At 59.9% G+C, this 57,671-nt stretch carries 49 protein-coding genes (2 of these 49 only partly in view); 22 read left to right on the forward strand and 27 right to left on the reverse strand.

The window, feature by feature from the left end:
• The 4 genes from PAB09_RS08880 to mraZ all read right to left on the reverse strand — a co-directional run.
• Positions 1-1,132: the 5' portion of a peptidoglycan D,D-transpeptidase FtsI family protein gene (locus PAB09_RS08880; protein WP_271035352.1), read on the reverse strand. 716 nt of this gene lie to the left of the window's left edge; 1,132 of the gene's 1,848 nt are visible here — the first part of the coding sequence; its start codon is at positions 1,130-1,132; its stop codon lies off the left edge, out of view.
• Positions 1,133-1,371: 239 nt separating this feature from the next.
• On the reverse strand, positions 1,372-2,166 hold the full coding sequence (locus tag PAB09_RS08885) for a hypothetical protein (RefSeq protein WP_271033326.1): 795 nt from the start codon (positions 2,164-2,166) through the stop codon (positions 1,372-1,374).
• 72 nt (positions 2,167-2,238) lie between these two features.
• Positions 2,239-3,210: a 16S rRNA (cytosine(1402)-N(4))-methyltransferase RsmH gene (gene rsmH, locus PAB09_RS08890; RefSeq protein ID WP_271035353.1), complete on the reverse strand. Its 972-nt coding sequence runs from the start codon at positions 3,208-3,210 to the stop codon at positions 2,239-2,241.
• 291 nt (positions 3,211-3,501) lie between these two features.
• Positions 3,502-3,933 carry a division/cell wall cluster transcriptional repressor MraZ gene (gene mraZ / locus PAB09_RS08895; protein WP_271035354.1) on the reverse strand — a complete coding sequence of 144 codons (432 nt, stop codon included), beginning with the start codon at positions 3,931-3,933 and terminating at the stop codon, positions 3,502-3,504.
• Positions 3,934-4,474: 541 nt separating this feature from the next.
• Here mraZ and PAB09_RS08900 point away from each other — a divergent pair.
• Positions 4,475-5,512 (forward strand): CaiB/BaiF CoA transferase family protein, encoded by a 1,038-nt coding sequence (locus PAB09_RS08900; protein WP_271033327.1) that lies wholly within the window; start codon positions 4,475-4,477, stop codon positions 5,510-5,512.
• Between the two features lie 60 nt (positions 5,513-5,572).
• On the opposite strand, the gene PAB09_RS08905 is transcribed toward PAB09_RS08900, so the two are convergent.
• Both PAB09_RS08905 and PAB09_RS08910 read right to left on the reverse strand, forming a co-directional pair.
• Positions 5,573-5,950 carry a DUF3040 domain-containing protein gene (locus tag PAB09_RS08905; protein WP_271033328.1) on the reverse strand — a complete coding sequence of 126 codons (378 nt, stop codon included), beginning with the start codon at positions 5,948-5,950 and terminating at the stop codon, positions 5,573-5,575.
• A gap of 219 nt (positions 5,951-6,169) precedes the next feature.
• The gene (locus PAB09_RS08910) at positions 6,170-6,595 is read right to left on the reverse strand and encodes an SAV_6107 family HEPN domain-containing protein (protein WP_271033329.1); all 426 of its coding nucleotides are present in this window, start codon (positions 6,593-6,595) and stop codon (positions 6,170-6,172) included.
• 383 nt (positions 6,596-6,978) lie between these two features.
• Here PAB09_RS08910 and PAB09_RS08915 point away from each other — a divergent pair, with 383 nt between their 5' ends.
• On the forward strand, positions 6,979-7,533 hold the full coding sequence (locus PAB09_RS08915; protein ID WP_271033330.1) for a GNAT family N-acetyltransferase: 555 nt from the start codon (positions 6,979-6,981) through the stop codon (positions 7,531-7,533).
• Positions 7,534-7,573: 40 nt separating this feature from the next.
• Here the strand turns inward: PAB09_RS08915 and metF are convergent, their stop codons facing one another.
• Positions 7,574-8,557, reverse strand: a complete 984-nt coding sequence (metF, locus tag PAB09_RS08920) for a methylenetetrahydrofolate reductase [NAD(P)H] (protein ID WP_271033331.1) — start codon at positions 8,555-8,557, stop codon at positions 7,574-7,576.
• 141 nt (positions 8,558-8,698) lie between these two features.
• Here metF and PAB09_RS08925 point away from each other — a divergent pair, with 141 nt between their 5' ends.
• Both PAB09_RS08925 and PAB09_RS08930 read left to right on the forward strand, forming a co-directional pair.
• Positions 8,699-9,844: a polyprenyl synthetase family protein gene (locus tag PAB09_RS08925; protein ID WP_271033332.1), complete on the forward strand. Its 1,146-nt coding sequence runs from the start codon at positions 8,699-8,701 to the stop codon at positions 9,842-9,844.
• Positions 9,845-9,995: 151 nt separating this feature from the next.
• A complete protein-coding gene (locus tag PAB09_RS08930; protein ID WP_271035355.1) occupies positions 9,996-11,477 on the forward strand; it encodes an alpha-(1->6)-mannopyranosyltransferase A in 1,482 nt (493 codons plus the stop codon).
• 70 nt (positions 11,478-11,547) lie between these two features.
• On the opposite strand, the gene PAB09_RS08935 is transcribed toward PAB09_RS08930, so the two are convergent.
• Positions 11,548-11,919 (reverse strand): Rv2175c family DNA-binding protein, encoded by a 372-nt coding sequence (locus PAB09_RS08935; protein ID WP_271033333.1) that lies wholly within the window; start codon positions 11,917-11,919, stop codon positions 11,548-11,550.
• Between the two features lie 224 nt (positions 11,920-12,143).
• On the opposite strand from PAB09_RS08935, the gene pknB reads away from it, so the two are divergent.
• On the forward strand, positions 12,144-14,462 hold the full coding sequence (pknB, locus tag PAB09_RS08940; RefSeq protein ID WP_271033334.1) for a Stk1 family PASTA domain-containing Ser/Thr kinase: 2,319 nt from the start codon (positions 12,144-12,146) through the stop codon (positions 14,460-14,462).
• The gene (locus tag PAB09_RS08945) at positions 14,449-15,618 is read left to right on the forward strand and encodes a glycosyltransferase 87 family protein (protein WP_271033335.1); all 1,170 of its coding nucleotides are present in this window, start codon (positions 14,449-14,451) and stop codon (positions 15,616-15,618) included. The genes pknB and PAB09_RS08945 overlap by 14 nt, the downstream gene beginning before the upstream one ends.
• A 52-nt stretch (positions 15,619-15,670) precedes the next feature.
• On the opposite strand, the gene PAB09_RS08950 is transcribed toward PAB09_RS08945, so the two are convergent.
• The 13 genes from PAB09_RS08950 to ctaC form a co-directional block, all read right to left on the reverse strand.
• Entirely contained in the window at positions 15,671-17,059 is a 1,389-nt protein-coding gene (locus PAB09_RS08950; RefSeq protein ID WP_271033336.1) for a class II 3-deoxy-7-phosphoheptulonate synthase, read from the reverse strand.
• Positions 17,060-17,207: 148 nt separating this feature from the next.
• Positions 17,208-17,741, reverse strand: coding sequence for a polyadenylate-specific 3'-exoribonuclease AS (locus PAB09_RS08955; protein WP_271033337.1), 534 nt, complete (start codon positions 17,739-17,741; stop codon positions 17,208-17,210).
• Positions 17,742-17,897: 156 nt separating this feature from the next.
• Positions 17,898-19,061: an acyltransferase family protein gene (locus PAB09_RS08960; protein WP_271033338.1), complete on the reverse strand. Its 1,164-nt coding sequence runs from the start codon at positions 19,059-19,061 to the stop codon at positions 17,898-17,900.
• Positions 19,062-19,274: 213 nt separating this feature from the next.
• Entirely contained in the window at positions 19,275-20,015 is a 741-nt protein-coding gene (locus PAB09_RS08965) for a lysophospholipid acyltransferase family protein (protein ID WP_271033339.1), read from the reverse strand.
• An 87-nt stretch (positions 20,016-20,102) separates the two neighbouring features.
• The gene (locus PAB09_RS08970) at positions 20,103-21,053 is read right to left on the reverse strand and encodes an ROK family glucokinase (protein ID WP_271033340.1); all 951 of its coding nucleotides are present in this window, start codon (positions 21,051-21,053) and stop codon (positions 20,103-20,105) included.
• Between the two features lie 112 nt (positions 21,054-21,165).
• Positions 21,166-22,302 carry a glycosyltransferase family 4 protein gene (locus tag PAB09_RS08975; protein ID WP_271033341.1) on the reverse strand — a complete coding sequence of 379 codons (1,137 nt, stop codon included), beginning with the start codon at positions 22,300-22,302 and terminating at the stop codon, positions 21,166-21,168.
• 96 nt (positions 22,303-22,398) lie between these two features.
• Positions 22,399-23,013 (reverse strand): C40 family peptidase, encoded by a 615-nt coding sequence (locus PAB09_RS08980; RefSeq protein WP_271033342.1) that lies wholly within the window; start codon positions 23,011-23,013, stop codon positions 22,399-22,401.
• Positions 23,014-23,924: 911 nt separating this feature from the next.
• Entirely contained in the window at positions 23,925-25,550 is a 1,626-nt protein-coding gene (qcrB, locus tag PAB09_RS08985) for a cytochrome bc1 complex cytochrome b subunit (protein ID WP_271033343.1), read from the reverse strand.
• Positions 25,550-26,773 carry a cytochrome bc1 complex Rieske iron-sulfur subunit gene (gene qcrA, locus PAB09_RS08990; RefSeq protein ID WP_271033344.1) on the reverse strand — a complete coding sequence of 408 codons (1,224 nt, stop codon included), beginning with the start codon at positions 26,771-26,773 and terminating at the stop codon, positions 25,550-25,552. The genes qcrB and qcrA overlap by 1 nt, the downstream gene beginning before the upstream one ends.
• Positions 26,770-27,666 carry a cytochrome bc1 complex diheme cytochrome c subunit gene (gene qcrC / locus PAB09_RS08995; protein WP_271033345.1) on the reverse strand — a complete coding sequence of 299 codons (897 nt, stop codon included), beginning with the start codon at positions 27,664-27,666 and terminating at the stop codon, positions 26,770-26,772. The genes qcrA and qcrC overlap by 4 nt, the downstream gene beginning before the upstream one ends.
• A 68-nt stretch (positions 27,667-27,734) precedes the next feature.
• Entirely contained in the window at positions 27,735-28,352 is a 618-nt protein-coding gene (ctaE, locus tag PAB09_RS09000) for an aa3-type cytochrome oxidase subunit III (protein ID WP_271033346.1), read from the reverse strand.
• 621 nt (positions 28,353-28,973) lie between these two features.
• Positions 28,974-29,426, reverse strand: coding sequence for an aa3-type cytochrome oxidase subunit IV (gene ctaF, locus PAB09_RS09005; protein WP_271033347.1), 453 nt, complete (start codon positions 29,424-29,426; stop codon positions 28,974-28,976).
• Between the two features lie 23 nt (positions 29,427-29,449).
• Complete coding sequence (gene ctaC, locus PAB09_RS09010; RefSeq protein WP_271033348.1) at positions 29,450-30,541, reverse strand: aa3-type cytochrome oxidase subunit II; 1,092 nt, start codon at positions 30,539-30,541, stop codon at positions 29,450-29,452.
• Positions 30,542-31,183: 642 nt separating this feature from the next.
• On the opposite strand from ctaC, the gene asnB reads away from it, so the two are divergent.
• On the forward strand, positions 31,184-33,106 hold the full coding sequence (asnB, locus tag PAB09_RS09015) for an asparagine synthase (glutamine-hydrolyzing) (RefSeq protein WP_271033349.1): 1,923 nt from the start codon (positions 31,184-31,186) through the stop codon (positions 33,104-33,106).
• 54 nt (positions 33,107-33,160) lie between these two features.
• Here asnB and PAB09_RS09020 read toward each other — a convergent pair whose 3' ends face one another.
• Positions 33,161-33,505, reverse strand: a complete 345-nt coding sequence (locus PAB09_RS09020) for a HesB/IscA family protein (RefSeq protein WP_271033350.1) — start codon at positions 33,503-33,505, stop codon at positions 33,161-33,163.
• 186 nt (positions 33,506-33,691) lie between these two features.
• On the opposite strand from PAB09_RS09020, the gene PAB09_RS09025 reads away from it, so the two are divergent.
• The 4 genes from PAB09_RS09025 to PAB09_RS09040 all read left to right on the forward strand — a co-directional run bounded on the left by PAB09_RS09025 (position 33,692) and on the right by PAB09_RS09040 (position 36,879).
• A complete protein-coding gene (locus PAB09_RS09025; protein WP_271033351.1) occupies positions 33,692-34,351 on the forward strand; it encodes a DUF3043 domain-containing protein in 660 nt (219 codons plus the stop codon).
• Positions 34,352-34,894: a bifunctional adenosylcobinamide kinase/adenosylcobinamide-phosphate guanylyltransferase gene (locus PAB09_RS09030; protein ID WP_271033352.1), complete on the forward strand. Its 543-nt coding sequence runs from the start codon at positions 34,352-34,354 to the stop codon at positions 34,892-34,894.
• Between the two features lie 67 nt (positions 34,895-34,961).
• Positions 34,962-36,050: a nicotinate-nucleotide--dimethylbenzimidazole phosphoribosyltransferase gene (gene cobT / locus PAB09_RS09035; protein ID WP_271033353.1), complete on the forward strand. Its 1,089-nt coding sequence runs from the start codon at positions 34,962-34,964 to the stop codon at positions 36,048-36,050.
• A 1-nt stretch (position 36,051) separates the two neighbouring features.
• Entirely contained in the window at positions 36,052-36,879 is an 828-nt protein-coding gene (locus tag PAB09_RS09040) for an adenosylcobinamide-GDP ribazoletransferase (RefSeq protein ID WP_271033354.1), read from the forward strand.
• A gap of 44 nt (positions 36,880-36,923) precedes the next feature.
• Here the strand turns inward: PAB09_RS09040 and PAB09_RS09045 are convergent, their stop codons facing one another.
• Together PAB09_RS09045 and PAB09_RS09050 are read right to left on the reverse strand one after the other, a co-directional pair.
• The gene (locus PAB09_RS09045) at positions 36,924-37,928 is read right to left on the reverse strand and encodes an HNH endonuclease signature motif containing protein (protein ID WP_271033355.1); all 1,005 of its coding nucleotides are present in this window, start codon (positions 37,926-37,928) and stop codon (positions 36,924-36,926) included.
• Between the two features lie 331 nt (positions 37,929-38,259).
• On the reverse strand, positions 38,260-39,360 hold the full coding sequence (locus PAB09_RS09050; RefSeq protein ID WP_271033356.1) for a branched-chain amino acid aminotransferase: 1,101 nt from the start codon (positions 39,358-39,360) through the stop codon (positions 38,260-38,262).
• Between the two features lie 194 nt (positions 39,361-39,554).
• Here PAB09_RS09050 and PAB09_RS09055 point away from each other — a divergent pair, with 194 nt between their 5' ends.
• A complete protein-coding gene (locus PAB09_RS09055) occupies positions 39,555-41,096 on the forward strand; it encodes a leucyl aminopeptidase (RefSeq protein ID WP_271035356.1) in 1,542 nt (513 codons plus the stop codon).
• Between the two features lie 64 nt (positions 41,097-41,160).
• On the opposite strand, the gene PAB09_RS09060 is transcribed toward PAB09_RS09055, so the two are convergent.
• On the reverse strand, positions 41,161-41,559 hold the full coding sequence (locus tag PAB09_RS09060; protein WP_442873662.1) for an oxidoreductase: 399 nt from the start codon (positions 41,557-41,559) through the stop codon (positions 41,161-41,163).
• A gap of 125 nt (positions 41,560-41,684) precedes the next feature.
• Between PAB09_RS09060 and sucB the strand changes: the two genes are divergently transcribed.
• From sucB to PAB09_RS09095, 7 genes are all read left to right on the forward strand, one after another.
• Complete coding sequence (gene sucB, locus PAB09_RS09065) at positions 41,685-43,733, forward strand: 2-oxoglutarate dehydrogenase, E2 component, dihydrolipoamide succinyltransferase (RefSeq protein ID WP_271033358.1); 2,049 nt, start codon at positions 41,685-41,687, stop codon at positions 43,731-43,733.
• 489 nt (positions 43,734-44,222) lie between these two features.
• Positions 44,223-47,108, forward strand: a complete 2,886-nt coding sequence (gene gcvP / locus PAB09_RS09070; RefSeq protein ID WP_271033359.1) for an aminomethyl-transferring glycine dehydrogenase — start codon at positions 44,223-44,225, stop codon at positions 47,106-47,108.
• A gap of 16 nt (positions 47,109-47,124) precedes the next feature.
• Complete coding sequence (gene gcvT, locus PAB09_RS09075) at positions 47,125-48,231, forward strand: glycine cleavage system aminomethyltransferase GcvT (RefSeq protein ID WP_271033360.1); 1,107 nt, start codon at positions 47,125-47,127, stop codon at positions 48,229-48,231.
• A gap of 32 nt (positions 48,232-48,263) precedes the next feature.
• Positions 48,264-48,659 carry a glycine cleavage system protein GcvH gene (gene gcvH / locus PAB09_RS09080; RefSeq protein ID WP_271033361.1) on the forward strand — a complete coding sequence of 132 codons (396 nt, stop codon included), beginning with the start codon at positions 48,264-48,266 and terminating at the stop codon, positions 48,657-48,659.
• Positions 48,660-48,752: 93 nt separating this feature from the next.
• Positions 48,753-49,508: a lipoyl(octanoyl) transferase LipB gene (lipB, locus tag PAB09_RS09085; RefSeq protein WP_271033362.1), complete on the forward strand. Its 756-nt coding sequence runs from the start codon at positions 48,753-48,755 to the stop codon at positions 49,506-49,508.
• 53 nt (positions 49,509-49,561) lie between these two features.
• A complete protein-coding gene (lipA, locus tag PAB09_RS09090; protein ID WP_271035357.1) occupies positions 49,562-50,608 on the forward strand; it encodes a lipoyl synthase in 1,047 nt (348 codons plus the stop codon).
• A gap of 63 nt (positions 50,609-50,671) precedes the next feature.
• Complete coding sequence (locus PAB09_RS09095; RefSeq protein WP_271033363.1) at positions 50,672-51,442, forward strand: DUF4191 domain-containing protein; 771 nt, start codon at positions 50,672-50,674, stop codon at positions 51,440-51,442.
• 99 nt (positions 51,443-51,541) lie between these two features.
• Here the strand turns inward: PAB09_RS09095 and PAB09_RS09100 are convergent, their stop codons facing one another.
• Positions 51,542-52,015: an RDD family protein gene (locus PAB09_RS09100; protein WP_271033364.1), complete on the reverse strand. Its 474-nt coding sequence runs from the start codon at positions 52,013-52,015 to the stop codon at positions 51,542-51,544.
• A 270-nt stretch (positions 52,016-52,285) separates the two neighbouring features.
• Here PAB09_RS09100 and glnA point away from each other — a divergent pair, with 270 nt between their 5' ends.
• The 3 genes from glnA (at position 52,286) to PAB09_RS09115 (ending at position 56,617) form a co-directional block, all read left to right on the forward strand.
• The gene (gene glnA / locus PAB09_RS09105; RefSeq protein ID WP_271033365.1) at positions 52,286-53,719 is read left to right on the forward strand and encodes a type I glutamate--ammonia ligase; all 1,434 of its coding nucleotides are present in this window, start codon (positions 52,286-52,288) and stop codon (positions 53,717-53,719) included.
• 402 nt (positions 53,720-54,121) lie between these two features.
• Positions 54,122-55,339, forward strand: coding sequence for a hypothetical protein (locus PAB09_RS09110; protein WP_271033366.1), 1,218 nt, complete (start codon positions 54,122-54,124; stop codon positions 55,337-55,339).
• 54 nt (positions 55,340-55,393) lie between these two features.
• Positions 55,394-56,617, forward strand: a complete 1,224-nt coding sequence (locus tag PAB09_RS09115) for an HNH/ENDO VII family nuclease (RefSeq protein WP_271033367.1) — start codon at positions 55,394-55,396, stop codon at positions 56,615-56,617.
• 955 nt (positions 56,618-57,572) lie between these two features.
• Here PAB09_RS09115 and PAB09_RS09120 read toward each other — a convergent pair.
• A protein-coding gene (locus tag PAB09_RS09120) for a hypothetical protein (RefSeq protein WP_271033368.1) crosses the window boundary here: on the reverse strand, positions 57,573-57,671 show its 3' end. The gene runs 774 nt beyond the window's last position; 99 of the gene's 873 nt are visible here — the last part of the coding sequence; its start codon lies beyond the right edge, outside the window — the gene reads right to left on this strand; its stop codon occupies positions 57,573-57,575.

Raw genomic sequence — 57,671 nt, forward strand, 5'->3', positions numbered from 1 at the left:
AGGACTTACCAAAAACTCCCGTGGTGGTATAAGGAACGACACCGTGATCCCAGGCATCGCGCACCGTCACGCCAGCCATGTCGATGGAACCAGGAACCTGCAAAACCTCGTCCGGTGTGGAGAGCCCGTCCTCTATCACACCGGCGGCCGTGATGATCTTGGCCACCGAGCCGGGCTCGAACGGGGAGCTTACAGGATCGTTGGTGAAATCCTTGCCTTGGTCTAGCTGCGCCTGGATATCACCCATGGGATCGATGGTGTCCGAATTGGCCATCGCTAGGATTTGCCCAGTCTTCACATCGAGCACCACGGCCTCACCCGACTGGGCACCAGAGTTGGCCACTGCCTGCTCGATCTGCTGCTGAACGTAGGTCTGCAGGTCTAGATCGATGGTCAAGGTGGCAGTTGCTCCGTCTGTGGCCGGCACCTCATCGCGGGTGGAACCAGGAATCACCTCGCCCTTGGCGGAAACATCCATGGTAGCGCGCCCATCGATACCCGAAAGCAGGGAATCGCTATAGGCCTCGAAGCCAAACTGTCCCTGCCCATCCTGGGAGATCTTGCCGATGAAATTGCCCCCTACCGCCCCATTGGGGTACTGGCGGATGTTTTGCAGATCGGCTGCCACACCGTGAAAGTCCGCCGCGATTTGCTCGGCAACATCGGGATCGACGTTGCGCACCAGCACCTCATAGTGGCTATCGTTTTTCAGCTTGGTCAGCAGGTCTTCCTGTTTGATGTCGTCGGTGGAGGCGCCTGAGTCCTTGATCGCCTGCGGGATTTGTCGAGAATAACGCTCCAACTCTTCAGCGACCATGTCATCAAGCTTTTGTTCCCTGGCATCGCCGGAATAATTACCCGACTGTCCTTCGCTGATGAGCCGGTTTTCGGCTTGTTCACGCAATTCGCTGCGCAAGGTAATGGGCGAAACCGTTAGCGAACGCGCCTGCATGGTGTAGGCGAGCTGATTGCCATATCGGTCAAGGATTTCGCCGCGGCGTGCGGATTCAACGTAGACGCGGGTGCGCTGTTGTTCGGCGAGGCTGGACAGGTCCGGCCCCCACCACAGCTGCACGACCGCCAAACGCACCACAAGGACGACAGCTGTGAGGATGGCAATACGACTGATCAGACGGGTGCGGCGCTTGAATACGTCGGATTGTGAGCTTGCTGAGGAGGCCGAATTGACTCGTCTTTTGAGCCCTAGCTCCCGCTCCCGCTCGTATCTTCGGCTGGCATCGCGACCTGATTCCGAAGGCGTGCGGTAATCGCCTAAACGGCGCCCGCGTGGGGCACCGGTTGCGCCGTTGGAGTGGTCACGGGAAGGATATCCCTGAGACGGTTGTGAACCTGTCACTGATAGTGTCCGCCTTAACGCGCAGCATAGGGCGCAATCGTGGTACCTGAGTCGTTGGTAGCACCGGTGGTTCCGGCAACAGGCGCCGCGTTGGACGCCACGTCGCCGTTGCTAGAGGTGGTACCCGTGTTAGGTAGCGGATTGAGGTTCGAAGTGACCTCTTGGGTCTTGGCCGGATCCGAGGATACTGCCGAGGCCGTGATCTGCTGCCCGTTGACATCAACTATAGGGCGCGTGACATCACCCGCGGGGCGCTGCTCGCTTGTGTCTCCATTTTCTCCGACCTCCAGGATGCCGGGCTGGTCGGGTACAACCAAGCCCATCTCAGCCGCGCGTCTGGCAATCTCCGCGGAAGAGGAGGCGTTTTGCAGGTCGCGATTGAGAGTCTCGATCTGATTATCCAGGACCGACTCTTGATTATTGAGGTCTTTGATCGTAAAGGTCTGCGCTGTGGTCCAACCGGAGATCATCATTGCCATGAACACACCGAAAGAGATAAAGGCAAGCACTCCGATGAGCATGCGCACCCGATGCGGATCAACCGCCTTTTTCGCGTCGGCAACGCGCCGACCACGATTGGAAATCTGTTGTTGCGAGCCTGGCCGGTGCTGGAAGCGACGACGCCCCGGGGGCACCAGTGCGCGCTCGCCCTGTCGCTGGGGCGTCGTGGTGGAGGTAGCTCCGCGTGCATCGCTGCGAGGTGGCCTACGGGTTACGACCGTGGAAGCCTGCTGAGGATGACGCGAATAGTCCCTCGACACGTGCGAGCGACGCAGTGAATCGCGGTTTGATCCGTGCGTCATGGTCATGGTGTGCTCCAACTTCAAAGGTCGTGATGGGCTAAGGACGGTGTTGGGTTGTTCATGGTTGTTTGTTGGAAATTAGTTCTCGCTTTGATCCCCGATGGCCTCGATTGCACGTACCCGAACGGGGGCCGAGCGGGGATTTTCCGCGATTTCCGCCTCCGTGGCCTTTTCCGCGCCCCGGGTGATCAGCCTGAATTTCGCCGCATACTCCGGTAGATCCATCGGCAGACCCGGTGGCGTTTTCGACGTCGTAGCCTCGCGAAACTCACGCTTGACGATCTTGTCCTCCAAGGATTGATAAGACATAAAGACCGCACGCCCACCCGGCGCGAGGTGCTCGAGCACCTTCGGAATGACGTTCTCGATTGCTTCCAGCTCCCGGTTCACCTCAACCCGAAGCGCCTGGAATGTGCGCTTGGCCGGGTGCCCTCCGCTTCGCCTGCTGGCGGCCGGAATGGTGGCGTACAAAAGCTCCACCAACCGACCGGAGGTGCTAAACGGCTCTTTTTCTCGTTCACGCACGATTGCCGAGGCAATTTTCCCGGCGAAACGCTCGTCGCCGTAGTTTTTGAGGATCCGGGCGAGCTCGCCGTGGCTGTAGGTGTTGAGGATGTCGGCGGCGGTAATCCCTGAGCTGTCATCCATCCTCATATCCAACGGTGCATCGACACGGTAGGCGAAGCCACGCTCTACCTGGTCGAGCTGCATGCTGGACACGCCAAGGTCAAAAAGGGCGCCAGCGAAGCCATGCGCAACGGCGGCAGCAGCTGGTGCGACTTCGCGACTGGCGGCGTCGGCAAGCGGGCCTTCAAATTGGTCGAAGCGACAGTACAGGCCGAGGAACCGATCTCCGAAAGGGGCAAGTCGCTTGCGAGCTGCGGCAAGCGAGTGCTCATCGCGGTCAAGGCCGACGACCATTGCGTCGGGGAAGGTGGTGAGGAAATACTCGGTGTGGCCACCGGCGCCGAGCGTGCCGTCGAGGATGACGGCTCGCTTGCCGAAGGCTTCGACTGGGGGCTGGATCAGAGAGGCCATCCGCTCACGCATGACGGGCACATGTCCGTGGTTGGCTGCGATATCGTAGTTCACGGTGGCTTCACCAGCACGGCTGGTGCCTAAGTTGCTGGTGTTGTTTTCTGTTGCAGATGAGTCCGCCATGACCCCTCCCCTCATTACTCAATGCCGCCTCTCAACCTCGCCCCGCACTGCCTTAAAGGCGAAGCCCGCACCGACCCCCGGGCGCGATGTACACAGAGCCCCGTCCGGGGAAGACATCTGATATCGGGGAAGTACACCAGATCCCAACGCTCCGAACGGAGTTCCTACGCACACCTCGCCCTAGAGCAGGTCGCCCAGCACATCACCTTCGGCCGAAGAGAATGCGGCCTCAGTTTCTTGCTGGTATGCGTTCCAGGACTCAGCGTCCCAGATCTCGAGAAAATCGACCGAGCCGATAACCACGCATTCCTTCGTCAATCCCGCATAGGCGCGATGCGCCGCCGAAAGCGTGATGCGCCCCTGCCCATCAGGGCGTTGCTCATCCGCGCTCGCCGCGAGGTTACGAATAAATGCACGCGCCTCAGGATTGGTTCGGGACACGGACGCCGCTTTACGCGCTCTTGCCACAAACTCCTCCCGGGGATATACGGCGAGAGAATGGTCCTGCCCCTTCGTAACCATGAGGCCACCGGCTAGTTCATCGCGAAACTTCGCCGGAAGCGTGAGGCGACCCTTGTCATCCAACTTGGGGGTATAGGTACCGAGGAACATCTCAGGCCCAACCTCCAGCTGCACAACGAGTCAGATTTTCTCAGTTTTTAGCGATGCAAATTCGTGGCGCAGAACCTCACTCCGTTGCCCCACTTCTTCATCATCGTCCACCACCCTACCCCACTTTCCCCCACCTTAGGTAGCAAGGATGCAAAATTCGCGCGAATTTGCCCCTCAATACCCCCTACTGCCTGCATAAATAAAAAGTGGGGCGATTTTTCCCATCGCGGGTCGACCCCATTCCCCAGTAGCAACAAATCAGAACATTAGACACTGGCACTAACTACACATATCACTGACATACAAATATCCCGCAAGTCTCTAAAATAACGCCTTTATACCCATTTACCTTGGTTTTTGCTTAACGATTCGACCGAGCCCCCTTCAGAAACACGCATCCCCAACACCTTTCGCCGGACACCCCCTCTAACAACCGTGGGGGAAAGTGGGGAATATGAGGAGGGTGGCTGAATTGCCCGCCTCACACTAGCGTCATGTAGCAACCTCCATCACAGTTGTACTTCGTGTTCAAGGAGGCCCCGTGAAGACCTTTCCCACCACCAGCGCGTTACCCCTGTCCGGAATTAGGGTTTTATCCCTCGGAGGAATCGGACCGGTTCCGTTTGCCGGGATGGTGCTGGCCGACATGGGCGCGACAGTTACCCGCGTTGAACGTCCCGATGCCCGCACCGGCGACGGCACGGTGGCCCACGGAGTACTCTTTCGCGACCAGGGCGTATTCCTCGCAAACCTCAAGGAATCAGAAGATCGCGGACGACTACTGGACGAAATCGGCACCACCCACATCGTGCTGGAAGGGTTCCGCCCCGGCGTAGCCGAACGCCTGGGCCTAGGCCCCGAAGATCTGCAGGCGATCAACCCCCGCCTGGTCTACGGACGCATGACCGGCTGGGGCCGAGACGGCCCTCTCGCCCAACGCGCCGGACACGATATCAACTACGTGGCGCTTTCGGGCGCACTCGCCCCGATCGTGAGCAGCGATAAGACGCCGGTTCCCCCATTGAATCTTCTCGGCGACTTCGGAGGCGGCGCTATGTATTTAGTCGCCGGCGTGCTCTCGGGGCTGATCAAGGCCATGACAACCGGAACGGGGTGCACCGTCGATGCCGCCATCGTCGATGGGTGCGCGTCGATGACCGCAATGCTGCACTCGATGCGCGCGGCAGGACAGTGGGATGGCGGAGTAGGCGGCAACCTCCTCGACGGTGGGGCGCCTTTTTATCGTTGCTATCGGACCAGGGATGATCGTTTCATGGCCGTCGGCGCGATCGAGCCCGAGTTTTTCCAACAACTCTTGATCCGCTTGGAGCTCGATGACTTCGAGCCGCGCGAGCAATACAACCCGTCCCAGTGGCCGAGGCTTGAGCAGCGTTTGACGGACGTCTTCGCCACCCGCACGCAGGCGCAGTGGGTGACCGTCTTTGACGGGTCGGATGCCTGTGTCAGCGAAGTCGTCAGCCCAGACGAAGTCCTTGACCAGCCACACCTTGCCGCCCGAGGGACCTATGAGTTGCGCGACGGTGATATCCATCCGCGCCCAGCTCCACGATTTTATTAAAAACGCGGGCTGCCCATGAAAATCTCATGGTCAGCCCGCGTGGAAAACTAAACGGAAGGGCTAGTTCTCAAAGCGGCGGCGGAAGTTTTCCTCCATGCGGCCGCCGAGCCTATTGTCCGAGCCGCGCGAGGCCTTCTTGGGGCGCGCGGTATCCTTCAGCTTGGAACCCTTGCCCTTGAGCATGCTGATGCCACCGGCCAGCATCACAAGGAAGCCGACGATACTGATGCCAACAAACCACAAGGACATCTGACTCAAGGCCACTCCGCCGACGAGAAGGACGAGGCCAACAACAATGGTGGCAATGCCACGAAGGCTGAACGCGCCGGTTTGGTCCACCCCCACGTCGGCGACCGATGCGCCAAACGTTGGGTCATCAGCCAAGAGCGATCGCTCAATCTCACGCAACGCACGTTGCTCTTGTTCTGAGAGAGCCACCCTAACCTCCTTGGGGTAAAAGCTGGGGTTAACAGCGGGTTTTATTCGAGTTCACTTGTAACAACTACAAGGATAGTAATAAAGTTCCCCGCCCAGATAATTCATTCTCAACGAAACAAAATCCCTGCTCACCACTTTCGCACCACCACCCGGCAGCGCCCCCATTGGGGGCATGCCCACCACGGACACGTCAAGGAAATCCTAAGAAGTTTCGCCGGACTAGGCGGCAACGGACAAGAACTCCGCCCCGCCTTCCACCTCGTAGATAAACGCCTGGACCTCAACAATAAGGCGGCGGACCACGCCCTCATCAATCCCGAACTCTAAACCACTGGCAACGCGGGATCGGATGCGCGAGTAGGCAGAAAACTTCTCCGCCTGCGCCATCCCTTCCTCATCAACAAGGCGAAGCTGATCCCAAGCACTCTTGGGCTTGCGAGCCCGGCCTGCCACCTTAGAGGTGGCAATCCTCGCTCCGGCCGTGCGCAACGCTGCTTGGTATGCGTACTCCAAGGCCAGATCCGCTTGCCCCTTTGTTTGCGCCTTCTTAGCTTCCGCGAGCAGGATTCTGGCCTTGCCCAGAAATTCCTCCCGCTTTAATGCGGGGCGATTAAATTTTGCGGTGGCGGAAATTACCTGTGACATGATGACCAAGACTCCTTTCATTGTTCGCGTTTTCGACAACCGCCCCGTGTGGCGATTACCGAAATGTTGTTCACTTCCTGACCCATCACACCTGACCACAAGTGCCGTTTGTTGCTCATGCCCTGGTAACAAGCGCCAAGCTTTGGGCAACCATGCGATGTGCAAGCAGTAGGTACAAAGTAGCGGGCGTGTTCGACATAAACTTTCGAACACACCTTCATTTTAGAACATTTGTTTGAATTTGGATAGGGGTCAGGGGCTTTGCCTTAGTCTTACGGTCCAACCCGCGCCCAGACATGCGGGCACGAACCCCACACATTGGTCGATTTCGACGCGCACCGCATGCGGTCTGCCGTAGATTGGGATGGGTGACAGTTAGCTTCATGCCCATCAGCACGCTGGAGTTTTCGCACCTCGCACCGCAGTTGGTGGACATCTATATCGAGGCGATGGGTTATTCCCCCAGCATGCGGGCTCAACGGATCGATATTTGGCGCCACGACACCACCGAACCCGGCTGGCAGTGCGTCATCGCCCATGACGGTACGCATCTGCTGGGGGTTGCCTACGGCCATGATGGACGGGCGAATAGTTGGTGGACCCGCCAGATTTCCCGCGGACTTTTCGAACACGGCGGGCCAAGCCAGCACCAACGCGAGGTACTGGCGGACTTCTTCGAGCTCACCGAGATCCATGTAGCCCCGCGCTACCAACGTCAGGGCATTGGGATGGGGTTGTTGCAAGCCCTGCTGGCCCTTACCACCCGCCCCTACGTGTTGCTATCTACTCCGGAAGTCGACCTCGAGGCCAATAATGCCTTCGGATTGTATCGAGCCGTTGGGTTTAGCGATTTCATGAGAAGCTTCGTCTTCCGGGGCGATCCGCGCCCGTTTGCCATCCTGGAGGCAGCGCTTCCCCTCCAGGCCGGCCGCCACTGACCGGCCTAAGGCAGCGGAACTTTGGGCGTCGGCAAGCGTATTAGCGAACGGCGTCGTGTCCCAGCTCCGGGCCCCACGCCGGCGCCATGCCCAGATTGTGCAATACCTCTTGGGTGGCGCGGGCAAAGTTCATGGTCATGAAGTGCAGGTCGGGCACGCCCTCGGCGATGAGCCGCTCGGCCATGTGGGTGGAGACTTCGATGCCTACCTTGCGGATGTCGTCGCGGTGAGCTTGTTCATCGCCTGCGGCCGCGGCCACAAGGCGGTCTTCCAAGGCCGTGGGAAGATGCGCACCGGAAAGCTCGATTTGACGCCGCACGCTGCGCAGACTGGTGATCGGCATGATGCCGGGGATGATTGGCTTCGTGCCGTGTTCGGGATCTGCCTTCGCAAGCCGGTCGCGCAGACGCAGGTAGTACTCGACGTCGAAGAACATCTGCGTGATCGAAAACTCCGCGCCGGCACGCAGCTTCCGCAAGGTAAATTCCGTGTCCGCCTCGAGCGATGGCGCGCGGAAGTGCCCCTCGGGGAAAGTTGCAATACCCACCTGGAAGTGCTGGGTTTCGGGAAGGGACTTCGCAAGCTCAATGAGCTCGGAGGCGTAATGGTAGCCGCCAATGGTGGGGGTCCACTCCCCCAATGGGTCACCCCCCGGCGGGTCGCCGCGCAGGGCGAGCAGGTTGGACAGGCCCGCTGCGGCGTAGTCCTTGAGGATGGTTATGAGTTCTTCCTCCGTGTGGTTGACCAGCGTCAGGTGAACGAGCGTGGTCAAGGGGTGCCGGGCGAGCTTGCGAGCCACTCGGGTCGTGCGCTCGCGGGAGGAGCCACCCGCACCGTAGGTCACCGAAACGAAGCTGGCGCCTAAATCATGGAAGGTCTCTGCCGCCTTCCACAGCCGATCCTCCGCGGCATCATCGCGCGGGGGCATGAACTCAACGGAAAACGGGATGCGCCCGGGGCTGGGCATGCTGATGACATCCGTGATTGTTCGTTGGTATGAGGCGGGAATCGGTTGTACGGCCATGCCGGGTATCTTATTTAACAGAGAGCAGGAATGAAAAAGCATTCCCGCAGTTTTCCCACCCCTTCCGGTTTCTGGACACGGGCCTCGCCTCCTAAAAACCGGGCCGCACGTTTGAAGTAGAAAGCCGCACAGATCGCTATCATGAACGCCTCCCCCTCTTTTGCCAACCACCCTGAACCCGATGCCACGCACGCATCGCTTGAGCCGTGGTCGCTGAAGGAATTTCCGCACCACGTCGAGTCCTGCCTGCGGGATTACTTTGCCGCTCAGGAACACCTCATCGACCCGATCGGCTCCCCGGTCAACGAGTCTGTGTCGCTGTTGCGCGACTATGTCCTAGGCGGCGGCAAACGCATCCGCCCCACGTACGCTTGGGCGGGTTTTGGCGCGGTGGGCGGATGGAAGGACGATGAATATAATCCGGCGGCGGTTCTCAAGGCGGTATCCAGCCTCGAATTCATCCAGGCCTGCGCCTTGATCCACGACGACTATATCGATAGCTCGGATACCCGCCGCGGCAATCCCACGATTCACCGCAGCGTCGAGGCGAGCCATCGCAGCCGGGGCTGGCGGGGTTCTTCGGAGCATTTTGGCGCATCCTTGTCGATTCTGATCGGCGATCTTGCCATGGTGTGGGCCGATGACATGTTTCACTCCAGCGCGCTTCCGCCGCAGGCTTTGGCCCGGGCTTTCGAGCCGTGGCGGGGCATGCGCACGGAGGTGATCGGGGGTCAGATCCTCGACATTGTCAACGAGGCCTCCGGTTCCGAGTCGGTGGATCGCGCCCAGCGGGTCAATCGTTTCAAGACGGCTGCTTACACCATCGAGCGTCCTTTGCACATCGGCGCCACGCTTGCCGACGGCACACCGTCGCAGATTGCGGCGTTGCGCAAATACGGTCGCGACATCGGCATTGCGTTTCAGCTTCGCGACGACCTCCTCGGGGTTTTTGGCGATCCGGCTATCACCGGCAAGCCCGCCGGTGATGACCTTCGAGAGGGTAAGCGCACCGTGCTCATCGCCAAGGCTGTGCAGCGTGCCGATGCCCGCGGCGATAAGGAGGCTGCCCAGGCGATTCGCGAGGGAGTGGGCATGGTCGAATCCGCCGATGATATCGCCGCATTGGCCACGATTATCCGCGCCACCGGCGCCGAAGACGACGTGGAGGCTTTGATCAGCGAGCTCACCGCCCAGGGCTTGGCTCACCTTGCAGATGCCGAGTTCGAACCCGGCGCGGTCGAAGCCCTAGAGGCACTTGCCGACAAGGCCACCGCGCGCCGCTACTAAGCAGGCAAAGTCGAAAAACTTCCCCATCCCAAGGAGCATCTTTCCTATGACCACCCAGGCTCTTGACACCGACACCGCCACGTCCGCGCGGTTGCCGTGGATATTGAGGCTGGGGCGGTTTTTCACCCGGGTGCCTGTCGGCCCATTGGGCATGGCGGCCGGCATCGTCATCGCATTGGCCTCCTATGGAGGTGGGGCGACCCGCAGCCGCGGTGGGGTGTTGGAGGCAATCGGGCTTGAGTTTTTCCAATATGGGCACGGCGCCGCGATCTCCAATGTGACCTTGCTCGCGGGAACCATCCTGTTCGTCTTCGCGTGGGTGCGCCTTGGCCAGATCATTATTTCTGCCCAAGGCGCCTCCGAGGTTTCGCGCGGGTGGCTGGCCCGGGTGCTAGCCCAATGGTTGTGGCCGTGGATATTTGCCGCGCCGATCATGAGTCGGGATGTCTATTCCTATCTCATGCAGGGCGCGCTGCTGGCGAACGGGTTTGATCCGTATACACAGGGCGCTGCCTTCAACCCCGGCCCGTATCTGGTGGAGGTCTCACCCGACTGGCGCAACACCACCACACCTTATGGGCCGCTGCACCTGTGGATCGGCAAAGTAATCACCGAGATCGTCGGCGAGAACATCACCCTGGGGCTTTTCTTATACAAACTGGTCTCACTCGCGGGCTTTGTCGCAATTGGGTTTGCCGTCCCCCGCATCGCAGCACAGCTGGGCGCGAGTCCCTGTTTCGCCGTCTGGTTGGGGGTGGCCAATCCGGTGATGGTCTTCCACCTTGTCGGTGGCATGCACAATGAGTCGGTGATGGTGGGGCTGACCTGCCTGGGGATTCTCCTGGCGTTGACCGCCGCGAAGGATGCCTCCCAGTCCGAGCGTGGCTTCGCGGCCCGGCTGTTGGGTGGTGTGGCGATAATCGCGGTGGCGATGTCTTTGAAGGCAACCGCGGCCTTCGTCCTGCCCTTCGTTATTTGGTACGCGGTCGTCGATCGCACGACGCTCAAGACAAAGCTCGCCGCCTTTTGTGGTTATGGTTTCCTCGGTGCGTTGATCACCATCGGTATCTTGTGGCTGGTGACCTGGGCTTCGGGTTCCAATTTCGGGTGGATCGAGGCCCTGACCGGAAACACGAAGGTCATTAACCCGTTGGCCTTCCCCAGCTTTGTGACCAGCTCGATCGGTCTCATCGCCAGCGTGTGGACTGACGCGTTCCCCTATAACCAGCTTCTTTCGGTGGTGCGCCAGGTGTCGATGGTGATCATGGGGGTGGGAATGATCGGCTGCTGGTGGTATTTCCGTTCCTCACGCCTGCAGGCAACCCGCGGAATGATCGGCGCGTACCTCTTTGCCTTCGTGTTTAACTCGGTGACCTTGCCTTGGTATTACGCCTCCATCCTTTCGCTGGCTGGGGCCACACGGCTTGGTGCATGGGCCAATAAGCTCATCACCGCCATGTCGATCATCGTCGCGCTGGCGTTTACCGGTGGAGGAAATCACCAGCTGTACAACATCCCGTGGATGGTGGTGCTCATTGTGTGCGCGTGGTGGGCGGTGCAGGTAATCTTTCACGGCCACGCAGACGACGACGTGTCTGCCGCGCAGGCAGGCGTCGGCAAGCAAGAAGCATAAACGGCGCAGGGCATAAGACCGCCCCCGGGCTTTTCAGAAAAACAATCCCGGGGGCGGCGAGTAGGAGGCGCTAGAAGGCAGACGCCTGAGCGCGACGCATGACCTCTCGAGCGAGGTGGCCATGCAGGGCGTCGATGGGGCGGCCGGGCAGGCTGTCGTCCTCGGTAAACAGGTAGTGCAGGATCTCGGCGTCGCTGTAGCCGCCATCAGCAAGCAAGGCGATGACGCCGGGCACGAACTTGTTCGTGGTGTTTTTCGCGGAAAGGAACGCCTCGGGGATTTTCTTGACCCCATTGTCGACAACGGCGATGAGCTTGTGATCGCCGAGGGCGTCGAACACGCGGGTCACGGGCACGCCGAGGCGCTCGGCATACTCCGGAACGCTGAGCACGGGCTCGTCCGCGGGCAAAGCAGAAAGTGGAACGGGTTGATGATTACTCACAGTAGTAAATGTAGCCGTTTGCCCCCACCGCCGCCGATTGCACCCTTTATTATTGCTTTCCGACGCACACAGGCCATGGTAGAAATAGGCCAATCCGTGTGCGCCTGGCCTCTCAGTGCAATCGCGTTACTGCAGCGTGCGGGCCTGTTTGCTGGTGGCGAACATCGATAACGATTCGAACACGGGTTGGCAAAATGTCGCGCGAGTCGTCCATACTATATGCCATGACTATGTTGAAGGTCGGCGATGTATTAGAAGGACGCTACCGCATTGAGGCACCCATTGCCCGCGGCGGTATGTCCACCGTGTACCGCTGTGTCGATCTTCGCTTGGGTCGTAATGTGGCAGCCAAGGTGATGGATGACCGCTACGTGGGCGATCCCATCTTCAGGCAGCGTTTTCAGCGCGAAGCCCGCTCTATGGCGCAACTGTCACACCCACAGTTAGTTGGGGTCTACGATTTTTCTTCCGAAGGTGACTTCGTCTACCTCATCATGGAGCTGATTACCGGCGGCACCTTGCGCGAGCTGCTCGCCGAACGCGGCCCCATGCCACCCCACGCTGCGGCCGCCGTGCTCGTTGCCGTTCTCACCGGCCTCGATGTCGCCCACCGCGCCGGCATGGTTCACCGCGATATCAAGCCCGACAACATCCTTATCAATGGTGATCATCAGGTCAAGCTCGCCGACTTCGGACTCGTCCGGGCGGCCTCCGCCTCCCAGGCCACCAGCAATCAGATCGTGGGAACCGTATCCTACCTGTCACCCGAGCAGGTCTCCGGTGAGGACATCACCCCGGCCTCCGATGTGTATTCCGCGGGAATTGTGCTATTCGAGCTGTTGACCGGGGCCACACCTTTTAGCGGCGATACCCAACTCGCCCACGCCTACGCCCGGCTGGATAAGCCAGTGCCCGCGCCAAGCACCCGCATCGACGGCGTGCCTAAGCTTTTCGACGAGCTCGTCGCCTCGGCCACCGCGCGCGATCCCGACCAGCGTTTCGCCGACGCGGGCGAGTTCCTCTCCGCACTCCACGACGTTTCTCAGGAACTGAAATTACCAGCATTTGTGGTGCCGGTACCGCGCAATTCCGCAGCACACCGCGCCTCCGAAGGGCTTTCACCGGCCATCACGCCGACGGATCTGCTCACCGCCGACATCCCGCGCGACGAGCTCGATTCCGCAGCCGCCACCCGCATGTTGAGCGAGCAGGCCCCCAAGGCCCCACCGGTTTATGACCGGGGCCTGGAATCGCATCAGACCCGGCATCTCGATCCTTACGGCGCTAACAACCCACCTGCCCAGCCACCGGCGCCGGAACAAACCGCGCTGTTTCCAGCCAGCATGCCCGCAGCCCAGCCCCAGCGCCTCGAGCCGCACTATCTGCCAGTGCGGGAGGAAGACGCCACTTCACCCGCACCTGCCGGCATGGCGCCTTCGCCCAAGGCGAAGGTGAGCAACCGGGGTAAGGGGGGCTTCATCGTCTGGTTGACCACCGTCATCGCCTTTACCGTCGCGGTGGCACTTGGCGCCTGGTGGTTCGGCTCCGGCAGGTACGGCGAAATCCCACAGGTGTTGGGGATGGACCAGATCCAGGCGGTGGCCGCCGTCGAAGACGCTGGCTTTAGCACCACCACCTCCGAGGTCTACAGCGATGAGATAGCGGCCAAGCACACGGTGGGCACCCAGCCGGCCTACGGGGACCGCGCCGTCAAAGGCGATGAGATCACGGTGTTAGTGTCCTTGGGCAAACCCACTGTCCCCGAGTTGCCTGGCGACGGCCAGGTCGCTAGCTACGAGGCGGCCTTAAACGAGCGCACCTTATCACTAAAAACCGGCGACCAGGTCTTTTCCGAAGACGTACCTAGCGGAGCTATCGTGTCCACCGATCCTGCGGTGGGCACAGCCGTTTCTGTGGGCTCCACGGTCACCGTCCGCACCTCCAAGGGCCCCGCACCGGTCAATATCCCCGACGTGACTGGTCTCGCGCGCGACGATGCCGTCTCCAAGCTGGAAGGGCTCGGGTTGAAGGTCTCGGTTCGCGAGGAGTTCTCCCCCGACGAAGGCAAGGGCGACGCTTTTGCCACCGAACCAGAGGCCGGGACTACAGTTCCTAAGGGATCCGCCGTGACGGTGTCGGTTTCCACGGCCATCGAGGTTCCCGATGTGGCAGGAAAGACCCAAAAGGAGGCCACCTCCCTGCTAGCCGACGCAGGTCTCAAGGTCGGCGAGGTCACCCGCTCAACCTCCGCAGTCGGTAATTCTGCCACCCAGGTGTCTTCTACCTCGCCGAAGTCCGGCTCCTTGATTGACCCCGCCACCACCAGCGTCAACCTCGTCCTCGTGGGCAAGGTCAAGGTTCCTAACGTGGTTGGCAAGACCGTCAAGGAGGCCACGACCATCCTCGAGGATGCCGGCCTTGAAGTGAAGGTGAGCGGGTCATCGTCGAATAACGCAAAGGTATACTGGCAAAGCCCTTTGAGCATTGGCTCAGGATCACAGGTGGAAGAAGGAACTGAGGTTAGCATTCGTGCACGAAACTAGGACTCGCATCGCGAAACCAGGCGGATTGGGTGTCATCGCAGCCATCGTAGGCGCGGCGTTTTCCGTCGGCTACATTTACTGGCTGCTCCGCGGTGAGGGGCAGGTATTTCGCTACCTCCTCGATGTAGATGTCTACCGCCTCGGCGCCAAGGAATATCTCGGCAACGGCAACCTGTACGGCCAGCTATTCCACACCCGCCTCATCGACCTGCCGTTTACCTACCCGCCTTTTGGCGCCCTGTTCTTTAGCCCCCTGGCATTGTTCCCGCAAGAGGTAGTCCAGGCCATCATCATCACCCTGTCCGCTGTGTCCCTATGGGGTTCTGTGGCCGCCGTATTGGCCTACTTCCACAAACCTAATCCGTGGGTACAGGCGCTGTGGGTGGTTCCTTTCGCTTTGCTTGCGGAGCCGGTTCGTTCCACCTTCGAGTTCGGCCAAATCAACCTTGTTCTTATGGTGTTGGTGCTCGCCGACGTCACCGGAGTTTTCAAGAAACTTCCCCGAGGCATCCTTATCGGTGTTGCCGCCGCCATCAAACTCACCCCGGCCTACTATGGGCTGTACTATCTCGCGCGCCGCGATTGGAAGGGCGTCGCGGGAATGATCGGCGGGTTCCTCGGCGCGACCGCCCTGGCGGCCGTATTCCATCCCGCCACGACGGTCGCCTATTTCACCTCGGTTCTCTTCGACAACGGGCGCATCGGCAACCTCGAATACGCGATGAACGTCTCCCTGTCCGGCCTCAACGCCCGTATCGCCCCCGATACCCGCCTCATCTGGTTGGTGGGCACCGTGCTGATTACGATCCTGGCGTATGTTGCTGCCCGTCGCGCACACCTCGCTGGACTGGATTTCCTCGCCTTCATCGTGGTCGCCCTCGGCTGCTTGGTGGTGTCCCCGGTCTCTTGGTCCCACCACTGGGTCTGGTTGGTCCCGGCCACGATGGCCTTGTACTTCGCCCGTCATTATCTGCTCGCGGTGTGGGCGATCCTCATGGTGTATTTCTTCGACTTCCACACCATGCTGCCCAACGATCACCAGGTGGAGATGGCGTGGAGTGCGCTGCAACAGGTGATGGGCATGCACTATGTCATCTTCGCCCTCACGGTGATTATCGTGGTGGCGCTTCGCCCGCAGGTACGGAGAAACAAATAGCCATGCACGAAACCCCCGGTTCATGAACCGGGGGTTTTAGTCGTTTTTCTGCTTAGTTACGCAGCATCTCTGCGACGAGGAATGCCAGCTCCAGCGACTGCTGGGTGTTCAGGCGCGGGTCGCAGGCGGACTCGTAGCGGCCTGGCAGATCGACATCGGTGATGTCCTCGGCGCCGCCCAGGCATTCGGTAACATTCTCGCCGGTCAGCTCGATGTGGATACCACCCGGGTGCGTGCCGAGGGCGCGGTGAACCTCGAAGAAACCTTGGACTTCGTCGATGACCTTGTCGAAGTGGCGGGTCTTGTAACCGTTGGAGGCCGTGAAGGTATTGCCGTGCATGGGGTCGGACTGCCAGATGACCTTGTGTCCGGACTCCTCCACTGCCTGCACGATGCCCGGCAGCACGGAGCGGATTTTGTCGTGTCCCATGCGCGCGACGATGGTCAAACGGCCCGGCTCGAAATTGGGGTCCAGCTTGTTCGCGTAAGCCACGGCCTCCGACGGGGTGGTGGTCGGGCCGAGTTTGATGCCAATCGGGTTGGCGATCAGTGCTGCGAAGTTGACGTGGAAGTCTTCGATGCCACGGGTGCGCTCGCCGATCCACAGCTGGTGAGCCGAGAGGTCGTAGAGCTCAGTGTTGCCCTCTTCGTCCTTGGCTAGGCGTAGCATGGCGCGCTCGTAATCGACCAGCAGTGCCTCGTGCGAGGCGAAAATGTCCGCGGTGCGCAGGGTTTCATCGCTCACGCCGCAGGCGGTCATGAACTGCAGGCCACGCTCGATTTCCTTGGCCAGTGCCTCATAACGAGCACCCGCCGGCGAATTCGCAACGAACTCACGGTTCCACTCATTCAGGCGCGACAGGTCAGCGGTACCCGACTGGGTTAGAGCGCGGACCAAGTTCATGGCTGCCGAGGAGTTAGCGTAGGCGCGGATCATGCGGGCAGGATCGTGCTTACGAGCCTCCGGGGTGGCCTCGACGCCGTTGACGATGTCACCACGGTAGTTCGGCAGGCCATTGCCGTCGAGATCCGAGGAACGCGGCTTCGCGTACTGGCCTGCGATGCGCGCCATCTTCACAACGGGGGTGGAGGCGCCGTAGGTCAAAACAACTGCCATTTGCAGCAGGGTCTTGATGTTGGCGCGGATGTGCGGCTCGGTGTTGGACTCGAAGGTCTCAGCGCAGTCACCGCCCTGGAGTAGGAATGCCTTGCCGAGGGCAACGTCGGCGAGCTGCTTCTTAAGCTCGCGGATCTCGGGGGCTACGACGATCGGCGGCACCGACTCAAGGATCTTGCGGACGTTTTCCGCCGCTGCAGTATCCCAAGAAGGCTGCTGCTTTGCGTCACGAGAGATTACATCTTCAAACTGCTTTTGCAGCTCACCCGGCAATGGTGGAAGATCGGGAAGTGCTTCTTTAGGGATATCTACTGTCCAACTCACACACTCATGTTTAGCATATGGTTGGCAAAAGTTATATACCGGTGACCCATCTATAAGACCTACCAAAAGTACCCGGCTGACGCCACAAAAAAGTTTCTTTCATTCACGCACCTCAGGAGCTTTATCGCCCAAGGCGCCTACCGACGTGTTAGGCGTTCGCCCCCAGCACACCATCCACCCGAACCCGATCGCGCTTATCCAGGGGGAGGTGCCGCATGCACACCTTGAACTTTTCCACATTGTGGCGAGCATCGACGAGTGCATCGTGGTTGCCGTCGGGAAGCACGGGTAGCGCCGGGCGCCCGGCCATCTCCCAGTACTGCTTGAGCTCGCGGGTAAAGCGCGGCAGTTGCTTGGGCAATCCCGACATATCCCCCCACAGTTGCGCGAGCACCACGTGGTCGTAGGCGCCCACCCATGCCCATAGCTGTGGGCGGTTATCGACACTGGTCAGAAAGCTCAACACCTCGCGCCTGATGGTGTCCAGGGACTTCCATGCATGATGTGAGGGGTTGGGGAGCTTGCTGAGGACATTGTCGCGCACCCAGCGGCTGGCGCGGGAATGATCGGCATCAGTGGACACGGCGTAGTACTCGCGCCCATCTTCGGCCACGATGCCAATGGAAACGAGCTCGATGGTAGTGCCGTCTTCTATGAACTCGGTGTCATAGAAATATCGCATCTGTAATCGGCCTCGCCTTCTTCGAGCATTCCTTCTTGTGCTGCCTTGTGCTGCGGCGAAAGCCGCGCGCTTTATCTTAGCCAAGCACCCTCTACCCGCCTGTCATCAGGCCAGTTAGCAAGATTGCGCAGTGCCCACAAGGCCAGCCCTAGCCTTTTAGGTATCGCGCCGCGTGGATGGATCCCACGCAGGCGATGCCAGTGCGTCCTGGGCGGGCGCGAAAAGCAGTGTGCGCACACGCGTCTTGGCGGCGTCGGCAAGCGGGGCAATTGCAGGTGGCTTCACACTCCAGCCAATAACCGGGACCTTTTCTATGGCATAGATGACCAGCCCGCCAGCAAACGCGATGGGAATGCACACCATCACCCAAAACGCCGTGGTGTCCACGACGTTCTCAGCGACAAGGGAAATGCCCTCCTCCCGGTAGCGGAAGAAGAACCCAAACACGGCCGTCAACGCCAGCTGGTGCCCGATATAGACCTCAATGGTGTGGCGGCCGATAAACCGCACTCCGCGACCGATGACGGGGATATAGCCGATGAGAACCGCACACCATACCGCCGTAGGCAGAAAAAGCAGCGACGCCATGGTGTTGGTGGTGTCCTTCCACGGCCCTGGAGCTGCCGACAGGAGGGTATACCCCATCCAAAAAGTCACGGCCGCGAGAAACATGGCAAAAGGATGGAAGGCCTGCTCGGCAAAGGTGGCGATCGCCGGGCGCAGGTAGGCGCCGAGCAGAAACGGCGGCAGGTAGCACAAGTACTTCACGAGAAACGGCAAGTACGGGTGATACGGCAGCGCCGCTATGTCGGGGAAGTGGGTGACCATTAGACCCGACGCGAGGATCCCCGGGCCGACAACCGCAAGTCCGAGCAGGCTCCACCGCGCCCACCGGGTCAGGAATTTGCTGAGCCAAAGAATCAGCGTGAAGCCGATGAGGGCGTGCAGAAACCAGTACATTCCCTGGCCGGTGAGCACGGCCTGCACATATTCCTTGAACTCGGGGAATTCCTTGTCCAGCGCGTAGTTGAGTTCGGCGCGCTTGAGCCATGCTTCAATGGGCGAGAACACCACAAAAGGCACGAGGAGGAACCAGAGACGCTTGGTGAAAAGCTGCATGAGGGACATGTTTTTCACCTTCACCGCGAAAAACCCGGCCACGACGAAAAACAGGGGCATGCGCAGCGGCGCGAACATGCCGTTGATCCCGTATAGGACGGTCTTCGCGCCGTCGGGCACGGCCATGGTGACGTGGAGAAGGACAACGCCGATTATCGAGAGGCCGCGGGAGATATCCGGCCACGACAGTCTTTGTTGCATCCCATTTCCTTGCCCCGGTTTAGATTCCGTTTACCTAGTGCTTCCTGTGAGTTTCCTGTAAGCCTAACGTCAATCTAATAATGATGAAAGTAAGGCTTGCTTTATTCGTTGCCACAGGCAGGTGCTTGCCGACGTCGCCAGCATCGCCTTAACCAGCAAAAACGGGGCCCTTCCAGCTATTAGCCTTCCGAGCCCCTTCTTCTTCACAGGCGCCTACACGTGTGGCCGCCCCGTCGCTTGGGGCAACCCTTGACCCGCTTCAAGGGCCTTTTTCACGTCACTTGCATACATGTCCACATAGTCCTGACCAGTGAGATCCACCAGCTGCGCCATCACGTGATCCGTCAACACACGAGCGGCCTCCCGCTGCGTGGGCTCGAAACCCTTGGAACGCACAAACTCCACCGGATCGATCGGCTCACCCACCCGGATGCGCACCTTCGCCGGGCGAGGAACCACGGTCCCGATCGGGTTGGCGTTGCGGGCTCCAATCATCGCGATGGGAATGACCTTCTCCCCCGTCGCCAAGGCCAGGCGAGCCATGCCCGTGCGCCCTTTATAAATGCGTCCGTCCGGCGAACGCGTGCCCTCCGGATAGATGCCAAAGAGATCGCCCTTGCCCAAGACGCTCTTCCCTGCGGCAAGGAGGGCCTCGCCCGCGTCACCGCTGGAGCGATCAAGCGGGATCTGGCCGACAGAGGTAAAAAAGAACCGCTGAATCGCGCCGCTGATGCCGGTGCCGGTGAAATACTCCTGCTTCGCCGGGAAGGTCAGCTGGCGCGGGCACAGCAGTGGCAGGTAAAACGAGTCCATCACGGCCTGGTGGTTCGACGCCAAGATTGCCGGTCCGGTAGTGGGGATGTTCTCCAGCCCTTCAATCTCGGGACGGTTATACAGCCGCAGCCAGGGGCCAATGAGGATGGACTTGAAGAACTTGTACCACTTGTTATTCATCGCTTTGAAGGCACCACTTTCGGCAGATGGAATGCATGAACGAAGGGGGCGGAAAAGCATTTCCACACCCACGAACTGTAGCCCGACCTAGACGCGTTGGCGGGCCAAATCAGCAACGCCAATCATACCCGCATCGGCGCCTAGTTCGGCGCAGACTACGCGTGCCAGCGGGCGGTAGCCGGACCCGACAATGTTCTCGGCCATGTATTCTCGCGCGCGATCGAGGTACAGGTCCGCCGACTTGGAAACCCCGCCGCCGAGCAAGATAAGGCCTGGGTCCAGTACGTCGGCGACGATCGCCAATCCTCTGCCCAGCCATGCCGCGAAGTCGTCAACGACCCGCAGCGCGAGCTCATCGCCACCGCGGGCAGCCTCCATCACGTTCTTGCCGGTGAGTAGGTTGTTGGCCTGTAGGTGACGCAGAGCAGATTCGCCGTTATATTCACTTAGCAGCCCCCGGGCCGTTTCTTCCACCGCGGTCCCCGAGCAATAACGCTCCAGGCAGCCACGTTTCCCGCAGGCGCACTGACGTCCGCCTGGCACCATGGTCAGGTGCCCGAATTCAGGGGCGGTGCCGAAAGCCCCGCGGTAGATCTCGCCTTCATGCATCAACGTGGCACCGATTCCCGTGCCGAGCGCAAAAAGCACCCAATTATCCACGCCGCGGGCGCCGCCGAAGCGATATTCACCCCATGCCGCCGCGTTGGCATCGTGTTCGACCTTCACCGGCACACCGAGCAGCGCCTCGAGTTCGGCGCGCACTGGGCGATCGCGCCACGGCAGGTGCGGCGCGAAACGCACGACCTCGCACTCGGGGTCCAAAAAGCCCGCCACCGCCAGACCAACGGCGGCCACATCATGCTCGCGAGAGAGGTCCGCGACGAGCCTGGCAATTCCCTCCTCGAGGTCGTGGGCTGTGCGTGGTGTGGGCACCGATTGTGAGTCGAGGATCTCGCCGCCTTCAGTCACAGCCGCGGCCCGCATGTTGGTGCCGCCGATATCGAATCCGACGGTCACAGATCCCGGCTTATTCACCATGCACACTCCGCCTTCACATCCATCTCATGCGAGAATAACTCCTCGCGAAGCTTGCACTCAGCGTGCAAACATTAACCCTAGAATTCTACCAAGTGGAGGCAAAAGTTCCTATCTAGGGCTTCGCGTAGCCTAATATGCTGCGCAGACGTGCCCCCATGATGTCCCACGTCCAGTGCTTTTCGACGTTCGCACGCCCCACGTTCCCCATCGCGGCGGCGGCGTCGCGGTCGGTTAGTATCCTGGTCAGCCCACCAGCGACCTCATCGATGCTGCCGCCTTTGACCACGAAGCCACAGCCCTCCACCATGGTTTCCGGCGCTCCGCCAGAGTCCCCCGCCAGCACCGGTACACCACACGCTTGCGCCTCTAGGTACACGATGCCCAAGCCCTCGACATCGAGCCCGAAACCGCGCGTTCGTGCCGGCATCGCAAACACGTCAGCAGCGCGCAACAAGCCCAGCATCTCCTCATCACTGACCCTGCCACGGAATTGCACGTGCCCGCGGTGGTCGTCGGCAAGCAAGCGCAATGTCTTTTCATAGGGCCCGCCACCTACGATGACAAGTTGGAGGCTAGGATACTGCTGGACCAGCCTTGGCAGGGTTTGAATTAGGCGGTCTTGCCCCTTGCGGGCTACCAGACGTGAAATGCAGACGATGAACGGTCCCGGCCCGCCCAAGCCAAGGCGCACCCGCAGCGCCTCCTTTTCTGCCGGACTGGCGGGTGTAAACCGATCCACGTCCACGCCGGAGGGCAGATGGGCAAATTTCCGTCTACCGCCAAAAGCGCGCCCGATCCGCCCCAGGGTGTACTCGGAGATGTAGGTAATGCAGTCGGCATCGCGGCCGATGATTCCCAAGGCCTGCCTAGCAAGCGGCAGCATCGACCACCCAACCTCGTGCCCGTGTGTGGAGGCCACGACCCGCGCCGCGCCGGCCACCTTCGCGGCATTCGACATCAGCGCCAGAGGTGCAGCCGCGCCAAACCAGACCGTGTCAATCTTTTCCTCGCGAATGATCTCTTGCATGCGTCGGGCGGTGCCCACCGTGGGCACCATGATCTTTCGAGGCCAACGAATGACCCGATACGGCACCTGCGCATCGTAGGACTGCGCCGCCGCCGGATCCTGGGTGGAGGCAAAGACGACAACGTCTTCCGGCGGCAAGGTGGCAACGAAGTCACGTAGATAGGACTGGATACCACCCAATGTAGGCGGGAAGTCATTGGTTACCAACAACACTCGAGGCATGCCTCGACCCTATCAAAAATAGCTTTACCCTCTGTACACCAAAAAGACCCAGTCACCTTGTGCGGTGGCTGGGTCTTTCAATGTTGTGGCTTCGGATTAGAAACGAACGGCCGAGTGGATCGGCATGTAGTTCAAAGGCGACTCCTGCAGCGGAACCCCCTCGGTCAGAGCGTGGATCACAGTACCGTTACCGGTGTAAATACCAACGTGGGAGGCACCAGAGTAGTAGGCGATAATGTCACCAGCTTGAAGCTGATCCAGAGAAACGGGGGTGCCCTGTGCAGCCTGAGCGTAAGACGTGCGCGGGATGAACTTGCCCACCTGCGCGTAAGCCCACGAAGTTAGGCCGGAGCAGTCGAATGCGTTAGGGCCTGCGGCACCCCACACATATGGCGAACCAATCTTCGAACGCGCGGCATCAACGATAGCCTGGCCAGAATTGGAAGAAGATGCCGTGTTCACCAACGCGCTGTAGTCAGCGGCGCCACCCTGGTTAGCCAGGGAAGGGATGTAGTTGGAAATGCCGGGAACCGACGAAAGTCCCTGGATGTTCTCGATACCAGGGGCATCGAAAGAAATGCCGGTGCCAGGAATGACAACCTCTGCAGCCTGAGCCGGTGCGGTCAGGGTAGCCGTTGCTCCAACGACGGCGGCGGATGCGATTGCCGCGTTGCGGGCTACCTTGTGATTACGTCGACTGTGCTTAGCCACGAATGAATCTCCAAACTTGTCTACGCCCTTTTCCTCTACCGCGGAAACATCGCTACTTTTCGGCGATCCTCGCCCCGTGGGGCGATCGGCGACACCGACGTGCGATGCGCGCGCATGTAGTTGCGAGGATGTGTAGGTTCATTCCGAAAGAAACTTTCTTTCGCTTTCACCCAGCAAGGCTTTTCGATTTTTTTCTTGACGTCACGACTGCGGCTCGTCGCTTTAAATGTCTCGATTAGGTTACGAAACGATTCCGGCTTCTGTCCAATATTCAAGTCCGTAACCATCCCGTTATAAACCCGTTACTTAGAAAACGCGCTCCATTCCTGAGATTTCCTCAGCCTAGGGAAGCCGGACGATTCCATGGCGCAAAATTGCCACCATAGCTCGCTCACCTGCACCAATCCACCACCCAGGTCCGGGGTCGAAGTTATCAATTTGTTACAAAATTGGGTCCATCGAAACCTTATATTAATACGCTTGTGTTTTACATCACACTACTGCTTTGATAAGCCCCTCAAACAGCATTTGAGCAGATTTACGCGGAATTTCTTACTCTCCAACGTGTGGCAGGGCGACCGACATCAGCAAGCACCTTTCGTTAACACATCCAAGGCCATCACATAAAGCCCAACGAGGGCCTGGCTTCGCATAAATAAATTTCTGATGCCCACTCAATATATGTATATATAGGAATACTGATCGCCCTGGTCTGGCGAAAACCGCTTACTCGCAAGGCCTGCAAGGCCACGATGGGGCGTACATGCTTTCTCAACAGCCACCAGCACGCAGTCGTCACAAGCGCGAGCACAGAGGCAGATAATGGACAGCAGACTCCATACAAATGCGCAAGCCCGCCAACTCCCAATAAAGGGAATCAGCGGGCTTATTACGAGCGCGTTGGGAGAGCTTTAGATACGGCCCTCTTCCTCGTCCTTAGCGCGGTTAGCGCGGTTGAGGTTTTCGAGCATTGCGGTTTCTTCGCGGTGGTTCTCGTGCTCGATCTCGGCTGCCTTAGCAGCGATCTCAGGAGAATCAGGCGTGAAGAAGGAGCCGCGGCCCGGGTGGCCAGAGAAGCCGAGCTGGTTCATCTGCTTCGGGACAGCTGCGCCCTGGTACTCCAGCGGAATCGGGTGACCGTGCTCATCAACCGGACCAAGCGGCTGGTGAACCTCAATGAAGGCACCATTCGGCATGATCTGGATGACACCGGTCTCGATGCCGTGCTCCAGAACCTCGCGGTCGGAACGCTGCAGGCCGATGCAGATGCGGTATGTAATGAAGTATGCCAGCGGTGGCAGGACGATCAGACCGATACGACCAACCCAAGTCATGGCGTTGAGCGAAATCTGGAAGTGGTAAGCAAACAGGTCGTTACCACCGGACAGGGTCAATAGGTTGAAGAACACCAAGCCCATAACACCAAGCGAGGTACGAACCGGTACGTCACGCGGACGCTGCAGCAGGTTGTGGTGGGCGTCGTCGCCAGTGATCTTCTTCTCGATGAAGGGGTAGGTGATCAGGAGGACGACCATAACCAGAGCCAAGATGGCAACCCAGAACACACCAGGAACGGTGTAGTTACCGAGGTAAAGCTCCCACGCAGGCATGACGCGAGCGGCACCATCTGTCCACAGCATGTAGATATCCGGCTGAGAGCCAGCGGAGACCTGAGCAGGGTTGTATGGGCCAAGCATCCAAATGGCGTTGATGGTGGTTAGGCCAGCCATCAGTGCGAGCACACCCGCGGTAATCAGACCGAATGCAACTGCCTTCAGGCCGAACAGCGGGAGGATTCGGATACCGACAACGTTGTTCTCAGTGCGACCCGGCCCAGGAAGCTGAGTGTGCTTCTGGTACCACACCAGAGCCAGGTGAGCTGCGATCAGTCCGAGGATGATACCTGGAATGATCAGAACGTGCGCGATGTAGAAACGGTCGAGCATGATGTCGGATGGGAAGTCACCACCGAACATCAGCCAGTGCAGCCAGGTGCCAATGATCGGCAGTCCGACAACAATGGCGGACATGATGCGAAGACCAACACCGGAGAGCAGGTCATCAGGCAGGGAGTAGCCCATGAAGCCTTCGGCCATGCCCAGGAAAAGCAGCACGCAGCCGATGATCCAGTTAGCCTCACGCGGGCGGCGGAACGCACCGGTGAAGAAGATACGCAGCATGTGAACGGTCATGGAAACCATGAACATCAGTGCTGCCCAGTGGTGCATCTGACGGATGAAAAGACCACCACGAACCTCGAAGGAAAGGTTCAAAGCAGTCTCGTATGCACGAGACATCTCCATGCCGTTGAGCGGTAGGTATGCGCCATCGTAGATGACCTTGGTGATCGACGGATCAAAGAACAGGGTCAGGTAAACACCGGTCAGCAGCAAAATAATGAAGCTGTAGAGTGCAATCTCACCGAGCATAAAGGACCAGTGAGTTGGGAAGACCTTGTTGATCTGCCGGCGGATTCCCGACGCCGCGGTGTATCGCGAGTCGATGTTATTGCCAATTTCAGCGAGTTTAGTGCTCATTAGGACTTACGCTCCCAGAATGCCGGGCCGACAGGCTCAATGAAGTCGCCTGCAGCAACGAGGTAACCCTCTTCGTCAACGGTAATCGGCAGCTGTGGCAAAGCGCGGGCAGCCGGACCGAAGACTGGCTTGCCCCAACGCAGAGCATCGAACTGCGACTGGTGGCACGGGCACAGAATGCGGTTGGTCTGAGCCTCGTACAGGGAGGTCGGGCAACCGATGTGCGTGCAGATCTTGGAATATGCGAAGTAATCGCCGTAGTGAAAGTCCTCCTGTCCCTCGCGAGCAACTGCCTTAGCAGCGTCGGAAGAACGCAGACGAATAAGCATAACGGCATTACGAGGGCCGTGGATGGAGTGCATGTGCTCCTCGTACACGGCAGCTTCCTTGTTGTAACGGTCGCCGTCATTGACGAGATCCTCCGGCAGCGGGAAAACAGTTTCCATTGCAGCTGCGGCAAGATCCTCCGGGCGCATACGCACCAGGCGGGTGACACCGTGAGTGGTGTAGTGCTCGCCCGTGGAGTTTTCGTGCTTCTCGGCGATAGCACCCGTATCGCGACCGAGGTAGACCTTGACACCCTTACGATCGGTCAGCGACCAACCGGAGGTCCACAGCGTACCGTCACCCTGGATGCCCAGCGCTCCGGCCTTCCATGGATTCTTCACCATACCGCCCAGCGGAGCGATAACTACGAGGCCGGCAAGCACACCACCGAAGCCTAGGAGGGACTTCAAGACCTTACGACGACCGAGCGTCGACGTCTCCCAAGAATCGTTCAGCAGTGCAACGATCGTGCGGCGGTCAACCTCTTCGGAAGGACCGTCGTGACGACGCTGGACAGCAATTTCCTCCGGCATGATGTTCTTGATGTAGATGACTACGGCGAACGCCAGAGAGAGGATGGCCAAGCCTGCGGTGAGGCCGAGCATCGGGGTGTAAAACGTGTAGGTCCACAGCCCCTCATCCCCGAGACCCTTGTACTTCCAAGGCCAGAACAAGTAGGTTGCTAAGAAACCAAGGCCGGCGACGATGGCGATAACCAACCAAACGCCAACCTTCGTGGCAGCGCGCTTTTCTGCTGGATCGTTGGCGATCGGGAAGCGCTCCTTGCGGTAAGCAACCGTGACGCCGTCAAGTTCGGTGCCGAGACGGGCCAGCTCCTCGTTGCTCATCGAGGCGAGTTCTTTATCTGTGTAGTTCTTCTCGTGTGTATTACTCATGAACGCGATCCAATCCAGAGAGCTGCGGCCACAAGGACCACAATGCCGACTAGCCAAGCAAACATGCCCTCAGCAACTGGGCCGAGGCCACCCAGGCTCCAACCGCTCGGAGATGGGGTTTCCTTTGCGGACTTAATGAAGGCAATGATGTCCTTCTTTTCGTCGGCAGACAGCTGACGGTCTGAAAACTTAGGCATGTTCTGTGGTCCGGTGAGCATTGCCTGGTAGATCTCCTGCTCGTTAGCAGGGTCGAGAACTGGCGCGTACTTGCCAGAAGACAGTGCACCACCGCGACCGGTGAAGTTGTGGCAGGATGCACAGTTCAGGCGGAAGAGGTCCGAACCTCGGGCGACGTCTGCGGGATCGATGTTGCCATCATAATTGGCGCCACGCAGCGTCTCCATAGCTACAGTGCCGTCCTCGTTGGTGACGATACCGGGACCGCCACCATTAGCTTCCACGTAGGCAGCCAGCGCCAAGGTCTGGGCCTCGGAGTAGCGCGGCGTCTTACGAGTTGCCTGAGCTTCGTTGCGCAGCATCGGCATACGACCGGAGTGAACCTGGAAGTACACGGCGCCGGAGCCTACACCAATGAGGGAAGGACCACGGTCCTGGACGCCCTGTAGGTTTACGCCGTGACAAGTCACGCAAGCGACGTCGTAGAGATCCTTGCCCTCCTGGATGAGGGCCTGCTCATCCTTTGCGGCGGTGGCCACCTGTGCGTCAGGGGTTACTGCATTGACGATGATGCCCGCGCCGGTGAGACCGAACGCGAGGGCCATTGCACCAGCGACGGTACGACGCGCCTTGCGACGTGCACGCACCTTCTTCGCCTTCGTGGCCTCCACGGTCTCGTCGACTATTTCGGGGGTTTGAGGGTTGTTATCCATCATTTTCCTTATGTCTCGTTGCGGAAAGTGAAGGGCTGTAGGCCGGAGCATAGTGCTCAGGCCGCTACGGCCTACTGAATGAAGTAAATGGTGATGAAGAGTCCGATCCAGACAACGTCAACGAAGTGCCAGTAGTAGGACACCACCATTGCGGCTGTAGCCTGAGCCGGCGTGAACTTCGCTTTGCTGATACGCAGGAGCACCACAACGAAGGCCAAGACACCAGCAAGCACGTGTGCTGCGTGGAAGCCCGTGGTGATGTAGAACGTGGAGCCGTAGACGGAGCTCGGGATGGTCATCCCATTCTCAACCAGGTGGAAGTACTCATACCCCTGACCCACCAGGAAGATTGCGCCAAGAAGGATAGTCAAGCTAAACCAACGACGCAGACCGAATACGTCACCACGCTCTGCTGCGAACACACCAAGCTGTGCAGTGAAAGAGGAGGACACCAGAATCACGGTGATTGCCAGTGCGTAAGGGACGTTGAGGTGATCAGCACCTTCCTTCCACGACCCGTTTCCGATTCCATTTGCACGCGAGGTGAAGTACATCGCGAACAAGCCGGCGAAGAACATCAATTCCTGAGACAGGAACACAATCGTGCCGACACTAACCATGTTCGGACGGTTTAGTGCCGCAACACGTTGTGGTGCTGCCATATCTTTGTTTCCAATTGCGCTCGTCACGTGTTCTAGTATGACTGTTTCACCTGCGTAAGTCACCTCAAGCCCCCCTTCCCTATCAAAGGTTGTAGATCCAGCTCGTAGTTGTTTTCTCCACTTAATTTCGGTGTTATTTTTCTTCGGGAACCATGGAACTATTTACCCCTTTTCAACGACGCATCGTTTTCGCAGGTCATTACACCCAGACCTAACCCCGTTTCAAAAACCACATTCCCCCTCCCCATTCCGCCCGTTTTTTGAGTTCTTAAACTCGCAATATTGCAACCGAATTATTGAGAGTTATCTCACATTTAGCCGGGCGGTTTTTGGTGCGGATCATACTTTAGATTGACCTAGCCTTACCTGCGGTTTTGCATTATTTTTAGATTTTTTACACCCCTTAGGAACTATTTGCACTTTTTCGGTCTCCACGGGAACTTTTCAAACCCCACGCACGACGTTTTTTAAGCCGAAATCGAAAAATGGAGCACGAGAAACATATCATCACGTGACTTTTTTATTTCGTCGACTTTTTGTTTAGACAAAAGAAAACCCGGTTTCCTACCACGAAGCGGTAGGAAACCGGGTTAACAGACGCGCGTGAGACTAGAGCCTATTGGCTTAGTCGACACAGGTGCAGAAACCTTAGTGCTTTTCCTTTGGAAGACCATACTGAAGGTTAAGCATGGTGGTGGACCAGATGAGCAGGATAGCGCCTGCAACAATGATCCAGTAGTGCATGTAGATGATGCCGAGACCGAGGACAAGCACTGCCATGCTCATCGCGAATGGCCAGATGGAGCTAGGGCTAAAGAAGCCGAGCGTGCCAGCGCCGTCCTGAATCTCCGCCTCTTCCCAATCCTCAGGAAGGACGTCGATGCGCTTATCGGTGAAGTGCAAGTAGCTAGCGAGCATGAGAGCCAACAGAGTGGCCAGAACCAAAGACACGCCACCGGCCCATTCAAAGTTACGCGAGCCTTGACCTTCCAAGTGAAGGTGGCCAGCATCCTGAACGTACATAGTGCCAAAGAAGTAGATGGCGGTCACGATGGCCAAGAAGATGGCCATGCTGTACATGATTTTGGAAGTTGCCTTCATTGTATGTAAACCTCTTCCCTGACTTAAGCCGCTGCGCCGTTGTTGTCGACCGCGTTCTCACCATCGCGAGTGTTGGTGCGGTCGGAGTTGAACGGGCTGGTGCTGGTTGCGTATGGTGCCTCACCGATCTGCTTCAGTGCCTCAGAGTTCGGTAGAGCAGGATCTTCGTTGCGAATCTCCATGTACTGCTTGAACTTCTCCGGGGACACGACACGGATTTCGAAGTTCATCATTGCGTGGTAGGTACCGCACATCTCGGCACAACGACCGACGAATGCGCCCTCTTCTTCAATCTTCTCGATCTGGAACGCGCGCTGCTGCTTATTCTCCTCCGGGTGAGCATAGGCGTCGCGCTTGAAGAGGAACTCCGGCACCCAGAAGGCGTGGGAAACGTCAGCGGAGGCGAGCTGGAATTCGATGGCCGTGTTGGACGGGAGAACCAAAACCGGAATCTCTGAGGTGGTACCCAGCGTCTCGATCTTATTGAAGTGGAGGTAAGAAACGTCCGACTTGGAGCGACCGTTGATCGGATTCTCACCGTCCGGGTCAACCTCGGAAGCCTCGGCCTGTGCCTGTCGCTCCTGATCGACACCGTCATAGTCGGATCCGGTGGGGCTCAGCTCTGCCGCAACCGACTGGTATCCAAACTTCCAGTTCCACTGGTATGCCGTGACGTCCACCGTCACCTTTGGATCCTTATCCAAGGCCGTAACCTTGTCCTGAGCCTGAACCGTGAAGAAGAACAACCCCATAACGATCACGATCGGAACGATGGTAAGTACCAGCTCCAATGGGATGTTGTACTGGGTCTGACGAGGGAACTCACCCTTGCCTGCCTTCTCAGCACGCTTGGCACGCCAAGCGAAAAGGCCGTAGATGAAAAGCGCCCACATAATAAAGCCGATGATCCAGGCGGTAACCCAGGTCCACACCCAGAAGTTGTACATCGCGGTTGCCTCGGGAGTGATACCTTCTGGCCACCCGAACGCCAGGGCCTTGCCCAAGACGCCACCAGGTGCTTCGACGTCACATCCGGCAAGTGCGAGGCCACCGAATCCAAGGACACCACCGAGCAGTGCCTTACGGCCAAAGCCACGCTTCTGCTGCTGATTCACGCGCGTCTGCCTTCCTTTAAACACTAGATTCCAAAGACTTTCTCAAATATCCATGGCATCGCATGAGACATTCTCAAATAGCCACGTCTAATTAGGCAGAATAGCGTATGAACGGCCTTTTTCCTCAACAAATGGGGACGCCGGCCTCACTGAAATGCTCCGCAATTCTCGGTTTTAAGGTCAAGTTTGCTGCGTTACTAGGGTGTTTGCTTAACCTGCGGAAATTCGCCTGTTACCCATCTCACATTCCAATGCAGCTATATCAAACTTATGGATACCTACAACCCACACCGGGGTCACCCCCAGCGTTGTTTTGCCAGCTCATAGCCTTTAAATACACCGCCCCTCAAACCCAAGTTTGAGTCACCACAACTTTAGTTGGATAGCGCCCTAGCCCGAGTTGGTGGCTAACACCACCTTTACCTGCCTTGACACCTTGCTGTTTGTACTCCCTCTTGACTTTCCGACGCCTCCTACGCGCCCCTTTTAACGAACAACCCACTCCGCGAGTAGCCTTGTAACAACGCTTCTTTACTGCCCATCGCATTTGGCGGCCATAGTCAAGTCCGAAAGCTAGATGTTGCAGGGGAAGCTCGATATTGTTTCAGATACATAGATTAAGGAAGAAGGCCTCACCCGGACATGTGTGGACTCCTTGGATTCTTAAGCGCCGATGGTTCAGCCGCCCAGTTCACCTCGGCCGTCGAGAAGGCTCTGCCGTGCATGCGGCATCGCGGTCCCGACGAGGCCGGCACGTGGCACGATGATTCGGCCGTCTTCGGATTTAACCGACTCTCGATCATCGACCTCGAGCATTCTCATCAGCCACTGCGCTGGGGGCCAAAGGATCAGCCAGAACGCTACGCCATGACCTTCAATGGCGAGATCTATAACTACGTGGAGCTACGCAAGGAGCTTCAGGAACTCGGCTATTCCTTTAATACTTCCGGCGACGGCGAGACCATCGTGGTGGGCTATCACCACTGGGGCGCCGACGTCGTGCGCCACCTGCGTGGCATGTTCGGCTTTGCCATCTGGGACACCCAATCAAAGGAGCTCTTCCTCGCGCGTGATCCTTTCGGCATCAAGCCGCTGTTCTACGCCACCACAGAAGCCGGTACGGCATTCGCCTCCGAAAAGAAGTGCATCCTCGAGATGGCCGAGGACATGGGCGTTGACTTAAGCCTCGACCGCAGGGCCATCGAGCACTACATCGACCTGCAGTATGTTCCCGAGCCGGAGTCCCTGCACACGGGCATTCGTCGCCTCGAATCCGGCTGCACGGCCGTGGTCACCCCCGGTGGGGAACTGAAGCAGACCCGCTATTTCCGACCGCAATTCCCAGCCCAGAAGGTGGCAAAGGGCAAGGAGCAAGAACTCTTCGACCGCATCGCCCGCGCCCTGGAGGATTCCGTCGAAAAGCATATGCGCGCAGACGTCACCGTGGGTTCCTTCTTATCCGGTGGCATCGATTCCACCGCCATCGCCACCCTGGCCAAGCGCCACAACCCCAACCTTTTGACGTTTACCACCGGATTCGAGCGCGAGGGCTATTCCGAGGTCGACGTCGCTGCCGAGTCGGCCGCCGCCATTGGCGTTGAACACATCGTCAAGATCGTCTCCCCCGAGGAATACGCCGACGCCATCCCAAAGATCATGTGGTATCTCGACGATCCGGTGGCCGATCCATCGCTGGTCCCGTTGTACTTTGTCGCCCAAGAGGCCCGCAAGCACGTCAAGGTGGTCCTTTCCGGCGAAGGCGCCGACGAGCTTTTCGGCGGCTACACCATTTACAAAGAACCGCTGTCGCTAGCGCCTTTCGAGAAGATTCCTACCCCGTTGCGCCGCGGTCTCGGCCAGCTTTCCAAGGTGCTTCCCGACGGCATGAAGGGCAAGTCTCTGCTCAACCGAGGCTCCATGACCATGGAGGAGCGCTACTACGGCAACGCCCGCTCCTTCAACTTTGATCAGATCCAGCGCGTCATCCCCTGGGCCAAGCCCGAATGGGATCACCGCGAGGTCACCGCCCCCATCTATGCCCAGTCACGCCACATGGATCCCGTGGCCCGGATGCAGCACCTCGACCTGTTTACCTGGATGCGCGGCGACATCCTGGTCAAGGCCGACAAGATCAACATGGCGCACTCCCTCGAGCTGCGCGTGCCCTTCCTCGACCGCGAGGTCTTCAAGGTTGCCGAGACCATCCCCTACGACATGAAGATCAGCCACGGCACCACCAAGTACGCCCTGCGTAAGGCGATGGAGCAGATCGTGCCCGCCCACGTCCTTCACCGCAAGAAGCTGGGCTTCCCCGTGCCCATGCGCCACTGGCTCGCCGGCGACGAGCTTTTCGGCTGGGCCCAGGACCAGATCACCGCCTCGCAGACCGACGATATCTTCAACAAGACCGCCGTCATGCAGATGCTCAACGAGCACCGCGCAGGCGCCAGCGACCACTCCCGCCGCCTGTGGACGGTGCTGGCGTTCATGGTCTGGCATGGCATCTTTGTCGAAGGCCGCATCGATCCCGGTATCGAGCAGCGCGACTACCCCGTCTACCTCTAGGCCATACAAAAAATCCCGCCACCTCACGGTGACGGGATTTTTTCCTTAGCCAGATCAGTTGAAGGAATCTCCACAGGCGCAAGAAGAGCCTGCGTTCGGGTTATCGATGGTAAAGCCCTGGGACTCGATGGTGTCCGCGAAGTCGATGCGGGCACCCGCGAGGTAAGGAACGCTCATCTTGTCGACGACCAAGCGAACGCCGCCGACCTCATCGACCTTGTCGCCGTCGAGGGAGCGGTCATCGAAATAAAGCTGGTAACGCAGGCCAGCGCAACCACCCGGCTGCACGGCGATGCGCAAAGAAAGATCGTCTCGGCCCTCCTGCTCAAGCAGTGCCTTTGCCTTAGCTGCTGCAGCATCGCTTAAGAAAACGCCGGTGTTGGTTGACGGTGCCGTCATAGTCACATCTCCTTGAATTAACGAGAAATTGCCCTTTTGTGCCACCACTCTAGCAGCAACAGGCATTCTAGCCTTGTTCGCTATAACTACCCCCGCAACCGGTTTATTCCCACTTCCCCGCCGACCATGGTCGTCGGAAAGCAGAAAATTTCGGCTACAGCAAGCGTGATTGGTAGCCTAGAACGCGTGAATGACGGCAACCAGGATGTAAACGACCCAGCCGCAACCTCTGCGGCCTCCAAGGCTCATACCCCCAAGAAGGGCCATGCAACCCCCAAACGCAAGCAGGCTCAGGCTCACGCCGGATCCTTCGAGTCCCGCTTTGCGCCGGGCGATAGCTATTCCGACAACCGCAAGAAGCGCAAAGAGCTCAAGGCCTCCATGTCCCCAGAGGAATGGAAGGAATATAAAGCCAAGGAAAAAGAGGAACGCCGCCGTAGTGCCGCGGCAGCGCAGGCCGCCATGGATCGTGGCGAGGAGAAGTACCTCTTGCCGCGCGACAAGGGACAGGAGAAGCGCTTTGTGCGCGACTTCGTCGATTCCCACCGCTATATCAACAACTGGGTGATGCCGTTTGCCATCGTCTTGCTGGCCCTGCTGCTGATCGGCCAGCGGCAGCCCACCTTCGGCATGTGGGTGTCTACCATCGCGATGGTCATCATGGTCGTGTTCGCCGTCGAAGGTTTTTGGCTCGGGCGCAAGGCCTCGCGCGCAACCCGCGAGAAGTTCCCGAACACCACCGAGTCCGGCTTTAGCCTGGGTTTTTATGCCTACGGTCGCGCCACGCAGCCGCGGCGCTGGCGTTCGCCTAAGCCGCGTGTGGAAATCGGTGCCGAGGTCAAGTAGTTGTTGACCCTGGTTCTGGGCGGGGCGCGTTCGGGCAAGTCACAGTTCGCGGAGGAAGTCGTGGGCGACCGGGCCTGCCTGTACGTGGCTACCGCCCGTCCTTTTTCGGGCGAGTTCGACGCAGACTTCCGCGCGCGGATTGCCACCCATGTCGCGCGCCGTCCTGCCCACTGGGAAACCGAAGACGGCCGCGACCTCATCGACGTGCTACATGCTTTCCGACGTTCACCGGCCGCCCCCAGCACGGTTCTCGTCGATGATCTCGGCACCTGGGTCACCGCCCACCTCGATGCCCTCGGCGGGTGGGACGGCCCACGCGGCCAGCTCGACGAGCTCTACGAGCACCTGGCGGCAGCCTGCAAGCAGGTGCCCGATTCGGTGGAGGTAATCCTGGTCAGCCCCGAGGTGGGCATGGGGGTCATCCCCGAACATCACGCTGGACGCCTCTTCAGGGATGAGATTGGCACCTTGAATCAAATGATGGCCGCGCTTAGCGACCGGGTGTATCTGGTGGTGGCCGGTCAGTCGCTGGCGCTGAAGTAGGAGACCCTCGCTCTAGAATGAGGTGGGTCTAGACAAAACAATACTTTTCTGGGAGAACTGATTAACGATGTCACAACCGCAGCCCTCTGACTTCTTCCCCAAGATCGACGCCCCCAGCGCCGAGTTTGCGGACAAAGCCCGCCAGTTTCAGCTCACGCTGACCAAGCCCACCGGCTCCCTGGCGCGCTTGGAGGCTCTGGGGGTGTGGCTGTCGTCGTGCCAGTCGCAGGTCCCGCCCCGCAAGATTGAACGCCCCCGCCTGGTGGTCTTCGCGGGCGACCACGGGATCGCGACGAAGGGTGTTTCCCCCTACCCCATCGAGGTTTCCATCCAGATGGCGGACAACATCCGCCGCGGCGGCGCCGGCGTCAATGCGGTGGCCCGCCAATCCGGCACGGGTATCCGCGTGGCCGACATCTCGTTGTTCCACGATGCCTTCGGCGAGGAACGCGTGAGCAAGGGTTGCGGCTCCATCGACTACGAAGACGCGATGAGCCAGGAGCAGCTGGTGCGCGCGATAGAGATCGGCAAGCGCATCGCCGACCAGGAGGTCGACGCCGGCGCCGACCTGCTCATGGCGGGCGATCTGGGCATCGGCAACACCACTCCCTCGGCGGTGATCATCGGGCTTTTGACCAACAATGAGCCGGTGGTGGTCACCGGACGCGGCTCCGGCGTCGACGACGAGGGGTGGAAGCGCAAGGTCGCCGCCGTGCGCGACGCGATGTTCCGCGCGCGCCGCGACCGCAACGACATCCTCACCCTCATGCGCAAGGTCACCTCCCCGGAGCTGGCCGCGATGGCCGCCTTCATTGCGCAGGCTGCCGTGCGCCGCACCCCGGTGCTCCTCGACGGCGTCGTGGTCACTGCTGCCGCCATGCTCGCCGAGAAGATGGCACCGGGCGCGCGTCACTGGATGCAGGCCGGACACCAATCCGCCGAGCCCGCGCACGCCTTCGCGCTGCGCTACCTTGGCCTCGAGCCTTTGCTGAAGCTGGGCCTGCGTTTGGGCGAGGGCTCCGGCGCGGCGGCCGCGGTGCCGCTGGTGATGATGGCCTGCGACATCATGAACGACATGGCCACCTTCGATTCCGCGGGCGTGTCCGGTAAGGGCGCGGTGCCCACCAACCGCTTCGACGATAAGATCCAGGACTAGCGTGTCCGGCAAGGTCGACTTCGTCGAAGGCGAACACGGGCCAGCACTCATCGAGGGTCCCGCGACGGCGCTGAGCTGGCTGACGGTGCTGCCGATCAAGGGGGCCAGCGCCTTCGATCGCACGACCGGCGCGCGCGTGATGGCCTCCCTGCCGGTCGTCGGGGTGGTGCTGGGCGCGGTGGCGGCGGTAATCGTCGCCGGGTTGCAGGCCCTGGGTGTTTCTTCTTTGCTCATCGGCACGCTGGTCGTGGTGTCCTGGGCGCTGTTCACACGATTCATGCACCTCGACGGCCTTGCCGACGTCGCCGATGCCTTGGGTTCCTACGCCGAACCCGCCCGCGCCCGGGAGATCCTAGCCGACCCGCACGCCGGCCTGATCGGGATGGGAAGCGCTCTATTGGCGATGCTCGTTCAGGTCGCCTCCATCGCGGCGATCGTCGACGCCACCCCGCAAGCCTTCGTAATCGTCTTCCTCATTCCTTTCTTCGCCCGCATCACCGGCCCCGTCGGCGCCAACGAGCATTTTCACCCGATGAAGCCGACCGGCTTCGGCGCCATGATGATCGGCACGGCGAAGACTTGGTGGACGGCCTGTTGGTTTTTCGTTGCCTGCGTGCCGAGTTTGTTTGCAGCCCGGGTGCTTGACGACGCCGCCCTGCTGCTCATCTGCCAAGGCGTCCTTGCCGTTGCGCTCGGCGTGGCGGTGGCGTTGGCGCGGCATTGCAGCAAGCGTTTCGGCGGCCTCAACGGCGACACCACCGGATTCATCATGGAAACCAACGCCTCGGTGACAGCCGCCCTGTTTGCTATCGCCCTTCCGCTGATTTAAGGCATGCTTCGCAGGCCCCCTGGTGGGGGCCTTTTTTGGTGTGTTTAGGCTTTGGGGTGCCAGGGTGGGTAGGTCCAGGTGGGGTGGCCGTTGGTGCGTTGGATGCGGCCGTGTTTGGGTGTGCTGGGGTCATCGTCGTTTCTTCCGTTGTGGAAGGCGCATAGCATGGTGAGGTTTTTACTTGCGGTGGTCCCGCCCCGATTCCACGCATGGATATGGTGGATTTGGCACTCATCGGCTGGTTTATTGCAGTCCGGGTGGGCACAGCTTAAGGATTCGAGGGTGGCTAGGTCGCGTTGCTTTTTGTTGGCAAACCTGGAGGAGCGCACGAGGTCGACGGGTCCGTCAACGGGGTGGATAAGCCCGAACCCCCACTGGTCATCAAGGATGGAGGCAACGATCTGGGTGCTGGTGCGTGTGACCCCATCGGAGCAGGTGAAGGTGGTTTCGTCTCCTGTGGCATCCAGGACGGTGGTGAGTTTGTCTAGGGGGATGGCCACGATGGGGCGAAGTGTTTTGGTGATGGTGCCGGTGTGGGGGAAGTTTTTGGCTGGGTCGGGCAGTTCTTTGAGTGTTTCGTAAAGTGTGTCGATATCGGCTGGTTCGCCGTTGATTTTTAGTTGCCAGAGGTTGTTGCGGTTGCGGTTGATGCTCACGCCTTTGACTAACCTTGCCGGTGGGGTTGCGTAGTCGTTGGTGATTGCGCGTGCGCGGGTGGCGAACTGTCCGGTGGGCAGGTTGCCGAGGTTTACTAGGTCGCGGCGTAGTTGCCATGTGGTTTTTTCGCCTGTGACTCTGCGGGTGCAGGTTTCGATGATTTCGAGGTGGGCGAGGGTGAGCCCGAGGGAGTCTATGGTTTCCCGGCAGGTGGCTTGCATCCTGGTGTAGGAGGTGGTGCCGTAGTACACCGTGGCGAGGGTTTTCAGGTCGGTGGCTGTGTTTTCGGGTAGTCCGCGTGCGACAAGCGCAGCAATTGTGCACCCGGCGGCGTCCTGGATGAGGGCGAGCGGGTTGGAAAGTACTGCTGCAAGCTGGTCGACGGGGTTCATGCCCACCAGACTAGGTAGCGGTAGCCGCAGTGCCAACCGTGTGGCGGGATGCCTGTGGATAACCCTGCATTCTGAGTGTTTCTCAGCACCGGCCTGTGGATAACGTGGGGCGGTGAAAAGTGGTTGCACGCGTAAAGGTAGGCCTACGGCCAGCCATTAAAGTCGCTATAAATAAAAACCGCCATACCGATAGGACTTATCACGCTCTCAGCAAACTAGCCACGTCGATATCAAGGCAAGACGCCAAAAAAGCGCGGACCCCAAAAAGGATCCGCGCTCAAAGGAGACAACCTTTGCCACGTGCGGGCCGGTAGACGTCGGCAAGCACCTGCTAGACGAGGGTGTACATCCAGTTGTGGGTGTCCTCCTCGGTGCCATGCTGGATGCCGGTGAGCTTCTCACGCAGCTGCATGGTGATCGGACCGGCCTGGTTGCCGTTGACCTCGTAGTCGCCGTGCTTGGACTTGACGGAGCCGACCGGGGTGATCACGGCTGCGGTGCCGCAGGCGAAGGCCTCGCTCATCTCACCAGACAGGGCGCTGTCGTGCCACTCCTGGGTGGAGACCAGGCGCTCCTCGGTGGTGTAGCCCAGGTCCTTAGCCACCTGGAGCAGCGAGTCGCGGGTGACACCCGGCAGCAGGGAGCCGGACAGCTGCGGGGTGACCACGTGGGCGTCTGCACCCTTGCCGAAGACGAACATGAGGTTCATGCCGCCCATCTCCTCGATGTAGGTGCGCTGGATAGCATCGAGCCAGACGACCTGGTCGCAGCCCTTCTCCGAAGCCTGGGCCTGAGCCAGCAGGGATGCTGCATAGTTGCCGGCAAACTTGGCGGCGCCGGTACCACCCGGGCATGCGCGTACGTAGTCCTCGGACAGCCAGACGGACACGGGCTTGACGCCACCAGAGAAATAGGCGCCGGCCGGTGATGCGATAACGATGTACTTATAAGAAGTCGAAGGGTGAACGCCCAGGGTAGCCTCGGTGGAGATCATAAACGGGCGCAGGTAGAGGGACTCCTCGCCGCCGGCGGCAGGAACCCAGTCCTGATCGATGCTGACGATCTGACGCAGGGATTCCAGGAACAGCTCGGTGGGCAGTTCCGGCATGGCCATGCGCTGGGCGGAGCGCTGGAAGCGAGCAGCGTTGGCTTCCGGGCGGAAGGTCTTGACGGTACCGTCGGCGTGGCGGTAGGCCTTGATGCCCTCGAAGATGGCCTGGCCATAGTGGAACACGCTGGTTGCCGGGTCCAGCGTCAGCGGCGCGTAGGCGCTGACCTTAGCGTTGTGCCAGCCCTTGTCCACCGACCAGTCGATGGTGACCATGTGGTCGGTGAAGTGCTTGCCAAAGCCCGGGTTAGCGAGAATTTCTTGCAGCTTCTCCGGGGCGGTGGGATGGTCGGTCTTTTCTACAACAAAGTTCAGGTCCGTCATGCTTTTTAAAGGTACACCTCTGCCAGCCCTCCGCACGTTTTTGGGCATTCGTTTACTCTAGGAATTACCTGTCGCTGTGTCGGCGCCCACGCGTGTAGTCTCCGCTAGGGCGCCGCGGAGGCGTCGATTATTCGAGTTTTATTCCCCGCCGGCCGGCGCTCGTGCTGGTCGTGAGGGGATTCGTGAGAAAGGCAATGCACGTGGGCAAGGATGCGAAGGAAAAGCTGTCGCTGCCGGGAAAGGGCGCGGTGACCAAGCTTGCGCTTTCGGCAACGCTTCCCGAGGAGTATGATGCGCTGGTTGTTGGCGTATTCGCGGGCGAGGATGGCCTCGAGCTGGCAGCACCGAAGGTGGCGGGTGCAGGTTTCGAGGGCTTCGACGAATCGGTGGACATTGCGGTGTGGGAGCTTCTGGCCGCAGTCGGCGCCACAGGCAAGTTGGAGCAGGTCACCCGCGTCCCCGCCGTTGAGGGTATGGAGGCCGATGTCGTCGTCGCGGTGGGCTTAGGTGTTGCCGAGGAGCTTGACGACGAGCGCCTGCGCCGCGCAGCGGGTGCGGCCGCACGCGCCCTCAAGGGAGTCGGTACGGCGGCTACCACGCTCGGCGCCTTTGGCCTCGGCCCCGTAGTTGAAGGCTTCATTCTCGGCGCCTATGAGTACCCGGGCCTGCGCAGCAAGAAGGGGTCCACTACCCCACTGGGCCGGGTGGTGTTTGTCGACGAGCGTGCGGAGGCGCAAGAGGTTTTCCGCACCGCGAAGGCGACCGCACGCGCGGTGTGCGTGGCCCGCGATCTGGTCAACGCCCCCTCCTCACACCTGTATCCGGAGACCTATGCCGAGACGATCGCACAGCTGGCCGATAAGCACGGTGTGGACGTTGAGGTCTTAGGCTACAAGGAGCTCAAGAAGCAGGGCTTTGGGGGCATTGTTGCCGTAGGCTCCGGCTCCTCGCGCAAACCGCGCCTGGTGCGTTTGTCGTGGTCGCCGAAGGGCGCGCGCAAGCACGTGGCCTTGGTGGGCAAGGGCATCACCTTCGATACCGGCGGCATTTCGCTCAAGCCCCCGGCATCGATGGACAACATGATCTCCGACATGGGTGGTTCGGCGGCCGTTGTCGCCACCGTCTTAGCCGCCGCGCGCCTCAAGCTCAACGTCAAGGTCACCGCCACGATCCCGCTGGCGGAAAACATGCCGGGTGGCAAGGCCTATCGACCAGGCGATGTGATTACGCACTTCGGCGGCATCACCAGCGAGATCCTTAACACCGACGCCGAGGGGCGCCTCGTGCTTGCCGACGCCATGGCGCGCGCTAGCCAAGACGCGCCCGACTACCTCATCGACACCGCAACCCTAACCGGCGCCCAGTTGGTCGCCCTAGGCGAGCGCACCTCTGGCGTGATGGGCACCGACACCTTCCGCGATCAGGTGGCAGCCGCCGGTTGTGAGGTCGGCGAGAACGCCTGGGCCATGCCCTTGCCGGAGGAGATCGCTGAGGCTGTGAAGTCTCCGGTGGCCGATATCCGCAACGTGACCGGCTCGCGTAACGGCGGCATGCTCGCGGCCGCCTGCTATCTGCAGCATTTCGTGGGCGAGGGAATCCGGTGGGCGCACGTGGACATCGCAGGCCCTGCCTATAACACCTCCGCCGCCTACGGCTACACCCCCAAGCGTGCGACCGGTGTCCCGGTGCGCACCTTCCTCAAGGTGCTGGCCGACATCGCGTCGGAAAGCGAATAACGCCCGTAGGCTTCACGCCCACCTGCACTGCGCCCCGGTAGACACTCCGGGGCGCGGTGTGTTCTTAGTGGTCTCTTTGTTCCTTCTCGCGCTCCATCTGTTCGCGCATGAGCCTGCGTTCTTCCCGCTTGCGCATAAGGCGCTCATACTCGATGCGATCGCGCATGCGCTGCGGATAGCCGGTTTCTTCCACGTCATAGATGGGAATCTGAAGCTCGCGCGCGATAACGTCCACGCCTTTCGCGCCACCGATACGCCGACGGGTTGACTCCCCGGTGACGTCGACAAGCACGATCGACATCTCATTGACCAGCGTGGCCGGTTCGATGAAACCTTCCACGAGGGCGCGTTCATCCGACCACTTCTTCAGGTATGCCAGATCCTCCGGGCGCACCGACTCTGTCGCGTTGCGGGCGACGTTGGGATTGGCGGGCTTGCGTTTTTTATTGAAGAATCCGAACACGCTACACATTCTAGGGTCAAAAAGTCTTCTCACTGTCCCCCTGAAAGCCACACCGCACGCCATAAAACGGTAATCTTTGAGAGTACAAACGTTTATACGGCACTATCTTGAGGAGTCAATTAACAATGGCGCACTCCGTTGTCATGCCCGAGCTGGGCGAATCCGTAACCGAGGGAACCATTACCCAGTGGCTGAAGTCCGTTGGCGACACCGTCGCCGTCGACGAGCCATTGCTGGAGGTGTCCACTGACAAGGTCGACACCGAGGTTCCTTCCCCGGTTGCTGGCGTCTTGCTCGAGATCCGCGCTAACGAAGACGATACCGTCGACGTCGGCGAGGTCATCGCAATCATCGGCGAGGCAGGCGAAGCCCCAGCCGCCGAGGCTCCTGCCGCCGCTGCTCCCGCCGAACCAGAACCCGCGCCTCAGGCCGCTGCTCCTGCCACGCCGGCTGCACCTGCTGCCGGTGGCGAGTCCACCGACGTGGTCATGCCTGAGCTCGGCGAGTCCGTTACCGAAGGCACCATTACCCAGTGGCTGAAGTCCGTCGGCGACACCGTCGCCGTCGATGAGCCACTGCTGGAGGTTTCCACCGACAAGGTCGACACCGAGGTTCCTTCCCCGGTTGCCGGCGTGATCCTGGAGATCCTCGCCAACGAGGATGACACCGTCGACGTCGGCGAGGTCATCGTTCGTGTCGGCCAGCCTGGCGCTGCCCCTGCCGCACCGGCACCTGCTACCCCGGAGCCAGCACCGGCTGCTGAGCCCGCCGCTAAGGTCGAAACCCCCGCTGCTCCTGCCGCACCGGCTGCGCCTGCTGCCGGTGGCGAGTCCACCGACGTGGTCATGCCTGAGCTCGGCGAGTCCGTTACCGAAGGCACCATTACCCAGTGGCTGAAGTCCGTCGGCGACACCGTCGCCGTCGATGAGCCACTGCTGGAGGTTTCCACCGACAAGGTCGACACCGAGGTTCCTTCCCCGGTTGCCGGCGTGATCCTGGAGATCCTCGCCAACGAGGATGACACCGTCGACGTCGGCGAGGTCATCGCTCGTGTCGGCCAGCCTGGCGCAGCCCCTGCCGCACCGGCACCTGCTACCCCGGAGCCAGCACCGGCACCGGCTGCTGAGCCCGCCGCTAAGGTCGAAACCCCCGCGGAGCCAGCTCCGGCACCGGCACCCGCCGCCGAGCCTGCCGCTAAGGTTGAGGCACCGGCAAAGAAGGTCAACAACGACAACGTGCCGTATGTGACCCCGCTGGTGCGCAAGCTCGCCGACAAGCACGGCATTGATCTTTCCACCATCACCGGCACCGGCGTCGGCGGCCGCATCCGCAAGCAGGATGTGCTCGCTGCGGCCGGTCAGGGCGAGGCTCCTGCCGCCGCCGCAGCGCCTGCTGCCGCTAACCCGCGTGCGAACTGGTCCACCAAGTCCGTTGACCCGGCCAAGGCTGAGCTCATCGGTACCACCCAGAAGGTCAACCGCATCCGCGAGATCACCGCCGCAAAGATGGTGGAGGCGCTGCAGACCTCGGCTCAGCTGACTCACCTGCAGGAAGTCGATATGACCGCCATCGCGGATCTGCGCAAGGCAAACAAGCCGGCCTTCCAGGCCAAGCACGGCATCAACCTCACCTTCCTGCCGTTCTTCGTCAAGGCAACGGTTGAGGCTCTGGTTTCGCACCCGAACGTCAACGCTTCTTACAATGCGGCGACGAAGGAAATGACCTACCACGCCGACGTCAACGTTGCTATCGCCGTGGACACCCCGCGTGGCCTGCTGACTCCGGTTATCCACCAGGCACAGAACCTGAGCTTGGTCGAGATCGCCAAGGCTATTGTCGAGCTGGCTGACAAGGCCCGCAACAACAAGCTGAAGCCGAACGATCTGACCGGCGCCACCTTCACCATCACCAACATTGGTTCCGAGGGCGCACTGTCTGATACCCCGATCTTGGTTCCGCCGCAGGCGGGCATCCTGGGCACCGCTGCTATTCAGAAGCGTGCCGTGGTTGTCACCGAAAACGGCGCCGACGCCATTGCTATCCGCCAGATGTGCTACATCCCGTTCACCTACGACCACCAGGTCGTCGACGGCGCGGATGCCGGACGCTTCACCACCACGATCAAGGATCGTTTGGAGACCGGCAACTTCATCGATGAGCTCGAGCTCTCATAGGCACTAATCCACAAGGGGCGTCGCTTCGCGGCGCCCCTTTGGTCATTTCTGCCGCGGCCGCCGGTCACAGTGGTCACCCGCACGACGAGGCCGTTCGGTTTCCCGTCGGGCGCTCCGCTATTTCCACCTCTTGCCCACACACCACGGCAATAGAAATAGCGGCGCGGAATCCTCAACACAACGATGCAGCGCTTTCCATTATCTTCGGTATCTTCGGCATCGGGATGATTGTGCCTGTAACATTTGCGCGGTGTGACGCTCGCGCCGAATCTTGTAGGCGGCAGGCCTGCTCGATAATCACCGTGGTGACCGTACTCGTCGGGGATGGCAGGACCAGAGTCCACTGTGTGAGGTGGAAAATTGGGGAATAAAAGGGGGCAATTGTTGGTCACTTCCACCTATAATCACTTGTGGTTCATCCCCCCCGCGCAGGGTCGATAATTGTTGCCCTGTGCGAGGGGGCGTTTCTCACAAGGAGTAAGACCTTTCATGACGCTGCCTGTCTCTTTTGATTCTTATGTGGACCGCCACATCGGCCCCGATGAGCGAGAGAGGAAGGTGATGCTTGATCGGCTTGGCCTTCCCACCCTCGAAGCCCTCCTCGATAAGACGCTGCCTGCCTCCATTCGTGCCGCCGGTGCACCATCGCTGGGGCGGGTGTTCAATGAGCACGAGGCGAACGCTCGCCTTCGAGAGCTCGCGGACAAGAACGTGGTCCTCAAGGCTTTTTACGGCCAGGGGTTCTATGACACGTTGACCCCGCCGGTGATCCGCCGCAATGTCGTCGAAGATCCGGGCTGGTACACCGCCTATACCCCCTATCAGCCGGAGATTTCCCAGGGACGCCTTGAAGCCTTGCTGAATTTCCAGACAATGGTCGAGGAACTCACGGCCCTGCCGGTGGCAAATGCCTCCCTGTTGGATGAGGCCTCCGCGGTAGCAGAGGCCGTGGGGCTGATGAGTCGCGCGCAGCGCAAGGGGCGCCGGGTGATTCTCGACGAGGCCTTGCACCCGCAGGTGTTGAGCGTGACCACCGCCCGGGCGCGCACGATCGGGCTGGAGGTGGAGATCGCCGATCTCTCCGCAGGCATCGTCGGCGACGATCTGGTGGGCATCGTCATCGCCTACCCCGGAACCGAGGGTCAGGTGCGCGACATTCGCGGGCTTATTGAGGATATTCATTCCCGCGGCGGACTTGCCACGGTGGCCACCGATTTGTTGGCGCTGCAGCTTCTTGAGGCCCCGGGCACGCTGGGCGCCGACATCGCGGTCGGTTCCTCCCAGCGCTTCGGCGTCCCGCTGTTTTTCGGCGGCCCGCACGCGGGATTCATGTCCGTTACCGACGCGCTCAAGCGCCAGCTTCCTGGTCGCATCGTCGGTGTTTCGGTTGATGCAGCCGGTGCGCCCGCGTATCGCCTGGCGCTGCAGACCCGTGAGCAGCACATTCGCCGCGAGAAGGCGACCAGTAATATCTGTACCGCCCAGGCGCTGTTGGCCGTGTGCGCATCCATGTATGCCATCTGGCACGGGCCGGAAGGGCTGAAAGCCATCGCCACCCGCGTCAACCAGCTCGCCGCGGGCTTCGCGCGGGCACTGGAATTAGGCGGGGTGCCGCTTGCACACGCCGCCTTCTTCGATACCGTCACCGCGGTCGTGCCGGGCCAGGCCGAATCAATCAAGCAGTCGCTTGCCGACGCCGGCTACCTCGTGCGCGCTATCGGAGCGGACAAGGTTGTGGTCTCCTTCGGGGAACAGGCAACCTGGGCGGACGTTACGGCCTTGGCGCACGCCTTTGGCGTGAACGTCGGCACGCAAGAGACTTACGAAACGATCCCCGCGACGGTGGCAAGGACCACCGCCACGCTCACCCACGCGATCTTTAGCTCCGTGCATTCTGAGACTCAGATGCTGCGCTACCTGCGTGGCCTCAAAGATAAGGACTTGGCGCTGGATCGCACGATGATCCCGCTGGGCTCGTGCACGATGAAGCTGAACCCCACCACCGGTATGGAGCCGATCACGTGGCCGGAGTTCGCCAACATCCACCCCTTCGCCCCGGCCTCGCAGACGCAGGGTTGGCGCGAGCTCATCGGTGACCTTGAAACCTGGCTTGCCGAGATCACCGGCTACGCCAAGGTCTCCCTGCAGCCCAACGCCGGTTCGCAGGGCGAATACGCAGGGCTGAACGCCATTCGCCGCTATCACCTGTCGCGTGGCGATGATCAGCGCGACATTATCTTGATCCCGCAGTCCGCGCACGGCACCAACGCCGCCTCGGCCGCCTTGGCGAACCTGCGCGTGGTTGTGGTGGCCACGGCCGCCGACGGGTCCATCGACGTGGCTGACTTGGACGCGAAGCTGGCCAAGCACGAAGGGCATGTGGCTGGCATCATGATCACCTACCCATCCACGCACGGCGTGTTCGAGGAGACGGTCACGCAGGTCTGCGCGAAGGTCCACGCCGCAGGCGGCCAGGTCTACATCGACGGCGCCAACCTCAATGCGTTGGCCGGCGTGGCCCGCCCCGGCGAGTTCGGCGGCGACGTCTCGCACCTGAACCTGCACAAGACCTTCACCATCCCGCACGGCGGCGGCGGACCTGGCGTGGGTCCCGTTGCCGTGGCAAGCCACCTCGTGCCCTTCCTGCCCACCGACCCGGCCGCGGCCGATCCCTTCGCCGCCGACGACCCCACCCTCGGCGTGCCGGTAGCCTCTTCGCTTTATGGTTCCGCGGGCGTGCTGCCGATTACCTGGGCATATATCGCCATGATGGGCGGCGAGGGGCTGGCCAATGCCACCGCCCACGCCATCTTAGGGGCAAACTACCTCGCCAGCTCTCTCAATGAGGACTTCCCCGTCCTCTACACCGGCGACAACGGGCTGGTGGCGCACGAGTGCATCCTGGATCTGCGCGCGATCACCGATGCCACTGGGGTGACCGCCACCGATGTGGCAAAGCGGCTGGTGGATTTCGGTTTCCACGCCCCCACCCTGTCCTTCCCGGTGGCGGGCACGCTCATGGTCGAGCCCACCGAGTCCGAGGACCTGGGCGAGCTGGACCGTTTCATCACCGCGATGAAGACCATTCGCGAGGAAATCCGCGAGATCGAGCGCGGCGAATGCGCCTACGAGGAGTCCGTGCTGGCGCATGCGCCGTTTAGCGCGGAGTCTGTCACCACGGATGAGTGGGACCACTCCTTTACCCGCGCCAAGGCCGCCTATCCGGTAGCCAGCCTGCGCGGTTCGCGTGGCAACAAGTACTTCCCGCCGGTGCGCCGCCTCAACGAGGCCTATGGCGATCGCAATTTCATCTGCTCGTGCCCGCCGCCCGGTGCCTTCGACGTGGACGGCGACGGCACCGGCGCGATTGACTAAGAAAGAAGAACCCACCATGACCGACCTGCTTCAATCCCCCCTGCACCAGGCCCACGTGGATCTGGGCGCGAGCTTTACCGCCTTCGGCCCGTGGGAGATGCCCCTTAAGTATGGCTCCGAGCTCGGCGAGCACAAGGCGGTGCGAGAGACCGCCGGGCTTTTTGATCTTTCCCACATGGGCGAAGTGCGCGTCACCGGCTTGCAGGCCGCGGAGTTTCTTGACTACGCGCTCATCTCCCAGCTGTCCGCCATCGCGGTGCACAAGGCGAAGTATTCGATGATCGTCAACGAGGACGGCGGCATCATCGACGACCTCATCACCTACCGCCTCGGTGAGCAGGAATTTCTCGTCGTGCCCAACGCGGGCAACGCCGCCGTGGTCGCCGCAGCCCTTGCCGAGCGCGCGGCAGGATTCGATGTCACCGTCACCGACGAGTCCACGGCCACCGCGCTCGTGGCCGTCCAAGGACCCCGGGCCGAGGCTATTCTGTTCACTCAGGTCCCAGACGACCAGGCCGAGGCGATTACCTCGATGCGCTACTATGCCTGCGCCCCGGCCACCGTCGCAGGCGTTGACGCGCTGGTGGCGCGCACCGGCTACACCGGCGAGGACGGCTTCGAGGTGTTCATCCCCAACGAACACGCGCGCACCGTCTGGGATAGGTTGCTGGCCGCGGGTGCGCCCCAAGGGCTCATCCCCGCAGGCCTTGCCGCCCGCGACAGCCTGCGCCTGGAGGCGGGCATGCCCTTGTACGGCAACGAGCTCTCGCTGGAACTTACCCCTATTGCCGCGGGCCTGGGCGTGCTGGTTGGCAAGAAGAAGGAAGGCGACTTCGTCGGCAAGCAGGCGCTGCAGGGTGCGGCGGAGCCTCAGCGGGTCCTGGTGGGTTTGACCTCCACTGGTCGCCGCGCGGCCCGCGCCCACGCGGAGATCTTCGCAGGCGAGGAGCTTGTCGGCGAGGTGACCTCGGGGCAGCCGTCGCCGACGCTGGGGCACCCGATCGCGCTGGCGTACGTCGATAAGCGCCATGCAACCCCGGGTACGCAGCTTGAGGCCGATATCCGCGGCAAGCGCTACCCCTTCGAGGTCGTGGCTCTGCCGTTCTACTCGCGCAAGAAGTAACCTCTTTATACACACCACAGAAAGGAAACCCCATGTCCGCATCTCTTCCTGCAGATTTCTCCTACTCCGAAGAGCACGAGTGGATCGATACCACCGCCGACAAGGCGGCAGGCGCCACCGTCAAGGTGGGCATCACCTCCGTGGCCGCCGACCGCCTGGGCGAGGTCGTCTTCGCCGAGCTTCCCGCCGTCGGCGATTCAGTCACCGCGGGTGATCCGTGCGGCGAGGTGGAGTCCACCAAGTCCGTCTCCGACATCTATTCCCCCGTCACCGGCACCGTCACGGCCGTCAACGACGCCATCCATGATGACTACGCCGTGGTCAACAACGACCCCTTCGGCGAGGGCTGGCTGTTCGAGGTTGCAGTCGAGTCCGCAGGCGAGCTCATGACCGCCGAGGAGTACGCCGCAGCTAACGGCGTCGCCTAATTCGTTTTTTTGCTTGACGACGTCCACCGGTTTGCGGCCAGCAGGCGGTGGGCGTCGTTCGGCGTTTTTTCGGAGCGAGTATTCTAAGTCACCATGACCGCACCGCGTAAACCCTTCTTCCCCGCAGACCAGTCCATCCGCGCCTCCCAGGCCCCCATCGAGGTCCGCACCCTAGGCATGGTGGATTACCAAGAAACCTGGGGCCTACAAGCGGAGCTTGCGGCGCAGCGCGCCGCCGACGAGATCCCGGACACCATCTTGGTGCTCGAGCACCCCAGCATCTACACCGCGGGCAAGCGCACCCAGCCGGAGGACCGCCCCACCAACGGCCTTCCCGTCATCGACGTCGACCGCGGCGGACGCATCACGTGGCACGGGCCAGGCCAGCTGGTCATGTATCCCATCATCAAGCTCGACGATCCAATCGACGTGGTCGACTACGTGCGCCGCCTCGAGGAGGCCCTTATCCAGGTCGTACGCCAGACCGGCCTGGTCGATGCCGGGCGCATTGACGGCCGCTCCGGGGTGTGGATCCCCGGCGCCACCCCGGCCGAGCACCGCAAGGTGGCGGCCTTGGGCATTCGCATTACCCACGGGGTGACCATGCACGGTCTCGCACTCAACTGCGATAACACCTTAGAGTTCTACGATTATGTGATTCCCTGCGGCATCCCGGATGCCGGCGTGACCACTCTGTCGAAGGAGCTGGGCCGCGAGGTCACCGTCGAGGAGATGACCGCGCCCTTGCTGGATGCTCTAGACGACGCGCTGGCCGGACGCCTTGTAGTCGCAGATCACACCTTTGACTCCGCCCCCGACCCCACCAAGGGTCTTCCGCGCAGGTCATAGGCACTAGATTCGGGCTAGTCGACGATGGATACCCCCGCAGAGTACGCTCGTTGATTGTGACTACCGCAGAAGGACGAAAGCTACTCCGCGTCGAGGTACGCAATTCCGAAACCCCCATCGAGGCAAAGCCACGCTGGATCCGCACCGCCGTGAAGACCGGCCCGGAATACCAGGACATGAAGAAGAAGGTCGCCGGGGCGAGCCTGCACACCGTGTGTCAGGAGGCCGGGTGCCCCAACATCCACGAGTGCTGGGAATCCCGCGAGGCGACCTTCCTCATCGGTGGCGCCAACTGCTCGCGCCGCTGCGACTTTTGTCAGATCAACTCGGCCAAGCCGGATCCCCTCGACCGCGACGAGCCGCGTCGGGTGGCTGAGTCCGTGCGCGAGATGCAGCTGAATTACTCCACCATCACCGGTGTTACCCGCGACGACCTCGACGATGAGGGCGCGTGGCTGTATGCCGAGGTGGTGCGCCAGATCCATGAGCTCAACCCGAACACGGGCGTGGAAAACCTGACCCCGGATTTCTCCGGCAAACCCGACCTGCTCCAGGAGGTCTTCGAAGCCCGCCCCGAGGTGTTTGCCCATAACCTTGAGACCGTGCCGCGCATCTTCAAGCGCATCCGCCCGGCCTTCCGTTACGAGCGCTCCTTGGACGTTATCCGCCAGGCCCGCGACTTCGGCTTGGTCACCAAGTCCAACCTCATCCTCGGCATGGGCGAGACCGTCGAGGAGATCCGCGAGGCGCTGGTGGACCTGCACTCGGCTGGCTGCGACATCATTACCATTACCCAGTACCTGCGCCCAGGCGCGAAGTTTCACCCGATCGATCGCTGGGTCAAGCCTGAGGAATTCGTCGAGCACGCCGAGTTTGCCAAGGAGCTTGGATTCGGTGCCGTGATGTCCGGCCCTCTGGTGCGCTCCTCCTATCGCGCGGGCCGCCTCTACGCCCAGGCGCTCGAAGCCCGCGGTGAGCAGCTGCCCGCGCATCTGGCGCACCTGGCGGAGACCACCGCTGGTTCGACCGCGCAGGAGGCAACCACCTTGCTGGACAAGTACGGCCCCTCGCAGGACACCCCGGTTGCCTACTCGCGCTAATTAGCCCCGTTTATTTGCCCACTAATTTCAGGCTCTGCCGAAATGGGCGCTATTGTAGGTGCCATGGCAGACGCGAATAAGGCAGATAAGAAGGCTGAGCGCGCGGCGAAACGCGCGCAGCGCCGCCAAACCTGGTCGCAGGTGTGGCAGGCATTTAACATCCAGCGCAAGCAGGACAAGGCGCTGATCCCGATCATGCTGGCGGCTTTCTTGGGCACCGGCCTGGTCTTTTTCCTCATTGGATTGCTGTGGGGTGGCGAGTGGTTCATGCTGGTGCTTGGCCTGTTGGTCGGCGCCACGGTGGCCATGTGGCTGTTTAGTCGTCGTTTGCAAAACTCCGTCTACGACCGAGCCTCGGATCAGCGCGGCGCCGCTGGTTGGGCGTTAGAGAACCTGCGCTCCAACTTCGCGGTGGCGTGGCGCACCAAGACCAACGTGGCCATGAACACCCACATGGATGTCGTCCACCGTGTTGCCGGCGTGAGTGGATTCGTGCTCGTCGGCGAAGGCGAGCCGCACCGCCTCAAGCCGCTGATGGCGCAGCAGAAGAAGCGTCTGAACCGCTTGGCCCCCGGCGTGCCGGTCGATGAGATCTTCGTCGGCGAGGGCGAAGGCCAGGTTCCGCTCAAGAAGCTGCAGACCACGCTCACCAAGCTGCCGCGTCGCTACAAGAAAAACGAGGTCTACCAGATCGCCGCGCGCGTGGAGGCCATGGACGCCGTCGCCGAGCGCCAAGCCCAGGGCCTGCCGAAGGGACCGCTGCCCAATGGTGGCAAGATCGCCGGTATGAACCGCCGCGCCCGCCGCTCCGCTGAACGCAACAACAAGGGCTAAGAACCACACACGCTTGCGCGATGATGGGACCTTGCCTCCTTAAGAGAAAGAATGCCACCTCCTTGGAGGTGGCATTTGTCGTTGTAGGAAAATCCGCAACTAGCCGCGGATCACGGCGGTACCGGTGGCGCGATCGTGCATGCCGCGGCCGTCGACGTCGACAAGCGCTGCCGGCAGGATGAAAATCGTAAACAGCGTGCGGGCGATCGCACGAACAACGCCGACGCGAGCGTCTGGGACGTCGATGCGGGCAACACCCATGCCCAGCACCGCCTGGCCTGGCGTGCGGGCGAACAGGACCACGCTGAGGATTCCCAGGATGATAAACAGGATCAGCGTCAGCGTGGAGGTCCCACCGAGTACGTCGGTGAAGATGTTGATGAACCCCGCAACGATCCAACATATGATCCAATCGATCGCCACTCCCCCGGAGCGCCGGGCTACGGAGGCTAAAGAGCCCGTGCCTTGCTTGGGTAGACCCAGTTTCTCACCCGGCCAGGCTGGGAGTTCTGTACTGCTTGCCTCAGAGGGGATGGCCGGGCCATCGAGCCAACTACGTTTGGGATCAGACATGGCTTCCAATCTAGCGAACAATACTGCCATCTCCGGCATCGCGACCAGCGATTTCGGGGGCAAGAAATTGATTTAGACCACAACTTATTGCTCGCATAGGCTAATTTTTGGTCACTCTATAGAAAATGATGTATGGTTCTTTCTAACGGAATTTCTATCGCCGTATAGTGTAGAATCACGCATGAAGCGTACAAGTTTGCCCATAATTAGATTCGACAATCTTGTTCTGCACGCTACACAATCCATGTTTCACTCGCACGAGGAGTCACCGTGGCACTTAAAACCGCTGAAGACGTACTGAAGTATATCAAGGACGAAAACGTCGAGTTCGTCGATATTCGATTCACCGACGTTCCTGGAATCGAGCAGCACTTCACCATCCCGGCTTCCGTCCTGGATGAGGACGCTATCAAGGAAGGCCTTGCGTTCGACGGCTCCTCCGTCCGCGGCTTCACCACCATCGACGAGTCCGACATGAACCTGATCCCGGACCTGGCCACCGCGAAGCTGGACCCCTTCCGCGCCGCCAAGACCTTGAACATCAAGTTCTTCGTCTCCGACCCGTTTACCCACGAGCCCTTCTCCCGCGACCCACGCACCGTCGCTTTGAAGGCCGAGGAGTACCTCGCCTCCACCGGCATCGCTGACACCTGCTTCTTCGGCGCTGAGGCTGAGTTCTTCGTCTTCGACAAGGTGAACTACTCCACCTCCATGAACGGCTCTCACTACGAGGTCGACTCCGACGAGGGTTGGTGGAACCGCGGCAACGAGTACAACCTAGACGGCACCTTCAACCTGGGCTCCAAGACCCGCGTCAAGGGCGGCTACTTCCCGGTCGCCCCTTACGACGGCACCCAGGATGTGCGCGATGACATGACCAAGTACCTGCTGCAGGCAGGCTTCGAAATCGAGCGTTACCACCACGAGGTCGGCGGCGGCCAGCAGGAGATCAACTACAAGTTCAACACCCTGCTGCACGCAGCCGATGACCTGCAGACCTTCAAGTACATCATCAAGAACGTTGCCCGCATGCACGGCAAGGCCGCAACCTTCATGCCCAAGCCACTGGCTGGCGATAACGGCTCCGGCATGCACGCCCACCAGTCCCTGTGGAAGGACGGCAAGCCGCTGTTCCACGATGAGGCTGGCTACGCAGGCCTGTCCGACATCGCCCGCTACTACATCGGTGGTATCCTCCACCACGCAGGTGCTGTGCTGGCCTTCACCAACGCAACCCTGAACTCCTACCACCGCCTGGTCCCGGGCTTCGAGGCTCCGATCAACCTGGTCTACTCGCAGCGTAACCGCTCCGCCGCAGTCCGTATCCCGATCACCGGCTCCAACCCGAAGGCAAAGCGCATCGAGTTCCGTGCTCCGGACCCATCGGGCAACCCGTACTTCGGCTTCGCTGCCATGATGCTGGCCGGCCTGGACGGCATCAAGAACCGCATCGAGCCGCACGCTCCGGTGGACAAGGACCTCTACGAGCTCCCGCCGGAGGAGGCTGCTACCATTCCTCAGGCACCGACCTCTCTCGAGGCATCCCTGAAGGCTCTGGAGGAGGACAACGAGTTCCTCACCGACGGCGGCGTTTTCACCGACGATCTGCTCGACACCTACCTCAAGCTCAAGTACGACAACGAGATCGCACCCGTTCGCCTGCGCCCGACCCCGCAGGAGTTCGAGATGTACTTCGACTGCTAATCTCGAAGCCCTAGCAATGACCTGCACAGATGATATCTGTGCAGGTCATTGGCGTATCAAGGATGGTGCTATCGCCATAAATCTCGCAGTTCTTGCAGGCGTGCAACGGCCGAGTTTGCACGATACGTAGGCACACTGCAGGGCAAAGGGTATGCCCTATGATTTGGTGTTTTCGGCACGTGGGTACCTAATGCTAAGTAAGTTTGAGGTCCAAGCCTCGTGGGATAAACTCAAACCCACATTTTGACCATCCGATCCGTCTACTTTTCGGTGGTCAGGCCCTTGATTTGATGGTAATTTTGCCATGCCAAATTACATCCACTTATCCCCTCGTCTAAAGGTCTCTGCGCAATGAAAGTTCGAGCTCCGCAAAAGTTCATGGCAATAGCGTGCACCATGGTCATGACTTTGAATGTTCTTTCTCCCGCATTTGCCACAGAACCTAAGCCTGCGTCTTCATCTAATAAGTATTTTTATGACTCGACTGTAAATACCGGACTTGATACAGGTTTTTCGGAGACTCACCAGATTTCCAAGGATGACCCCCATTTCGGCTGGAGTCTCGGTAGTTTCGTCGTTCAAGGCTTCACCAGCAGGAAAGATGGCGAGGTACCTGTCTTTTTAAAAAATGTTGGCGATGATGTATCACTTGCCTACGTGCTTAAACAGAACATCGATGCTCTCAACGGCGATTCGGAAGTGGCGATAGCCAATGACGAGAAAGCCTATGACGAGCATTTCGGAATCGGTGAAACCCAATTCGGCCGAGGGACGCTTATTGTCAAACACGTAAATTATCAAAACGAATCTACGAGCCCACAGATCTATAAGGATTACTTAGTGGGTGTCACGGTGGATGCTGATACGAAGGTAGAGGTGTTGGAAGAGGGAGACTATGAAGTAGCTCTTGATTATGAGATCAAGTCGCCCAGCGCTATTCCCTTCCGCCCTAAACTGAACAATTATCAAACCTTTTTTAGGTTCAAGGTTCGCAATAGCAACTCGATGGTATTCCTTTTTGACAAGGAAAGCGGCGCCGAGTTGTACAACGGATCTGCCACGGAGCATGGATTCCGCATTGACCTCGCCGGATCCCGGTACTTGACCGTCAACGTTCAAAAGCAAATTCTCAATCCTACGGGCGACGGCCTGGTAGAAGACTCCCGTTTCAATAGGAGTGCGACTGATGGCTCCGAATTTACTGAAGCGGGCATTTACACCATCACCGTTCGAAGCGATTCAAATGTTGAGGAACCAACTACCAAGCGCATCTATGTTGGTAATGATCAAATCCTCAAAGCATCTGTAGTGAACTCTCTCGACATTCAAACTGTGCGCGAGCGGCTCGAGGCGGGCGAGATCATTGACGCCGATGGAAACCTTGTTTCTGCCTCTCGAGAAGAGCAGGGTAATGATCCTCACACACAGCAGGAGGACAGTACCTCGTCTACGTCCAGAAATCCCCAGACGACTGCTGATGAAGTCAGGGAAGCACCACGTATGCATTGGGGCGTATTAGCTGCTGGTGGCGTTATTCTCACCGCTGTATTGATCCTTGGAATGATAGCACTGAGGCGCCGACTTCGTCCCGTTGTGGATTCGGAACAATCGGCGTCCTAAGCGTTCAATCCTATTCCCGTCTTGCTTCTCACAACCTCAATCTGGAGGCATCTGGTGCATATTTCGAAAGCGCTAATCGGTGGCGTTGCCGTTGTTTCGATGTTCTGTGCGTCGTTGAGTGCCTGTGCGAAGAATCCTGAACAGGCTGTTTCCACTGTCCAAGAATCGACCTCCTCGGAACCGGCAGCTGCAGCCAAAAAATCTGACCTCGGTGTCGAATTCAAAGGCCTCGAAGATCCCCAGGTGCAAAAATACCTTGAGGATTCTGTCTACGACCGAGTTTTGTCTCTGATTGACACGGACAAGTATGCCGTCGAAAACGTACAGGCGACACACGTTTCGCAGGAATATCTCGATGAGCTCGCGTATAACTCGCGTCAGAACATTTATTTCGGCCTCACTTTGGCGGAGCTTAATGAGGCATTTGACGGGCAGCGCTACGTTTTTGGTGTCGATGCCGCAGGGAAAACAACGGTAAACAGCTTTGAACAATATGATGATACGACAGAAAAGGTAATCCAGAATGTAGCCGTGGGAACAGGGGTCATCCTCCTCAGCGTGACCATCGCCTCGGTCGCTGGTAGTGTCGGTGCTCCTGCGATCAGCGTCATCTTCGCCACGGGAGCGAAGTCAGGGACTGTTGCAGCACTGGCAGATTCTGCAATCTCTGGTGGTATCGCTGCGTTCGTTTCTGCTATGGAGGGCGATGATCCTCAACGCATCCTCAAAGAGGCGGCCCTTGAAGGCAGCAACGCGTTCAAGTGGCGAGCCTTTGGCGGGATAATAAAAAGTGCTGCAACCAAGGCCTGGGTTCTTCATGGGGCTACCAGCGGTGGACTCTCGCTGAATGAAGTTGCAAGAATCCAGAAAGAGTCAAAGTATCCTCTCGATCTCATCCGAGCTTTTCATCGAAAGGAAACATACACAGTGTTTAAAAATGCTGGGCTTCGGGCGCAGATGGTAAATGGACGCACTGCCCTGGTTCGACAGATTGACTGGAAATTCAAGAATGCGAAGGGTTACACCAACCTAGAGCTTGCTCGTCAAGGTAAGGCACCTATCGACCCGGCCACCGGAACACCGTACGAGCTCCACCATATCGGTCAAACCAACAACGCGCCTCTAGCTATTCTCACAAGTAGTGAACACCGCTTTGGGGAGAACAATAAGCTCCTCCACCCCTTCCCAAAGGATTCCGGCGTTGATCACGGCGCTGAATGGGCCAAACAAAAAACCGCCTTCTGGAAAACACTTGCTGCCCAGGTCGCGGGGCAATAAGCCACACGATGTTTTTTTCATGATCTGACTAGTTCTTGGAGGTTCCCGGTGCTGCAGGAGTGCCTGCAGCTTAGGGAAAAGATGACTGCCGACACCGCGCATTGCTCGACCGTTCCTAGGTGCTCTCAGCAGGACTATTCGGGCACGAAAAAGACGGCTTAATTTCACGCATCAATGGGGTCTGCCCGGTGTGATAGATATCCGAAACCTCCGCAGTAAACGGACCCGACGGCACCCCCCCAGGCGCAGTGGCCATAAATGGCGGCGGGGGCGGGGGCACGAGCCAACGCTCAAGTCCATCTAGGCGTTCGGGAAATCAGGTTCTTCATTCACTTCAGTAGGTCTACACGGTAGGCTTCTACGACGTCAGAATCGAACTTTTCATCTTGCTACAGGTAGCAATCAAGTTCGGTGGCACCCCTTGGCGTCAAATAACTCGCCAAACAACCGCATTAAATCTCCTCAGATCGAATCCACAAATTCCACATTTCGTCGCGATCCGCTATCGTCAATCTCTTCAGTTTGCCATTGGAGAAAACGATGAGGGCAGGTAGCCCCTCAGGAGCAGAATCAGAAGGACACACTACCCAAGCCTCTCCGTCATACCGCCCAGAGGTCTCAAAATCGATGCGCGGCAAGCCAGTTCTTTCGTCTACAAACCTGCGCGCTTGAGCAAAAGATTTCATCATTGCGCGGCGCCCTCACGGATTCTTGCTGCTTTCCATATTGGAGAAAACTCAGTCAGCCCACCTATTGGGACTATCTTGAAGCTATTCTCACTAACCCCCCATTGCACTGCTGTCTTTTCTTGAATACGTGGTGAGCACGCACAATCGCCTGCTGTAACCGCGTCAGGCTCGAAGCCTTCTTTACTAGCGGCAAGGGCGGTAGCCATCATGTGCGGCAGTCAAGGAATGAAAAAGACTGCCTGGTCTTCACCGACGAATCCCACGTGTTAAGAGGAGATGGCCGATTCCGCGGTGTTCGTTTCGCCCAGCGTCGGCTCGGCGGCGGTGGAGGAACCGGCAATCGTTATTTCCACGGAGCCGAGGAC

The sequence above is a fragment of the Corynebacterium sp. SCR221107 genome (assembly GCF_027886475.1).
Classification (GTDB): domain Bacteria; phylum Actinomycetota; class Actinomycetes; order Mycobacteriales; family Mycobacteriaceae; genus Corynebacterium.

Coding starts and splice junctions, on each gene's coding strand:
- PAB09_RS08885 (WP_271033326.1), bottom strand. CDS start 2,166: ATGACCATGACGCACGGATCAAACCGCGATTCACTGCGTCGCTCGCAC.
- rsmH (WP_271035353.1), bottom strand. CDS start 3,210: ATGCGTGAGCGGATGGCCTCTCTGATCCAGCCCCCAGTCGAAGCCTTC.
- mraZ (WP_271035354.1), bottom strand. CDS start 3,933: ATGTTCCTCGGTACCTATACCCCCAAGTTGGATGACAAGGGTCGCCTC.
- PAB09_RS08910 (WP_271033329.1), bottom strand. CDS start 6,595: ATGTCACAGGTAATTTCCGCCACCGCAAAATTTAATCGCCCCGCATTA.
- PAB09_RS08915 (WP_271033330.1), top strand. CDS start 6,979: ATGCCCATCAGCACGCTGGAGTTTTCGCACCTCGCACCGCAGTTGGTG.
- metF (WP_271033331.1), bottom strand. CDS start 8,557: ATGGCCGTACAACCGATTCCCGCCTCATACCAACGAACAATCACGGAT.
- PAB09_RS08925 (WP_271033332.1), top strand. CDS start 8,699: ATGAACGCCTCCCCCTCTTTTGCCAACCACCCTGAACCCGATGCCACG.
- PAB09_RS08930 (WP_271035355.1), top strand. CDS start 9,996: ATGGCGGCCGGCATCGTCATCGCATTGGCCTCCTATGGAGGTGGGGCG.
- pknB (WP_271033334.1), top strand. CDS start 12,144: ATGACTATGTTGAAGGTCGGCGATGTATTAGAAGGACGCTACCGCATT.
- PAB09_RS08955 (WP_271033337.1), bottom strand. CDS start 17,741: ATGCGATATTTCTATGACACCGAGTTCATAGAAGACGGCACTACCATC.
- PAB09_RS08960 (WP_271033338.1), bottom strand. CDS start 19,061: ATGCAACAAAGACTGTCGTGGCCGGATATCTCCCGCGGCCTCTCGATA.
- PAB09_RS08965 (WP_271033339.1), bottom strand. CDS start 20,015: ATGAATAACAAGTGGTACAAGTTCTTCAAGTCCATCCTCATTGGCCCC.
- PAB09_RS08970 (WP_271033340.1), bottom strand. CDS start 21,053: ATGGTGAATAAGCCGGGATCTGTGACCGTCGGATTCGATATCGGCGGC.
- PAB09_RS08975 (WP_271033341.1), bottom strand. CDS start 22,302: ATGCCTCGAGTGTTGTTGGTAACCAATGACTTCCCGCCTACATTGGGT.
- qcrB (WP_271033343.1), bottom strand. CDS start 25,550: ATGAGCACTAAACTCGCTGAAATTGGCAATAACATCGACTCGCGATAC.
- qcrA (WP_271033344.1), bottom strand. CDS start 26,773: ATGAGTAATACACACGAGAAGAACTACACAGATAAAGAACTCGCCTCG.
- qcrC (WP_271033345.1), bottom strand. CDS start 27,666: ATGATGGATAACAACCCTCAAACCCCCGAAATAGTCGACGAGACCGTG.
- ctaF (WP_271033347.1), bottom strand. CDS start 29,426: ATGAAGGCAACTTCCAAAATCATGTACAGCATGGCCATCTTCTTGGCC.
- asnB (WP_271033349.1), top strand. CDS start 31,184: ATGTGTGGACTCCTTGGATTCTTAAGCGCCGATGGTTCAGCCGCCCAG.
- PAB09_RS09020 (WP_271033350.1), bottom strand. CDS start 33,505: ATGACGGCACCGTCAACCAACACCGGCGTTTTCTTAAGCGATGCTGCA.
- cobT (WP_271033353.1), top strand. CDS start 34,962: ATGTCACAACCGCAGCCCTCTGACTTCTTCCCCAAGATCGACGCCCCC.
- PAB09_RS09045 (WP_271033355.1), bottom strand. CDS start 37,928: ATGAACCCCGTCGACCAGCTTGCAGCAGTACTTTCCAACCCGCTCGCC.
- PAB09_RS09050 (WP_271033356.1), bottom strand. CDS start 39,360: ATGACGGACCTGAACTTTGTTGTAGAAAAGACCGACCATCCCACCGCC.
- PAB09_RS09055 (WP_271035356.1), top strand. CDS start 39,555: ATGCACGTGGGCAAGGATGCGAAGGAAAAGCTGTCGCTGCCGGGAAAG.
- sucB (WP_271033358.1), top strand. CDS start 41,685: ATGGCGCACTCCGTTGTCATGCCCGAGCTGGGCGAATCCGTAACCGAG.
- gcvP (WP_271033359.1), top strand. CDS start 44,223: ATGACGCTGCCTGTCTCTTTTGATTCTTATGTGGACCGCCACATCGGC.
- gcvT (WP_271033360.1), top strand. CDS start 47,125: ATGACCGACCTGCTTCAATCCCCCCTGCACCAGGCCCACGTGGATCTG.
- gcvH (WP_271033361.1), top strand. CDS start 48,264: ATGTCCGCATCTCTTCCTGCAGATTTCTCCTACTCCGAAGAGCACGAG.
- lipB (WP_271033362.1), top strand. CDS start 48,753: ATGACCGCACCGCGTAAACCCTTCTTCCCCGCAGACCAGTCCATCCGC.
- PAB09_RS09095 (WP_271033363.1), top strand. CDS start 50,672: ATGGCAGACGCGAATAAGGCAGATAAGAAGGCTGAGCGCGCGGCGAAA.
- PAB09_RS09100 (WP_271033364.1), bottom strand. CDS start 52,015: ATGTCTGATCCCAAACGTAGTTGGCTCGATGGCCCGGCCATCCCCTCT.
- PAB09_RS09110 (WP_271033366.1), top strand. CDS start 54,122: ATGACTTTGAATGTTCTTTCTCCCGCATTTGCCACAGAACCTAAGCCT.